At 46.4% G+C, this 47,729-nt stretch carries 35 protein-coding genes and 1 pseudogene (1 of these 36 only partly in view); 25 read left to right on the plus strand and 11 right to left on the minus strand.

Annotated features, from left to right (window positions below; genetic code table 11):
• The 5 genes from QUA45_RS02860 to QUA45_RS02880 all read left to right on the plus strand — a co-directional run.
• Positions 1-1,470 carry the 3' portion of an AAA family ATPase gene (locus QUA45_RS02860; protein ID WP_333096019.1) on the plus strand. It extends 597 nt beyond the left edge of the window, so 1,470 of the gene's 2,067 nt are visible here — the last part of the coding sequence; its start codon lies beyond the left edge, outside the window; the stop codon is at positions 1,468-1,470.
• Positions 1,460-2,116: a Uma2 family endonuclease gene (locus tag QUA45_RS02865; RefSeq protein ID WP_333219284.1), complete on the plus strand. Its 657-nt coding sequence runs from the start codon at positions 1,460-1,462 to the stop codon at positions 2,114-2,116. The genes QUA45_RS02860 and QUA45_RS02865 overlap by 11 nt, the downstream gene beginning before the upstream one ends.
• A gap of 12 nt (positions 2,117-2,128) precedes the next feature.
• Entirely contained in the window at positions 2,129-2,449 is a 321-nt protein-coding gene (locus tag QUA45_RS02870) for a nucleoside triphosphate pyrophosphohydrolase (RefSeq protein ID WP_333096021.1), read from the plus strand.
• A 92-nt stretch (positions 2,450-2,541) separates the two neighbouring features.
• A complete protein-coding gene (locus QUA45_RS02875) occupies positions 2,542-3,012 on the plus strand; it encodes a DNA phosphorothioation-associated protein 4 (RefSeq protein WP_333096022.1) in 471 nt (156 codons plus the stop codon).
• 208 nt (positions 3,013-3,220) lie between these two features.
• Positions 3,221-4,081, plus strand: a complete 861-nt coding sequence (locus QUA45_RS02880; protein WP_333219287.1) for an endonuclease/exonuclease/phosphatase family protein — start codon at positions 3,221-3,223, stop codon at positions 4,079-4,081.
• A gap of 12 nt (positions 4,082-4,093) precedes the next feature.
• On the opposite strand, the gene QUA45_RS02885 is transcribed toward QUA45_RS02880, so the two are convergent.
• The 3 genes from QUA45_RS02885 to QUA45_RS02895 all read right to left on the minus strand — a co-directional run bounded on the left by QUA45_RS02885 (position 4,094) and on the right by QUA45_RS02895 (position 6,425).
• Positions 4,094-4,477 carry a type II toxin-antitoxin system VapC family toxin gene (locus tag QUA45_RS02885; protein ID WP_333219289.1) on the minus strand — a complete coding sequence of 128 codons (384 nt, stop codon included), beginning with the start codon at positions 4,475-4,477 and terminating at the stop codon, positions 4,094-4,096.
• A 9-nt stretch (positions 4,478-4,486) separates the two neighbouring features.
• The gene (locus QUA45_RS02890; RefSeq protein WP_333096025.1) at positions 4,487-4,735 is read right to left on the minus strand and encodes a DUF2281 domain-containing protein; all 249 of its coding nucleotides are present in this window, start codon (positions 4,733-4,735) and stop codon (positions 4,487-4,489) included.
• Between the two features lie 97 nt (positions 4,736-4,832).
• A complete protein-coding gene (locus tag QUA45_RS02895; protein WP_333096026.1) occupies positions 4,833-6,425 on the minus strand; it encodes a DGQHR domain-containing protein in 1,593 nt (530 codons plus the stop codon).
• Positions 6,426-6,672: 247 nt separating this feature from the next.
• On the opposite strand from QUA45_RS02895, the gene dndB reads away from it, so the two are divergent.
• The 5 genes from dndB to dndE all read left to right on the plus strand — a co-directional run bounded on the left by dndB (position 6,673) and on the right by dndE (position 13,350).
• Positions 6,673-7,806 (plus strand): DNA sulfur modification protein DndB, encoded by a 1,134-nt coding sequence (gene dndB, locus QUA45_RS02900; RefSeq protein ID WP_333219291.1) that lies wholly within the window; start codon positions 6,673-6,675, stop codon positions 7,804-7,806.
• 63 nt (positions 7,807-7,869) lie between these two features.
• On the plus strand, positions 7,870-8,880 hold the full coding sequence (locus QUA45_RS02905) for an HNH endonuclease (RefSeq protein ID WP_333096028.1): 1,011 nt from the start codon (positions 7,870-7,872) through the stop codon (positions 8,878-8,880).
• Positions 8,877-10,562, plus strand: a complete 1,686-nt coding sequence (gene dndC, locus QUA45_RS02910; RefSeq protein WP_333219293.1) for a DNA phosphorothioation system sulfurtransferase DndC — start codon at positions 8,877-8,879, stop codon at positions 10,560-10,562. The genes QUA45_RS02905 and dndC overlap by 4 nt, the downstream gene beginning before the upstream one ends.
• Before the next feature lie 122 nt (positions 10,563-10,684).
• The gene (gene dndD / locus QUA45_RS02915; RefSeq protein WP_333219295.1) at positions 10,685-12,682 is read left to right on the plus strand and encodes a DNA sulfur modification protein DndD; all 1,998 of its coding nucleotides are present in this window, start codon (positions 10,685-10,687) and stop codon (positions 12,680-12,682) included.
• 266 nt (positions 12,683-12,948) lie between these two features.
• Positions 12,949-13,350 (plus strand): DNA sulfur modification protein DndE, encoded by a 402-nt coding sequence (gene dndE / locus QUA45_RS02920; protein ID WP_333219296.1) that lies wholly within the window; start codon positions 12,949-12,951, stop codon positions 13,348-13,350.
• 29 nt (positions 13,351-13,379) lie between these two features.
• Here dndE and thiD read toward each other — a convergent pair whose 3' ends face one another.
• A complete protein-coding gene (thiD, locus tag QUA45_RS02925; RefSeq protein ID WP_333219298.1) occupies positions 13,380-14,186 on the minus strand; it encodes a bifunctional hydroxymethylpyrimidine kinase/phosphomethylpyrimidine kinase in 807 nt (268 codons plus the stop codon).
• A 152-nt stretch (positions 14,187-14,338) separates the two neighbouring features.
• Here thiD and QUA45_RS02930 point away from each other — a divergent pair, with 152 nt between their 5' ends.
• Positions 14,339-15,118: an MBL fold metallo-hydrolase gene (locus QUA45_RS02930; RefSeq protein ID WP_333219300.1), complete on the plus strand. Its 780-nt coding sequence runs from the start codon at positions 14,339-14,341 to the stop codon at positions 15,116-15,118.
• Positions 15,119-15,268: 150 nt separating this feature from the next.
• On the opposite strand, the gene ftsZ is transcribed toward QUA45_RS02930, so the two are convergent.
• The gene (ftsZ, locus tag QUA45_RS02935; RefSeq protein ID WP_190660599.1) at positions 15,269-16,543 is read right to left on the minus strand and encodes a cell division protein FtsZ; all 1,275 of its coding nucleotides are present in this window, start codon (positions 16,541-16,543) and stop codon (positions 15,269-15,271) included.
• Positions 16,544-16,919: 376 nt separating this feature from the next.
• On the minus strand, positions 16,920-17,822 hold the full coding sequence (locus QUA45_RS02940) for an FtsQ-type POTRA domain-containing protein (protein WP_333219302.1): 903 nt from the start codon (positions 17,820-17,822) through the stop codon (positions 16,920-16,922).
• A gap of 336 nt (positions 17,823-18,158) precedes the next feature.
• Between QUA45_RS02940 and QUA45_RS02945 the strand changes: the two genes are divergently transcribed.
• From QUA45_RS02945 to QUA45_RS02960, 4 genes are all read left to right on the plus strand, one after another.
• Entirely contained in the window at positions 18,159-19,490 is a 1,332-nt protein-coding gene (locus tag QUA45_RS02945; RefSeq protein ID WP_333096035.1) for a P-loop NTPase fold protein, read from the plus strand.
• 684 nt (positions 19,491-20,174) lie between these two features.
• Positions 20,175-25,649 (plus strand): WD40 domain-containing protein, encoded by a 5,475-nt coding sequence (locus QUA45_RS02950; RefSeq protein WP_333219304.1) that lies wholly within the window; start codon positions 20,175-20,177, stop codon positions 25,647-25,649.
• Positions 25,650-25,845: 196 nt separating this feature from the next.
• The gene (locus tag QUA45_RS02955; RefSeq protein WP_333096037.1) at positions 25,846-26,652 is read left to right on the plus strand and encodes a TPM domain-containing protein; all 807 of its coding nucleotides are present in this window, start codon (positions 25,846-25,848) and stop codon (positions 26,650-26,652) included.
• A gap of 128 nt (positions 26,653-26,780) precedes the next feature.
• On the plus strand, positions 26,781-27,404 hold the full coding sequence (locus QUA45_RS02960; protein ID WP_015179019.1) for a precorrin-8X methylmutase: 624 nt from the start codon (positions 26,781-26,783) through the stop codon (positions 27,402-27,404).
• A gap of 116 nt (positions 27,405-27,520) precedes the next feature.
• Here the strand turns inward: QUA45_RS02960 and QUA45_RS02965 are convergent, their stop codons facing one another.
• Together QUA45_RS02965 and QUA45_RS02970 are read right to left on the minus strand one after the other, a co-directional pair.
• Positions 27,521-28,159: a response regulator transcription factor gene (locus QUA45_RS02965; RefSeq protein ID WP_333219307.1), complete on the minus strand. Its 639-nt coding sequence runs from the start codon at positions 28,157-28,159 to the stop codon at positions 27,521-27,523.
• Between the two features lie 111 nt (positions 28,160-28,270).
• Entirely contained in the window at positions 28,271-29,467 is a 1,197-nt protein-coding gene (locus QUA45_RS02970; RefSeq protein ID WP_333219308.1) for a sensor histidine kinase, read from the minus strand.
• Positions 29,468-29,939: 472 nt separating this feature from the next.
• On the opposite strand from QUA45_RS02970, the gene QUA45_RS02975 reads away from it, so the two are divergent.
• The 4 genes from QUA45_RS02975 to QUA45_RS02990 all read left to right on the plus strand — a co-directional run bounded on the left by QUA45_RS02975 (position 29,940) and on the right by QUA45_RS02990 (position 39,448).
• Positions 29,940-30,389 carry a hypothetical protein gene (locus tag QUA45_RS02975; RefSeq protein ID WP_333096040.1) on the plus strand — a complete coding sequence of 150 codons (450 nt, stop codon included), beginning with the start codon at positions 29,940-29,942 and terminating at the stop codon, positions 30,387-30,389.
• A gap of 298 nt (positions 30,390-30,687) precedes the next feature.
• Positions 30,688-32,703, plus strand: coding sequence for an efflux RND transporter periplasmic adaptor subunit (locus QUA45_RS02980; protein WP_333219310.1), 2,016 nt, complete (start codon positions 30,688-30,690; stop codon positions 32,701-32,703).
• 126 nt (positions 32,704-32,829) lie between these two features.
• Entirely contained in the window at positions 32,830-35,967 is a 3,138-nt protein-coding gene (locus tag QUA45_RS02985; RefSeq protein WP_333219312.1) for an efflux RND transporter permease subunit, read from the plus strand.
• Positions 35,968-36,307: 340 nt separating this feature from the next.
• Positions 36,308-39,448 (plus strand): efflux RND transporter permease subunit, encoded by a 3,141-nt coding sequence (locus tag QUA45_RS02990; RefSeq protein WP_333219314.1) that lies wholly within the window; start codon positions 36,308-36,310, stop codon positions 39,446-39,448.
• Positions 39,449-39,542: 94 nt separating this feature from the next.
• Here the strand turns inward: QUA45_RS02990 and QUA45_RS02995 are convergent, their stop codons facing one another.
• Positions 39,543-40,253: a phosphate ABC transporter permease gene (locus tag QUA45_RS02995; RefSeq protein ID WP_333150410.1), complete on the minus strand. Its 711-nt coding sequence runs from the start codon at positions 40,251-40,253 to the stop codon at positions 39,543-39,545.
• Between the two features lie 188 nt (positions 40,254-40,441).
• Positions 40,442-41,269: a 4-hydroxy-tetrahydrodipicolinate reductase gene (gene dapB / locus QUA45_RS03000; RefSeq protein WP_333096078.1), complete on the minus strand. Its 828-nt coding sequence runs from the start codon at positions 41,267-41,269 to the stop codon at positions 40,442-40,444.
• Positions 41,270-41,571: 302 nt separating this feature from the next.
• On the opposite strand from dapB, the gene QUA45_RS03005 reads away from it, so the two are divergent.
• The 6 genes from QUA45_RS03005 (at position 41,572) to ruvC (ending at position 46,726) form a co-directional block, all read left to right on the plus strand.
• Positions 41,572-44,091, plus strand: coding sequence for an EAL domain-containing protein (locus QUA45_RS03005; protein ID WP_333096046.1), 2,520 nt, complete (start codon positions 41,572-41,574; stop codon positions 44,089-44,091).
• A gap of 282 nt (positions 44,092-44,373) precedes the next feature.
• On the plus strand, positions 44,374-44,496 hold the full coding sequence (locus QUA45_RS29040) for a hypothetical protein (RefSeq protein WP_445304926.1): 123 nt from the start codon (positions 44,374-44,376) through the stop codon (positions 44,494-44,496).
• Entirely contained in the window at positions 44,490-44,546 is a 57-nt protein-coding gene (locus QUA45_RS29045; protein ID WP_445304927.1) for a hypothetical protein, read from the plus strand. The genes QUA45_RS29040 and QUA45_RS29045 overlap by 7 nt, the downstream gene beginning before the upstream one ends.
• A 5-nt stretch (positions 44,547-44,551) precedes the next feature.
• A complete protein-coding gene (locus tag QUA45_RS03010; protein ID WP_333096079.1) occupies positions 44,552-44,860 on the plus strand; it encodes a DUF4926 domain-containing protein in 309 nt (102 codons plus the stop codon).
• 126 nt (positions 44,861-44,986) lie between these two features.
• Complete coding sequence (gene bchI / locus QUA45_RS03015) at positions 44,987-46,102, plus strand: magnesium chelatase ATPase subunit I (RefSeq protein ID WP_333219316.1); 1,116 nt, start codon at positions 44,987-44,989, stop codon at positions 46,100-46,102.
• A gap of 90 nt (positions 46,103-46,192) precedes the next feature.
• Positions 46,193-46,726, plus strand: a complete 534-nt coding sequence (gene ruvC / locus QUA45_RS03020) for a crossover junction endodeoxyribonuclease RuvC (RefSeq protein ID WP_333096048.1) — start codon at positions 46,193-46,195, stop codon at positions 46,724-46,726.
• Positions 46,727-46,733: 7 nt separating this feature from the next.
• Here ruvC and QUA45_RS03025 read toward each other — a convergent pair.
• A pseudogene (locus tag QUA45_RS03025) lies at positions 46,734-47,328 on the minus strand (Uma2 family endonuclease).
• Positions 47,329-47,729 lie beyond the last annotated feature (401 nt).

The following is a 47,729-nucleotide window of genomic DNA, read 5'->3' on the forward strand; positions in this document are numbered from 1 at the left end:
ACAGATTTAAATATAATTGGTAATGCTGAAACGAAACAACTTTTAAAAGACAAGCAAAAAATTGAGCAAGAAGCTGAGCAACTTGCAAGCAGACAGGTAGAAATCGAGCGGGAATTGGTTAACCAAGGGGAGTTGAAAAAAGCAGTTAATGGTAACTTGTTAGAACTTAGTGGTGCTGCGGATTTACAAAAGTTGCGAGACGAATTGGAAAGTCAGAAAAGTTTATTTAAGCAACAAATTGCACAAGCTACAGATGCTCTCAAACGTTCAATTTCTATGCGGGGTTATGGAGTATTTCTGTCAGAGGCGGCGGCTGAATTTCAACTAATAGTAGGAGGTTTACGAGAAAAAGGCGAGTTGCTTTCGGGGATTCAGCGGCCGTTTTTGGAAGATTTATTAGCGCAGCAGCGGTGTATCTGCGGTGCGGAATTAGTGGAGGGTTCTGAGTCTCGCCAACAGGTTAGCGGTTGGATGGATAAAGCGGGTGTTGGTGATGTAGAAGAAACAACTATTCGGATTAGCGATCGGGTAAATGAAATTGATAGACAAGTGGCTGATTTTTGGGAGGAAATTGACCGACAGCAAGGCAATATCAGCCGCGACAGAACCGAACTTTCTCGGGTGGAAAATCAGTTAGACGATATTCACAACAAGCTGCGAAATTTTCCTGACGGCGATGTCAGCCGCTTGCAAAAGCGCTTGGATGAAATTGAGGCAAAAATTGGCGATTTGCACCGGGAAACAGGCTCTAACCAGCAGCAGATTGAGAGTTTGAAGGCGTCGATCGCCAATCTGGACAAGCAAATCGACAAGCAGCAACTAAACGAGCAAAGGCAAGTATTAGCCCAGCGCCGGATTGCTGCAACTCAGGATGCGATCGATCGCCTAACTGAAGTGCGATCGCGCTTAGAGAAACAGTTTTGTTCTCAGTTGGAAAAGCGGGTGCAAGATATTTTCAGCCAAATTTCTTTTACTCCTTATATCCCCAAGTTGAGCGATAAATACGAACTGACTCTAGTAGAAAATACGTCGGGAAAAGAATCTTTAGTGGCCGCTTCTACAGGAGAAAATCAAATTCTCAGTTTGTCGTTTATCGGCGGGATTATTGAGGGCGTGCGGGAGTGGAGTCAAAAGAATACTTTGATGGGCCCGGATAGCAGTACGTTTCCAATTGTGATGGATTCTCCCTTTGGGAGTTTGGACGAGATTTATCGCAAGCAAATTGCAAATAAGCTGCCGAAGTTGGCGAATCAATTGGTAGTTTTGGTAACTAAAACTCAGTGGCGCGGAGAAGTTGCTCAAGAGATGGAAAGTTCCATCGGCAGGGAATACGTGCTTGTGTACAATTCTCCGAAAGCTGATTGCGAAGAAGATGCGATCGAACTGGGCGGGACGCGCTATCCTTTAGTTAAGCGCAGTCCGAATGAATTTGAATATACAGAAATTGTAGAGGTGGATTATGGCTTCTAATTCGGCAATTACGCAGGTTTTGGAAACAGATATTTGGGTGAAGGCGACGTGGGAAGAGTTTATAAATTTTGCTGAGGATTCAGCATGGGAAAAGGGCAAGTTTTATTACTACCAAGAACACATGAGGGTAGAAATGTCACCAGTAGGGCCATTGCACGCGCGTCAAAATTCAATTATGGCCTGTGTAGTTATTCTGTTTGCAACATTGAGAAATATCCGAGTAGTTCAGTTTACTAACACCCGTTTTCGGAAAGCAGGGATCGGCGAGTTTCAACCTGATTTAGCTTACTACATTGGTTCCGATTTAAGAGTGCCTCCTGATGATAGCAATTCTGCTGTTGATTTAAATCAATACGATCCGCCTAATTTGATAGTGGAAATTGGGGCGTCTTCTTTTAATGATGATTTAGGCGGGAAGCGGTTGCTTTACAAAGACGCAGGAATAAGTGAATATTGGGTTGAACTTGCAAACACACGGGAGGTTTTTTCGTTTGCAATTAATGGCGGAGGTAGCGGGAGAATGCAAGAGTCGCGGGTTTTACCGGGGCTGGAAATCCGGTTAGTTGAGGAAGCTTTGAACCGGAGTCAAACGCAAGATGACGGGGAAATTAATCGCTGGTTAATTCAAACTTTTAGTCAAGGTTGAAGGGAGTTTGACGTGGAAAAAGAGTATCATAAATTGGTGCGCGATCGCATTCCTGAAATTATTCGCAAAAGTGGGAATGAATGCGAGGTTGTAATTTTGTCGGATGCAGAATACCGTCAAGCTTTGCTGCAGAAGTTGATTGAAGAAGCGGGGGAAGCGGCGGCGGCTGATGAAGAAGATTTGGTGGCGGAATTGGCGGATTTGTATGAGGTGATAGATGCGGTGATGGCGAGTTTTGGCATTTCGGGCGATCGACTTTTGGACGAACAAATGAAGCGGCGGGAAGCAAGAGGAGGTTTTGCACAAAAAATTATGTTGTTGCGGACATTCTGAAAATTATCTGCATTAATCTGTGTTTATCTGCCTCTAATCTGCGGTTACTCTATCAATCAAATTACTCAGTTAAAAATTACATATTAATCCCAATGGCTGTTAACAAAATTAGAATTGCTAAAGATAAAGCCGAGTTAGTCAAATCATTAACTTTATCGGATAACAACTCCGCGCCATTTCAGACTTACGCCGATGTCATCGCTTTCGCCGCATCCTTGGGAAATCAGCGAAAAAAACGATCGCCTTTGGGGGAAATTTCTAAACGAGAACCGGGTGCGATAGATGTTGATATTTTTGTATCCAGGGGTTACGATATGGCGATTAAGTTAATTGCGATCGCCGAAACCAAAAATCCTCAAATTCTCTCCCATCTCGACGAACAATTGGAAGCAGAACGCTTGCAAATTTTTGAAGAATATGCTAACGGAGGACTGGAAATTTTGCGAGAAGAGTTGCGGGGTGCCGCGGATTATACCGATCGCCTTTTGTTGGTTTTGATTTCTGAAAGAGACAACCAACATCGGTCAAATGAAGAATTCGATTTAAGCAAGTTTTTATTTTAATAGGTTCCCAATGAAGCACATCCCAAAAGATATAATCAAGAGATGCTTAAAGGAATCTGCAAAATTTCTTGCTTACAGTTACTCAGCATTTATTATCTGCTATTTCCTTCTCAAACTATTTTTTTGGGATAGACTGTGGATTATTGCCTTAATTAGCACTTTTAGCCCCTTAATTTTATTCCCAATTTTCTTGCTTCCGATCATCGGAGTGTCAATTATCAAAAAAAGATGGTTCACTATTATTTCTGCGATCGCCTGCATTCTTCTAATAAGTTGGCTGCACGTCAAATATTTTTCTCCCGCACCCATAAACATCACAGATTCGCAGCCCAGCATCAAAATTTTCTCCCATAACCTCAGTTGGCATAAAACTCAGTCACCTACTTTATTTAAGCTGATTGACCAGCAAAAACCCGATATTATATTTTTACAAGAAATCGTTAGGAAACATACCGAAAGAGTTTTCACCTGGTTAAAAGCAGACTACCCCTATCAAATTGGCAATCCCCCTGTAGGAATTCTCAGTAAATATCCGATTGTATCTAGCGAAATACTGCACTTAGCCGGCCATCCAGAAACGCAGCAGCGGGTCATTATTAAATTTAACGAACAAGAAGTAGTGATTTATAATATGCAAGCTACCGGGCCGTGGTTGAAACTCTATAAAAAATGGCGTTTTCTCAAAATTCCTGTTTACAAATATGACAAACGTTCGCCTGAAATTCAAGACTTAGTGCAGCGAGTTGAGCGAGAAACTCTGCCAGTAATTGTCGCGGGCGATTTTAATATGACAGACGAAACTCAAGACTATGACAGGGTGCAGAAAGTCATGCAAGATGCTTTCCGAAAATCTGGATTTGGGTTTGGTTTTACCTGGCCTCGCGGTTGGGAACTTAAATTCTTGGTAAAAAGGTCAAATTGGAGATTAAATTATCCGGTTTTTCGGATTGATTATATTTGGTATTCAAAGCATTGGGGTGCTAAATCGAGTTCGCTTTTGGAGGCAACAGAGTCCGATCATTTGCCTGTAGGAGCCGAACTTATTTTGTTAAAGGAAGCCAGATTGTGAGAAGTTTTTTAGTCAATACCAGTCTACGATTGCGAGTTCTGAAACTCTAGAAAATTCCTTGACATTGTGGGTGACGAGAGTCGCTTGGAGGGCTACGGCTGTCCCTGCAATCAAAACATCCATCGGGCCGATGGGAGTACCTTGTTGCTCCAACTGGGCGCGAATTGTAGCAGCCGCAAGAGCAGCATCGCGATCGAAAGGAATAACGTTAACTCTGCTCAAAAATTGCTGAAGTTGTTGGGTACGTTTTGCTGGCGAGTTGGATTTAGCAATGCCGACTTGCCACTCAAAAAAGACGATCGTAGAAACGACTATTTCCTGGGGAGAAACATTAGCAAGGTTTTGAGCAACTTGTCCTTGACCTTTGAAATAGTAGATCAAAGTGTTGGTATCCAAAACGTAGATTTACAGACTCTCCCGCAGGATGTCTTGTCCAGATTCAGCACGAATATATTCCAGGGATGGAAAATCTTTTTCCCAAGTTCCAGCAAGGGAAAAAACAAGTTCAGTCCAAGGAATCGCATCTACGGTGTCTGTTGGTTGGTTTGCGCTCAGGTGCTTGGCACAAACGAATTCAGCGAAAGTGAGAATTTCGCTGGCTTGGTCTTTGGGAAGGGTTTTGACGATTGCGTAAATCTGTTCAGCGATGGTCATAATCTGGTTCTAGGTAAGGTGCAGATTCAATTATACAAAACCAATTTGCTTCCTGCTTTATCAGTCTTCGTCGCTGTGGACTTTGCCCAAGAAAAACTTAGCTCAGCACTGGCGGCAATCCTACCTCTTGCGGCTGCACAAATCGGCCGTTAAAACTAATAGCTTTATCCTCAAAAGTCCTCGCCTCCGCTACCGCTTGCCGCAAATGAGCTCGCTCCATATCGTCCTGAATTCCACCCACCAAATATACAATTAACTTCGTTGCTAAATCCTTTCCAGAAACTAGCATTCGCTTTTTGTTCGGATCGTACAAAATCCCGTACCAGGCAGACTCAGGATTGTCCATGTGGCTAAATCCTTCATCGACATCGAATCTGCGGAGTTTGTCGAAAATAGATTTCAGGGAAAGTTTTTTTCTAAATACTAGAATTCCCAAAGCATTAGCTAAAGCAATTTGACCGACTGGACGGAACAAAAGATTTCCCTCGCCCGGTGGCTTTTCAAAACTAAATCGGCGCAATTCAGTCGTTTCTTCGCCGCTTTCAATTCTTTGATAGCTGGGTAAAGTTGCTAAATGATCGAACAATTTTTTAAACTCTTCAATTCCCTCTTTTAGTTCTTCATCTTCGGGACGCATGGGAATTAAACCTTTTCGTTCCGGCTTCCAATGAGGGAATTTGTATTCTAAATACCGTTCGGACATATCTTGCAGCGCTTGCAATGTGGTTAAGACAGTTGATTTTGCTGCGACTGTGGCGCTGTCCCAATTGACGCGGGGGTTTCTGTCATCTTGTTCTTTTAATAAGGGATGGGTGACGGCAATTTTTCGGGCTGCGATCGCAAATCCGTTATCCTCGTTCAATAATGCTAGCTGTCCCTGACTCAGCGTTACCGCCATTAGGTTAACGTGCACAAAGATCGATCGCACGCGCCGTTGTGCTTGCTGTCGCGTTTCCCCCGCTACCGCCGCCGGGATAAACTCAATCCCGATTTTTTCGTGAGCTAATTTATACACTTCTCCGGGGTCAATTTGATACTCTTCTGCTAAATCTTCTAGAGTAATTGCAGCGCCGACAGGTTTTTTATTTTTGTTGTATCTTTGCAGGATTCCGGTTTTAATTAAACTCATTAAACCTTGAACTCCCATCAGCCGATGCTGACCGTCTAAGGCAAAAATCGAGAGTTCTTTAGAAACATTCAAAAGCCCTAAGTTCTCGTTTTTATCAAAGGATGTAAATTCAGTCGCGGATTTGGTTGCTACGCCATTTTTATCCCATTCCTCGGCTAAAGGATTGTCTACCCACGGGGGACTGACGACCACTAAAACTGCGGGGAATTTGTGCGATTTTCGGGCTGCTAAATATTGAGTGAGGGCTGCTTGGCGCGACCAATCTAAGGGACGCTGGATAATTTCGTCAATGGTTTCGTCGTCGCGGACGATGTTGTTGGTTTGGAGGTCGAATTTTTGGCGGAAAAGCGGCATTTGCGAGGCGAAACGGACGCGAGAGTCTAACCATTCTAGGGTGACTGAACCGATGTATGCTTCGCTGTTTCCCATCTGGGTTTTTTGTACGAAAATGCGATCGTCCTTTCCTAAATAATTATCTAATAAAAGTGCGATTTCCTGTCTGTCGCTATTTTCTTTTTCTAAAATTTTTAGAGCGAGGTCATCCGCTGGGTTGGTAGTCATTGGAATTTTTTATATAATTAGGTTATTTTTTCAAAAATATCATGGGTTAAATTTTATGTCAACTCTTGTTTTTTAAAAATTATTGTGAAATACTTGAGTTGTCGGGAAACAGACCCCGGCTACATACCATAATGAATGGCAGATGTCAATGGTTTTTTTATTTAAACCGCAGATGAACGCAGATAGACGCAGATAAGAGTTATTCATCTGCATTTCTGGGCGTGTATCTGCGGTTTCACAAAAAAATATGTCTACTCCTTCCTTTGAATACATTTTGCCGGTCATCCGGGGAATTCAAGCGGCTCGCGAATATTACGTGTCGATGTGTCCGGTGCGTTTTTTGCCGAAATTGTTTCCCTTTGAATCTGAAGAATTGCCGCCGTCTATGCGGGCGAAACGGGCGCTTAACAAAGCTAGGATTCCAGAAATTGCTGAGTATTTTGTTAAGAATCCTACAAATTATACTTGTGGGGCAATTGCTGCTTCGATTGATGCGGATATTACTTTTGAAGCAGTGGGAAATGAGGCCGAAGAACGGAAAATCGGTCGATTGCGAGTGCCGATGGATGCTAAGTTTACTATTAATGACGGACAGCATCGGCGCGCGGCTTTTGAGATGGCTTTGAGGGAAAATCCGCAGTTGGGATATGAGACGGTGGCGCTGATTTTGTTTCTCGATATTGGGTTGGAAAAATCGCAGCAGATGTTTGCTGATTTGAACGGTTTTCAAGTTCCTTTGGAGGCGTCGCTAAGTCTACTTTACAACCACCGGGACGATCGCGCTTTTGTGGTTAAGGCTGTTGTTAAGCAGGTTGAGGTTTTCCGGTGTTTGACGGAGATGGAGAGGGGGAGTTTGAACGGGCGATCGCACAAATTGTTTGCGCTGAGTGCGATCGATCGTGCTATCCTGGCTTTGCTGTCTAATATTGAGAGCAGCAAACAGGCAAAACCCTCTGGTTCTCGCACCAAAAAAGAACAGAAAGAGGAAGAACTTGCTCAAAAAATACAACTGGCGGTTAGTTATTGGAATGCGGTTAGCAGTTTTATTCCAGATTGGCAATTAGTTCTGCACAAGCAAGTGGCGGCGGGGGAAATGCGCCGGGATTGCGTACACTGTCACAGTGTTGTGCTTGAAAGTTTGGGGGAAGTTGGGGCCGCTTTGCTGTCGGTTTTTCCTGAGAGTTGGGAGGAACATTTAAGCCTTTTGCAGCAGGTTGATTGGTCGATTTCTAATCCTGATTGGGAGAATGGGATTTTGTTGAAAGGGGGGATTTCTAAGTCGAGGGGGAGTGTTAGTTGGATGACTGATTATTTGAAAAAGCGGTTGGGTTTGCAAACCGCAGATACAGCAAAGACGGGACGCCCGTGCCACAATGGATAAAGATTTTGAAAAATCGTGTAAAATTTAAGACTGGATTATATTTAATCATATCTGGAGGGAGCAGTGAGTACGGGGCAGGAGTCAGAATATAAAAATTTAGCTTATTATCGCAATTGTTTTGCAAATCTTAATGTCAACCGTACACAACAACGCGGAGATGCTCTAAATCAGCCAATACTGCTATTGTCTGTAACTGATTTAATTGCACAAGGTTTGATCAAGGAGAACCACATTACCATTTCCGAGGAATTAATTAACACCTTCAACAAAAATTGGTCGGCGCTGACTTCTAATCCTTTAAAGGGTGATTCTTTTCCTCTTCCGTTTTATCACTTAAAAAATAAAGAACCTAGATTTTGGTATCTTAAATTTAGCGAACAATATGAAGGAGGGCGACCTCAAACAATCAATACCTTAAAAAAAGCTGTTGATAGTGCAATAATTGACGATGAACTATTTAGTCTTTTGCAAGATAGGAATGCCCGCCAAGAATTAATAGATGTACTGATATCGGTCTGGTTTTCATCTACAAATAAACAAATTGAAGATATTTTAAAGATTAACCAGTCTTTTCAAAATTCAACATTGGATGAATTAGATACTATTGAATCGGGTAATACAGATAGACAACCAAATGTGTATTTAAAAAAATCTGTGGTTAGAGAGGCTGTTTTTCGTAAATCTATCGTGCATTTGTATGATTACCGATGTGCTTTTTGTCGATTAAAAGTAACTCGTTCACTTAGTCAAAGTATTGTAGATGGCGCACATATCAAGCCCTTCTCAGAGTTTTATGATAATAGAGTAGATAATGGACTATCATTGTGTAAAAATCATCATTGGGCATTCGATCGCGGATGGTTTGCTGTTGACGATCGTTATCAAATTATAGTTGATAGTGATTTACAAGAGGACTCACCCTACCCTAGATTAATGAAAGAGTTTCACGGCGAACTTATTCTTTTGCCGAGTTCCGAGCAATATTATCCGAGAAAAGATGCGCTTCAGTGGCATCGCAAAAATGTGTTTACGGAAAATCAAAACGGAAAATCAAAACGGAGATATAGAAAATGAATGATTTACAACAAATGTCACTATTTCCGCCCCGCAATATTGGCGATTTAATGGCAGACATAGAAATTTTGAAAAAGGAAATTCAAGAGCTTTATTGTCAAGATGAACTCCCACTTGTAATCGGTTGGAGTGGTGGAAAAGATAGTTCGGCAGTCCTACAGCTTGTTTGGTATGCGATTGCAGAGTTGCCAATTGAGAAACGCCACAAAAAAATTCATGTTTTAACAAATGATACACTGGTAGAAAACCCTATAGTAGCTGCTGGAGTACATAATTCTCTAAAACGGATGAAAGTTGCAGCCCAAGAACAGGGAATGCCAATAGAAACTCATTTAACTTATCCAGCCGTTCAAGATACCTTTTGGGCGTGCTTAATAGGTAAAGGATACCCAGCACCTAGAAACCGATTTAGATGGTGTACGGAACGATTAAAAATACAACCAACTGGTTCTTTTATTCGTGAAATAATTAGAACTAGCGGCGAGGCAATTCTTGTTCTAGGTACTCGCAAGGCTGAAAGTGCTAAACGCGCCGCAAATATGGCTAAACATAGGGAGTGGCGGGTAAGCGAACGCCTTAATGCTAATCCCACTCGCCCTAACTCTTATATTTACCTTCCCATTGAAGACTGGCGAACAGATGAAGTGTGGCTTTACTTGATGCAGTGGGATAATCCTTGGGGAAATAACAATAAAGATTTGCTAACTATGTATCGAGGTGCAACAGCCGACAATGAATGTCCTTTAGTTGTTGATACTTCTACTCCTAGTTGTGGAAATTCTCGCTTTGGCTGTTGGGTTTGTACAATGGTAAGTCAAGATAAATCAATGGAGGCAATGATTCAAAACGATGAGGAAAAAGAATGGATGCAGCCTCTACTCGATATTCGCAACGAATTAGACATTCCAGACGATCACCCAAAAAGAGACTTCCGCCGCATCTACGGTAGAGTAGAACTGTTTGAACGCAACATGGGCGACGACACAACCTCCGTCGAACCCATCCCAGGGCCCTACACCAAATTCTGGCGAGAACACTGGCTGAGACGAGTCCTGGAAGCACAAACCCACGTCCGCAAAACCGCACCCCTAGAAATGCGCGATATCACCTTAATTACCCCAGAAGAACTTAGCGAAATCCGCCGAATTTGGCTGGAAGAAAAGCATGAATTTGACGACTCTTTGCCCCGGATTTACGAAGAAGTTACGGGCGAACCTTTTGAAGATTCCCGTCCCGCCGCTGAAAGAAAACTCCTCGGTAGCGATGAATGGACTGTGATCGAAGAGATTTGCAGTGAGGACAAAATGCACCTCGAATTGATGGCAAAACTCCTTGATACAGAACGCCAATACTACACTAAACCCCGCCGTACAGGCATTTACGGCGATTTGGACAAATGCTTTGAAACCAGTTCGCGATCGAAGGAAGAAGCGATTGGCAACGCCCACTATCAACGCAATTTAAAAAAAGCGGTGGAAGATATTAAAGCAAATCCGACGGAAAAAATTCAGCAATTCAAAGATGCGATCGCCCAAACCAACAGTTCCGCCAAAAACGATACCGTTGATATTGCCAAACTTAAAGAAGAACTCGAAAGCAACAGCAATCAAAGCAGACAGCTATCTTGGGCAGACATCAAATTTTCTACTCCCGATGTAGGAGATAAAAATAGCAAAGATTAAATCTGTTAAATCAAAAATTTCCTTGCGTAAGGTGCGTCAGCTATCATTATTCTCGACATAATGGATAGCCCAATCGCTGACGTACCTACCAAACAAATCAGCAACCACCGACAACATCTACAATGCAATTCCTCGAACTCGTCCTCAAAAACTTCGGCCCCTATGCAGGCACCCAAACCATCAATCTCCGCCCCGAAAAAGACGGAAATCCCTGCCCAGTTATCCTATTTGGCGGCATGAATGGGGGCGGCAAAACTACCCTCATGGACGCCATTCGCCTCGCCCTCTACGGTGGCCGCGCCCAATGTTCCACCCGAGGCAATTTAAGCTACAGCGACTTTCTCAATCAATGCGTCAACCGCCACACTCCCCCATTAAAAGATACCCGCGTCGAACTAACATTTGAACAAGTCCAAGACGACAAATTAACTCAATTCAAAATAGTTAGATACTGGAAAAAATTAGATATCAAAGACAACCTAAGCATTCTCATCTACAGCGAGATTGTCAGCGATTGGTGGTCGGACAAAGCAATTACTAACACTTGGGACGAATACATCGAAACCCTTTTGCCCGTCGGAATATCCAACCTATTTTTGTTTGACGGCGAACAAGTAAAAGAACTCGCCGAACTCGAAACACCGCCAGAGTTTGTCGTCGGGGCGATTAAATCTCTTTTAGGTTTAGAATTAGCAGAACGCCTCGCCGTCGATTTAGAAATTTTAGCCGGCCGCAAGCGAAAAGAAATTGCTGGCAAAAAAGACTTGGCTGCTTTAGAGAAAATTGAACAAACTTTTAAGGAAATTACTGATAAAATAGACTCAGCTAAGCAAGAACAAGCTAGCTTTAAAAACGAATTAGATAAAGCTCAAAAAAATCAGCAACAAGCATCAGAAAAGTTTATTTATGAAGGCGGGAAAATTGCCGCCGATCGCAGTCAGCTAGACAGACAGCTAAACGACTACAGAAATCAAGCAGAAAAAACCCGTCAAGCCATGATGGAAGTAGCCTCAAATACGCTACCACTAGCCTTAATTTCACCTTTGCTAAGTGAAGCCAAAATTCAAGCAGAAACAGAAGCCAGCCAGCAGCAAGCAAAGATTGCCCAAAATGTTATCAAACAAAGAAGCGATCGCCTCCTCAACTACATCGGGGAAATCTCCTTAAATCCCCAACAGCTAGATAAAATTCAAGACTTCATCCGCCAAGAAAACCAAGAACTAGAACAGCAAGCGGGAACAGACGCCCCGCCCTGGATGAACGCCGACAACAACAGCATCCAGCAACTAGAAAACCTCCTTAGCTACCAAATCAAAGCCCAGCAAATTCTAGCCCGCGACCAAATAGAAGAAATCAAAAACATCGAATCAGAAATCGACTTTACAGACAGACAACTCGCAGCCGCAGCTTCCCCCGAAGCCTACGAAAAACTAGAAGAAGAAGTCAGGAAAGCCCAAAAAGCAGTCGCTATCGCAGCCGCAGCCTGCGAATCAGCCAACCGCCGCGTCGATGAATTAGAGAGAGAATTAGCCAAAAACCAAAAAGACCTAGAAAACTACAGCAGCGACTACATCACCATCAGAAACAGCCAACACGTCATCGCTTCGATCGCCAAAGCCCAAGCCACCCTGAAACTCTTTAAAGAAAAACTCACCCTCAAAAAACTCAACAAACTCGAAATAGAAATTACCGACTGTTTCCGCTACCTGTTGCACAAAACCGACCTCGTACACAGAGTTGCGATCGACACTCAAACATTTAGCCTCTCCATTTACGATCCAGAAGGCAAACCGGTACCCAAACACCGACTTTCAGCCGGGGAAAAACAATTGCTGGCGATCGCCTTTTTGTGGGGATTGGCTAGAGTATCCGGGAGACAATTACCAGTGGCGATCGACACTCCCTTGGGCCGCCTCGACTCCTCCCACAGAAACAACCTAGTCGAACGCTATTTCCCCTCGGCCAGCCACCAAGTCATCCTGCTTTCTACCGACACGGAAATTAGAAAAGTAGAATACGAAAAACTCCAAGAATTAGAGGCGATCGCCCACAGCTACCTCCTCAAATACGACTCCGCCAAACACCAAACCACCGTCGAAAAAGGTTACTTCTGGGAATAAAAATTCGCGCTAAAAAATAGCCGCAACCCCCTTGACTTTGCCCTGGGGTTGCGGTAGTATATATAGAATAATGGGATGGTTGCGAAAATTTTATTCTTGCCACCATCCCATTATTAAGGATAAATCCTACTACAATCAAAATACCAAAAAAAAACGATTTAATCAAGTCGCGCCGTGTAAAAAAATGTTAATTATTTCGGGTTATCTAGAGGCTTTGCTTCCCCAATATTAACACTTTTTACAATCTACCAAACAATCTCAAACTCATGGAACCACCACTCGATCGCATCCGCCTCTCCCAAACAGGCAAAGACCAACTATCAAAACTGAAACGATCGACCAAAATTGATCAGTGGAATATTCTATGCAGGTGGGGATTTTGCCGATCGCTCGCCGAACCCAGCATCCCATCCCCAGTACCAATTCCCAGCGACAGCAACGTCGAATTAAGCTGGGATGTTTTCGGCGGTGACATGGCAGATATCTTAATAATTGCCCTCAAGCAGCGGTGTTATCAAGACAATTTAGGCACAGAAAAAGAAACTCTAGCCAAACAGTTTCGCCTACACTTGCACCGAGGGATTGGTTATTTGGCGGGCGATCCGAATATTAAGAAAATCGAAGACTTGGTGGCGATCGCCCTATCGCCAGAGAAATTAAGAAACTAACTGACTGTTGACTTCTTCCCTCTTCCTTCTTACTTCAACAGGGGGAAAAAATGACCTACTGGCCCTTGACCTTCCCCAATATCCAAAGCATATTTGAGAGCAGTAGTCACATAATCCTTAGCCAATGTCACCGCTGTAAACAAATCTTTACCCAAAGCCAAATTAGCAGCGATCGCAGCACTCAAAGTACAACCAGTCCCGTGAGTATTCCCAGTATCAACATTTTCAGTCTTCAACACATCCAACCGCGTACCATCAAACCAAACATCAATTCCCCGCAAATCTCCTTTCATCCCGCCACCCTTCACCAAAACCGCCTTTGCGCCCAAACGATAAATCTGTTGCGCCGCCGATCGCATATCATCTAGAGAAACAATCTCCAAACCGCTTAAAATCTGAGCCTCAAACCGATTGGGAGTCACCACAGCAGCCAAAGAAATCAAAACATCCCGCAAAAATGCGATCGCCCCCTCATCAATCAATCGATCGCCCGATCGTGAAACCATCACCGGATCGACAACCAAATTCCCTATTCCCAAAGCTTCCACCTGTAAAGCCACCGCCGCCATAATTTCCCGATTCAGCAGCATCCCAGTCTTCATAGCATCCACCCCAATATCCCCAACCACCGCCTCAATTTGAGCCGCCACAGCCTCAGCAGACAAAGCATCAACTCGCATCACCCCCAAAGTATTTTGAGCCGTCACGCAAGTCAAAGCACTCGTACCGTGCACGCAGTGAAACGCAAAAGTCCGCAAATCCGCCTGAATTCCGGCCCCGCCGCCACTATCAGAACCCGCCACAGTCAAAGCCACAGGAATCTTCGATTTAATCATCTTGTTTCAACCGTACATAAACGCCAACTTGAACCAGACAAATCCCATCTTATCCGCGTTCATCAGCGCTCATCCGCCCTCATCTGCGGTTAAAATTCCCAAACAAAATTAGCTATGATTAAACCAAATGTAAAGAATTATTGCAAACCACAGTGAAAATCACCCGAATCGACCTCAACTCTTGGATCTTCCACATCGGAGGTCAAACCATCCTCGTCGATCCCTGGCTGGTCGATCCCCTCGTATTTTACGGTCAACCCTGGCTGTTCACCGCCTACCACAACACCCCCGTCGCCTTCACTCCCAGCACCTTACCGCCGATCGACCTCATCCTAATTTCCCAAGGATTAGACGACCACTGCCACAGACCAACACTCGAACAGCTCGATCGCACAATTCCCGCGATCGCCTCACCCACCGCCGCCAAAGTCCTCAGCAGTTTAGGCTACACCAATATCACGTCTTTAGCAAATTGGCAAGAGTTAAATTTTAAAGAAAAGTTACAAATTACCGCCGTACCCGGAGCCGAAATCCAGCCGGGACAGGAAGAAAACGGCTATTTGCTCAAAGATTTAAGCAGTGGCGAGACACTTTATTACGAACCGCACCTGCCACCATTAGAAAAAGTTAAACAGAAAATAGACACAGTAGACGTAGCCATCGCCCCAGTCGTCGGTCAAATCTTCCCATTCCTCGGACAAGTCATCATCGGGCCTTCTGAAGCCCTCAGCCTCGCCCACACACTGAAACCTCGGTTTTTCCTGCCTACAGCGGCGGGAGACATCCGAGCCACAGGCATTTTACAAATGTTAGTGCGATCGGTCGGCAGCATTCCCGAATTTCGCGATTTACTAGCAAAATCGGGACTCTCCACCCAACTCCTCGAACCCGAACCCGGCCAAACCTTGGAGATTTTGGATTTTAGATTTTAGATTTTCGATTGAAGATTTTCGACTGGAGATTTTCGATTGGAGATTTTCGATTGTGTAGATTGGAGATTTTCGATTTTTTAGATTGGAGATTGGAGATTGGAGATTCAATCCAAAATCCAAAATCCAAAATCTAAAATCTAAAATCTAAAATCATCTTGGTGGGCGACGGTTACGCAAAAACTCAGGAATATCCAATCCCAAATCCTGCGGCGGTTTCGCTTTCGGATCGGGCGTCTGTTGAGCAGGAGTCGTCGGTACAGTTGCAGCCCGCCAAGGAGCATTAACATTTTGCGTCCGCCCCGGAGTCGGAGGCGACGGAACTTCCCCCGAAAAACCAGTAGCGATTACGGTAATCTTAATTTCGCCCTGAAGCCGCTCGTCAATCACCGCTCCAAAAATAATATTGGCATTCGGATCGACAACCTCGTAAATCGTCTCAGCCGCCGCATTCACCTCGTGCAGCGTCATGTCAGTACCGCCAGTGATGTTAAACACCACACCTCTAGCGCCCTCAATAGACGAAGCTTCCAGCAGAGGCGAAGAAATAGCCTGCATCGCAGCCTCCCTAGCCCGCGACTTGCCAGAACCCACGCCGATGCCCATCAAAGCCGAACCCGCATCCGCCATTACTGCCCGCACGTCAGCAAAGTCAACATTCACCAAACCGGGAATAGTAATAATGTCAGAAATACCCTGAACGCCTTGGCGCAGGATATCGTCAGCAACTCGAAAAGCCTCTTGTACCGGCATTTGTTCGGAAATCACAGACAGCAGCTTGTCGTTAGGAATTACGATCAGCGTATCCACCCGGGTTTGCAAAGCCGCAATCCCTTCCTCAGCTTGGCTGGTGCGCCGCCGTCCCTCAAACGTAAAAGGCCGCGTCACTATGCCCACAGTCAAGGCGCCCATTTCCTTAGCCACCTCAGCCACGATCGGAGCCGCGCCCGTGCCCGTACCGCCGCCCATGCCGGCCGTGATAAACACCAAATCCGCATGATTCAGAGCATTAGCAACCTCGTCGCGAGATTCCTCCGCAGCCTTTTGGCCGATCGCCGGATTGCCTCCCGCCCCCAAACCGCGCGTCAACTTCTGTCCGACTTGCAAGCGTTTCGGAGCATTTGAGAGAACCAGAGCTTGGGAATCTGTATTCACACACCAAAACTCGACACCAGAAACCTCGCTAGCAATCATCCGGTTAACGGCGTTGCCCCCACCCCCGCCGACGCCAATTACTTTGATTTTGGCAGCACTGCTGGGCATTATGTCTTTGGGATTGACCATAGGATCGATATCAATACTATCTACATTTACATAACCAGACTTGCGTCTAAAGGGATTGGCGGAATCTGCAGCCACCGGAAAATTTTTTACTTCTTCCGAAGGGGGACTGTCTTGGTCAGACCCCTGTCTATTATTAAGCTTCATTAGAGTCGGGGATAGTAGATTACAGCTTGTTAACTAAACGCCAATTCACAATCAACTATAGGCTAAGTTGCGCGAAAAACTAACACTGATCGATGCTTAATGTTAGCAATCTCGGATTTTGCCGGCCTCGCTAGCCCAGACCTCGCTTGACGCCATCAAGGTACTTGACCGGATTAAGGCAATTGTAAGCAAGGCAGAAGGAAAAAAAATGGATACTAGCCCCAGACGCATCGCGATGGAAAGAAAAATCAGAATTTTTTTTCCTGACGCGGGGCGCTATCCAAAAACTGTGCTGATTGCAAGCCCTGCGTATCGATCCTGAGCGGCAAAAATTCTGCCTGTCGATCGATACCTTCTACCTTCTGTTGACAGAGAATCAATTATGGGCGCGAGTGGGTGCGGGAGTGGAACTCTCCAAACTGGGGGGGAGTTCTGGTAAATGGACGATCGGCGAAGCAGGATTTTTCAAGTCAATGTAGGCTATTTTGCTTGAATCTAGCTGTTTTGGCAATTGTCGCATTCGGTCTAAAACCTTAAGTTGCTCCGCAGTCCTGGAACTGTAGGGCCCTAAGTGTACGGTACCGATCTCTGTTTTCAAGATCAAGTTGTTCGGGTTTTGCCAATTAATCTCAAACACTTTCACCGTCAAGCCGCTGAGTCCTTGGTAAAACTTCGGCCAAGAGGCGCGATACTGTTCCAAAGGCCCGATGACTTTTAAAGTGGGCAAAGAACGCTGAGGCTGCGTTCCCGGAATGCTGCCGGGCCCGATCGAACTATTCTGCGATCGTACAGCAGTATAACTATCCGACGGCATCCAACCTCCGCGAGCGTCCAGCCACCCCACTTTTTCCTTGTCGCTGTTGGATCTCAACACCGCTGTCGGCTGCGCCACCGCCACAGGCAGGCGTTCTGCCACTTCTACAGTCAAACTAGGGGGAAACAAGTTGCGAGTCACCTTAGCTTTGGCGATCGGCCCCGTGGACTCCAGCTTTTCGGCCAGGGCCTGCGGTTGAATCCCCCACAGCGACTGCGGGTAAGACAGCGGCACCAAAGACCGCACCGCCTTGTCCGAAAGCCACTGATTGCCCTCCACCTTCACTTGTTCCGATCGGGCAATCAACCAAGCCGGCTGAGCAATCCACCACAGCAAACCTCCAGCCATTGCACTCGCTGCCAGCATTTGCCACACAACAGCCGCCAATCGAGCGCGCCTTTGCTGCCGCAACTTTTGGCGCCTGCGCCCTAACTCTGTTTGAGAAACCGCTCCAAAACTAGCCATCTACGTCTTGACAATATAGTAATTAAGGATTAGCACAAATTCAAAACTGTTTAATCTCTCTCTTGAACCCTGTTTTCCCCTACCATTTAACCAGATCCCCACAAATTTACCCAGACTCCTGCCAATATCAGTAATATCACTGATCCACTTAAGTAATAAAAAATTATTAATTAAGAATTCCCAATTCCAGCGCCGGGAAAACCCCTTGCCAGATCCAGGTTCTTTGGGTATTTAGGGCATTACCCCACAGTGCAAAAGGTTACAAATCAAACTAAACTCAGGCAAAGAAAGTTTAGACTTTCGATTAACTTTTTTAACTTTTATTCGGCTTCCATTGTGATCGCACTCGAATTAGACAGATTCTATAAAGCCTGCAACCCGAGCAAGACCCTTGTTGCGGGAGACCCAGGGGATTATCAATACTACATTGATTTTGGTTCCGTGCGTGGGGGCAAAATCATTGAATCTTTACAGCGAACCATTACTCGCATCTCCCCCAACGAGCCAACCTGTCAGCTATTTACAGGACATATCGGCTGTGGCAAATCTACGGAATTGTTTCGACTGAAAGCTGAGTTAGAGCAAGAGGGTTTTTGCGTTGTCTACTTTGAGTCTTCCCAAGACTTAGACATGGGGGATGTAGATATCAGCGATATTTTGCTGAGCATTGCGCGCCAAGTCAGCGAAACTATGGAATCGGCTAAAATCAAACTCAGACCCAGCTATTTTACAAATCTGTTTGCAGAAGTGGCAGAATTTTTGCAGACTCCCATAGATTTGTCAGCGGAAGCCGAGTTATCTGTGGGCATTGCTAGAGTGACTGCTAAAACTAAAGACTCTCCCAAACTGCGATCGCAACTCAGGCAATATCTCGAACCCCGCACCAACAGCATTTTGCAGTCGATCAACGAAGAACTCCTCAACAAAGCTAACACCGAACTCAAGCAGCAAGGCAAAAAAGGGCTCGCAGTCATCGTGGACAACCTCGATCGCCTTGATGCCTCCCTCAAACCCAGCGGACGCACCCAGCCAGAATACTTGTTTTTAGACCGCGGCGAACAGTTGAAAAAACTTAATTGCCATGTCGTCTACACGATTCCCCTGACTTTGATTTTTTCCAACGACTTCGGCCGCCTCGCCAGTCGATTTGGAGTGAAGCCAAAGGTGATGCCGATGGTACCGGTGCAAATGCGATCGGGCGACGATCACATTGAAGGAATGGCACTGCTGCGGCAGCTAGTATTAGCTAGAGCTTTCCCCGCAGTTGCTCCCCATCAACGCATCGATTTGATTTCCCAGGTGTTTGACTCTCCCGAAACTTTAGATCGGCTTTGTCGGATTAGTGGCGGTCACGTTCGCAATCTACTAATGCTTTTGTATAGCTGTTTACAGCACGAAGACCCTCCCTTCTCTCGCGAATGTCTCGAAAGCGTCATTCAAGAATATCGCGATGACCTTTTGGGAGCCATCAATGACCTGGAATGGGAATTGCTGTTTCAAGTCGTCAAGCGACAAAGTGTAACAGGCGAAGAAGAGTCTCAAATCTTGTTGCGAAGTATGTTTGTCTTTGAATACCGCGATCAAGAAGGTCGTTGGTTTGGGATTAATCCAGCTCTAGCAGAAACCAGAAAATATAAGGAGTGGCTGCAGCGCTGTGAAGCAAAATAGTTTGGATTTGTGAGATAGCTTCGTGACTCTAAGAACCCTTAACCACGAGGGAATTAGAAAGTATTTAACTGAAAATTCATCGCTCACAACTCCGAAATCTTACCATCCAATAAAGAAATTAGTCAGCGGTTTTTGCCCCTGGCTGATTTCTGTTGAATGCTGGCTATAGGCGGTGAATGTTATTGTCGTGTAAAACTTTGCGACCACTAAGGACTTTGCCCACTCTCAACTCTCGTATCTGCAATGTCAGACCCCCTATTTCTGTTTTTATCTGTTGCTCTTAATTTCACATAATCTCATCGCGGACGACATTTTTTTTTGCGGTTGTTTTAAATGCCTGCTACAGATATATCGAACTTGTTTACTAATAGCTAGCAGTCGGTACGATCGTTAAATTAGCAGTTGCCTATTTACGATCTGTAGTCCTTTATATGTAGCTGAATCAAAAAATCTAATGGTGACCTTAAATTTTTATTGGGAAGTCTAGCATTCTCTGAGATTGAGCGGTATGATATCTTTACATTGGCTCTAATAACTATGTAAGTATTGATAAGACAAGTACGGAAAACTACGTATTTATACAGAGATAAAGCGTCAGACAGAGACGGCCACGTCTAAGTAGATACGCTTTCAGTCACGATTGGCGAGCGTTAGGTAATTGATTAATGCAAAAGAGGTGCACGCATGACCGATCTAATTAAGGTACAAGAAACTGCCAACTACAACGAGCGCTCGCTCAAAACTCTGGTCAGGTCAATCACAATGTCTCAACACCAATTCTCGCTAATTTTGGTGCGCTGCAACTACGAGCAGTTGCGGCAGCAAATAACGAAGCGGCTGCGAGAAGTGTCCCCAGTTTCAATTCAAGATATCGTCCTGCCAGCTTCAGTCAAAACCCTTTACACTACTCTGCAGGCAAGCACTTTCCAGGAGGGGTACTCGCCTGTCGGTGCCGCCTCGGCTTTGATGGTATTCGGTTTAGAAACAGTAGTAGCGATCGACGAACTGATGGCTTCTACCAATCAAGTGCGAGACGAATTTCGCAAAAATTTTTCCTGCCCAGTGATTTTGTGGGTAACAGATGACATCGTGACCAAAATGATTCGTCTGGCCCCGGATTTCAAAAGTTGGGCTGCCGCCACAATTAAATTTGAAATGGGCGTTGACGAATTAATTAATTTCCTCGCTAAGCGGGCCGATACTATATTTAAAATAGGCGAACTCAATCAAGAACTCGCCAGCAGCAACGTCAGCAGCATCGCTAATTGTGAGAGCTGCGAAACCCCGTGCGAAAAACGCGGTATGGAGCGCGAAATCAGCTCTGGAGAACGCTTTCTAACTTTTAACTCAGCACCCCAAAACCGACGACAATCAGATGTCCGCTCGTATTCGCCATTGAGTCCGGGCAATACCTTCGATTTGGCGATCGGCTCTTTGCCACGCCGAGAACTAGAATTAGCTTTAAGAGATTTACAAAATCGCGGTGAAGAATTAGAACCCGCCCTCAAAGCCAGCCTGCAATTCGTTCTCGGTCGAGATTACTATGTCAGCGACCAAACCGAAACTGCCTTAATTCACTACCAAGAAAGCTTAGTATTTTGGCAGCATCAAACTGGCAATTGGGAACTCGCAAACTGGGAAAATTCCGAAAACCCAGAAACCCTCTCCTGCTCATTGTCCAATCCTGTCCCCAACATCCTATTTTTAGAGAGAGAAGGGATAGTGCTATTTCACATAGCCCTGTGTCACCGCTTGCAAGCAGCCAGAAATCCGGTAGCCAACCGCCAACACTGGGAACAAGCTTGGATTAGCCTGGAACAATCTAGAAACGCTTTCTCCCTTGCCTCACGCCCCGAATTGGTAGCTGAGGTGACAGCACACCTCGGAGAAGTGCTGCAGCGCCTGAAAGCGTGGGGAGAGTTGCAAGCATTAGCTGAAAATTCTTTGCAGTTGCACTTCACTTACGGTACTCCCAGTCAACTAGCTCAAGATTACGGCTTTTTGGCAGAAGTTGCCCTGCAACAGTCGAGGTGGAGTCAAGCCCGCCAGCTAGCGGAGTTGGCTTTGGCGATTTTGGATCAAACGCCTAATGATTTGAGATTGCTGATTGAAGATTTGAGATTGGGGTTTGAGGGAAATTATCCAGAAATTGTGGGTCCTAACGAGTTAACTAACGAACCCAAATCTAAAATCCAACATCCTAAATCCGACAGGAGTTCGTATCTTTTACTTTTAGCCAGAAGTTTGCGACAGCTAGGGCAGTGGGAAGCGGCCGTTCATTCTTTGGAGTTGGCTCAATCTCAAAGCGAGCCGAAGTACGACCCCCGACTTTACATCGATATTTTGACGGAATTGCAAGCGGTTTATTTCGAGCAGGGAGAGTATCTTAAAGCGTTTCGGATAAAAAAAACCCAGCGTTCGATCGAATATCAATACGGATTTAGAGCTTTTATCGGAGCCAGCCAATTGCAGCAGCAGCGCCAAGCGGTAAATCCTTCAGGTCCCTCAGCTCAAAACCAAGCTGCCATCGCAGCGGAAATGACAGCTTACTCGCGCCAAACAGATATCAATAGCTTGCTAGAAAGAATTAGCAGGGACGACCATAAATTAACTATTATTCATGGGCCCAGCGGAGTCGGGAAAAGTTCTCTAGTCAATGCCGGCTTAGTACCAGCTTTGAAAAATATTACTCCGGGCGCGCGCGATACATTGCCCGTAGTAGTCAAAGTTTACACCGACTGGCTGGTGGAGTTAGAAAATGCTTTGAACAGCGCACTGTACGACAAACAAGCCGAAGAGGAAAGTAAATTAATCTCGAAAGGACTACAGGAAATCCACCAAAAAAGTTGCTCGGTTATTCCTGCTCGCAGCTCTGAAGTCTCTTCTTTTATTATAGAGCAGTTGCGCGAAAATGCCAGAAATAATTTATTGACAGTGCTGATTTTCGATCAATTTGAAGAGTTTTTCTTTGTTTCCACTTCAGTGGCACAAAGACAACTTTTTTATAATTTTTTGCGGTTGTTCTTGAATTTGCCGTATGTCAAGATAATTCTGTGCTTGCGCGAAGATTATTTGCACTACTTACTAGATTGCGACCGCTTCCCAAATCTTGACGCTATTAACAATAATATTCTCGACAAAAGCATCCGTTACCAACTGCGGAGTTTTTCTATCAAAGACGCGCGGGCTGTCATCGGACACTTAACAGAACGGGCGGAATTTTATTTAGAGCCGGCACTGATCGATGCCTTCGTAGAAGATTTAGCAGACGAACTGCAAGAAGTGCGACCAATCGAATTGCAGGTAGTAGGAGCGCAACTGCAAGAAGAAGGTATTACCAGCCTAGCACAATACCAGCAATTGGGGGACAATCCCAAAGCGGAATTAGTGAAAAGATCGCTCGAAAGAGTCATCTCTGACTGCGGTCTGGTTAACGAAGATGCAGCGTGGAAAATCTTGTTTTCCCTGACAGATGAAAGAGGCGTTCGCCTGATAAAAACCAAACACGAACTCTCGTTAGTGACAGGTCCGCAGCCAGCCGAGGCCCGGGAAACCGAATTATCGGCGATCGGCAGAAGCCGAATTCCCTTACACCGACAGTTCGCAAAAGACTCTGAAAACCGACAAAATAAAACTGATAACCTGGACTTAATTTTAGATATTTTAGTGGGTCATGGTTTGCTATTTTTGCTACGGGAAGCGCCAGAAGACCGCTATCAATTGGTACACGACTATTTAGTGCGACCAATCCGCCAAAGATTCGGCTTAGAAGCCAGACTGCACAAAGCAGAAGCAGACAAAAAAATGAGTCAAGCACAGCTCTACAGAGCCAATACTTTTCTCAAACAACTGCTGGGAGTAGCAGTGATCGGCGTCATGCTGCTAACCAGTTCCACCATCGCTGCCGTAAATTTTTGGTGGCGGGCCGTTGGTCAAAAACAGCTAGCTGTCGCTCAAACTCAGCGAGCCGAAATCAGTACCCTGACAGCAGCTTCTGAAGCACTTTATTTCTCAAACAACAAATTTGACGCCATGATGGAAAGTTTGAGAGCTGGTAAAAAGTGGAAACAGATCGAACACTCCCAACAAATGTATACTCTCAAAGACACCGAAATTCTGATTTCTGCTGCCCTCCAGCAGGCAGTTTATGGAGTCAAAGAACGCAACCGCTTGGAAGGACATGGCGATGTAGTTTGGGGTCTTAGCTTCAGTCCAGACGGCGAAACAATAGCTTCTTCCAGTGTAGATAAAACCGTCAAACTTTGGCGGCGCGACGGCAGTTTGTTGGCAACTTTCAAAGGCCATACTAACAGTGTCTCCTGTGTGGCGTTCAGTCCCGACAACAAAACAATAGCCTCGGCAAGTTTAGATAAAACTGTCAAAATTTGGCAAACTGACGGCAGTTTGCTGGCAACTTTCAAAGGGCATACTAATAGCGTTACCAGCGTTGCTTTTAGTTCTGACGGTCAAACGATCGCCAGTGGCTCTACAGATAAAACTATCAAACTTTGGAAAACCGACGGCACGCTGCTGAGAACGATCGAACAATTTGCTCCCGTAAATTGGCTAAGCTTCAGCCGCGACGGCAAAATAGTCGCTGTGGCGAGTGATGACGGTAGTGTGAAACTGTGGAGTTCGGACGGCAGGTTAATCGCTAATTTATGGCACAGCGAAAACAGACAACCCTCGAAAATTTACACCGTCAGTTTCTCCCCCGATGGTGAAACGATCGCCAGTGCGGGTGAAGATAAAACGGTGAAAATCTGGAGCATCGCTGCACTCAAACACCCACCAACAGAAAATTCAACACAAGCAAAAAAAGGTGAACTGCTAACCACTTTGCGGGGACACAGCAAGTGGGTATTTGGTGTCAGTTTCTCCCCCGACGGTCAAACACTTGCTTCGGGAAGTGCAGACGGGACTGTCAAACTCTGGAGTCTTGCTGGTGTTGGCGACAAACGCCCAACCGATGCTAGCAACATTAAACCAGAGAGTCGCTTACTGAGAACTTTTGAGGGACACGCCGATCGAGTTACTCAGGTGAGTTTTAGCCCGGAAGGCAAAACCTTGGCTTCGGCGAGTTTTGACAAAACTATCAGGCTGTGGCGACTCGATGACGTGCCGCTCAAAACCCTCGACGGACACCAAAACCGGGTGCAAAGCGTTACTTTCAGCCCCAACGGCCAAAGGCTGGCTTCTGCTTCTACGGACAACACTATCAAACTCTGGAGCCGCACGGGAGTTTTGCTAGAAACCTTGGAAGGACACACTCAGAGAGTCGCCAGCGTCAGTTTCAGCCCCGACGGCCAGCTACTTGCTTCTGGGAGTTACGACAAAACGGTGAAGGTGTGGAGTTTGACAGAAGATGGCATGAATAATATTCTCCCTTGTCCTTCGGCTCCGCTATTCCCGTGTTCGCCTTCTGTGCTGTTCACTCTCGACGGCCACGCCGACAGCGTGATGAGCGTGAGTTTTAGCCCCGACAGCGAGGTTCTGGCTTCGGCGAGCAAGGATAAGACTGTGAAACTCTGGACTAGAAACGGCAGGCTGATTAAAACTTTAACGGGACACACAGGCTGGGTGACTGGAGTGACTTTCAGTCCCGACGGCTCGATGCTGGCTTCTGCAAGCGATGACGGTACTCTCAAACTGTGGAATCGGGATGGTCGTTTGCTGAGAACTTTTGAAGGAGCTCACAACAGTTTTGTGTTGGGGGTGGCTTTTAGCCCTGATGGCAAAATGCTGGCTTCGGCTGGTTACGACAATTCCGTGAAACTGTGGAAGGTAGATGGGACTTTGGTGGCGACGCTGCTGAAGGGTTCTAGCGACAGCGTGACTAGCGTGGGTTTTAGCCCGGATGGTTTGTTGGTTGCTTCGGGCAGTTACGATCATAAGGTGAAGCTTTGGAGTCGCAGCGGGACTTTGCTGAAAACTTTGACGGGTCACAAGGATAGCGTGATGAGTGTGAGTTTTAGCCCGGATGGGAAGGTTCTTGCTTCTGCGGGCCGGGATAATCGGGTGATTTTATGGAATTTGGATCTTGACGATTTGCTGGTGAGGGGCTGTGACTGGGTGGGAGATTATCTGAGAACTAATCCTAATGTGAGCGATCGCGATCGGGGTCTTTGTGAAGGGGTTGGGGCAAAATCTCAATTGTAGTCTGAAGGAAGAGGCAAGAGGCAAGAGGCAAGAGGCAAGAGGCAAGACGGATTCCAAACTTTCCTTACTCGAACTCTTCCCCTTGGTCTCGGCTTCCTGTAAAGTAAATAATTGTAAAGAAATATGAGTTTTCTCTTATCCTCTGGTTAAGACGGCCAGCTAGCATTCACAATTAAGACCCGGATTATAAGTTCCTATGTCACAGCTTTTCCCGCAAAAATTTCTAGCCTCTGTTGCCGCATTTTTTCTGGCTTTGTCGGTGTGGACGATCGCACCTGCAGCCCACGCTTTCAATAATCCCGATTTGTTGCCTTCAACTCAGACGCCGATCATTGACTTAGCTAAAGCCCTTACTGATATTGAAGAACAAAATTTGGTAAAAAATTTAAAGGCATTTGAAGCCGAAACCGGTTGGAAACTGCGAGTGCTGACTCAGTACGATCGCACGCCCGGTTTGGCTGTCAAAAGTTATTGGGGGCTAGATGACAAGAGTGTGTTGCTAGTTGCTGACCCCCGAGGGGGCAATTTGCTCAATTTTAATGTGGGCGACTCGCTGTATCCGCTGCTGCCGCGAACTTTTTGGGTGGAACTGCAAACCCGCTACGGTAATCAATTTTTTGTGCGGGACAATGGCGAAGATCGAGCGATTATTGAATCTTTGGAGTCGATAGAAGGCTGTTTGCGTCAGGGCGGATGCCGCGTGGTTCCCGGTTTGCCGAGGGAACAGTGGGTTCTGACGTTAATTACGTCGGTGGTTGGCGGCGTCATCTGCGGCTTTGCGGCTCAACCTCGGAAGCCAGGACAGGTTGTGGCTTGGCAGTGGGCGCTGATTTTTTCGCCGCTGTGGGGAATTCTTTTTTTCGCTTTCGGACTTGGGCCGGTGGTGACTCGGACTTCTGACTGGTTGCCTGTGGTTCGGAATGTGGCGGGTTTTGCGATCGGAGTTTTGGTGGCATTCCTGACTCCGGTGTTGGGCAAATCTTCTTCGTCGTCGGAAACTTAGTTGTCAGTTGTCAGTTGGCAGTTGCCAGTCAACAGTTATCAGTCAACAGTCAACAGTCAACAGTCAACAAATGACTAAAAGCTGGTAAGCTGATACCTGACAACTCAGAGGCGACAGCTATCCAACAAATGGAATGGCACGTAAGCGATGCCCAGAGTCTGGGATTAATCGATAACGAAATTGGCGACCACGGTTTTTCAGCGGCGGAGTACGAAATAGTCCGCCGCGTGATTTATGCGACTGCTGATTTTGAGTACAAGTCTTTAATTAGTTTTTCCGATCAGGCTTTGCAGGCTGGGGCGGCGGCTTTGGCTGCTCGGACTACGATCGTGGTAGATGTGCCGATGGTGCAGGTGGGCATTACGCCTCTGATCCAAAGTACCTTTGCGAATCCGGTTTACTGTTCGATGGAGGCTTTGACACGCCCCCAAAAGGAAAGGACGCGGGCGGCTTGGGGGATTGAAACTTTGGCAAGACGCTATCCTGAAGGGATTTTTGTGGTGGGCCAGGCTCAAACTGCTTTGTCGGCGATCGTGGATTTGATTGAATCTGAGGAAATTCGGCCGGCTTTGGTGATTGGGACTCCTTCTGGGTTTGTGGGGGTTGACGTGGCGAAGTCGCGGCTGCACGATTCGATGATTCCTCACATTCGGATTGAGGGCCGCAAGGGCTCTGCGGTGGTGGCTGTGGCTATTGTTAACGGGCTGGTGGATTTGGCTTGGCAGGCTTACGGCCAAGAGGGGAACAGTTGATGATTGTGTGTGCTATTGGCGCGGATGGGTGGGTGGAAAAAATTGGGTGGTAAGAAAGTGGCTGAATCAGTCTCTGAGCAAGGCTTTGATTGCCACTTTCAGGCATCAATAAGTCCCTAATTGAAGAGTGAATGAGCCAACAGCGCGGCTTGAGTTCGATCGCGCAAATTTAACCGACTCAAAATATTCGTTACATAGTTCTTTACCGTGTTTTCCGACAAAAATAAGGTTTGAGCAATCTCTCGATTGTTCGCGCCCGAAGCTATTAAACGCAACACTTCTAATTCTCTGGGCGTGAGTTGCTCTAATTCTGGTGGAGAAACAACCGTCGGATTAGTTACAGCAGGAGTCATCAGGGCTTTCTCAAACAATCCGGGGCCGAGTTGGGTGTGTCCTTTATAAACAGCGCGAATCGCTAACGCAAGTTCGTCGGGTTCGGTATCTTTGAGCAGGTAGCCTTTTGCACCCAGCCGCATTGCTTGGCTGACATATTCATCGTCATCAAAGGTGGTTAAAACCAGCACTTTTGTATCGGGATAAGATTGTGCGATCGCCCCGGTTGCTGCTACGCCATCCATCACGGGCATCCGAATATCCATCAGCACAATGTCGGGCTGTAGGATGGGAATTTGGTCGATCGCCTCCTGTCCGTTTTCAGCTTCACCAATTACCTGCATATCAGAATAGCATTCCAGGATACTCTTGATTCCCCGGCGAATAATATGCCGATCGTCCACTAGCAAAATCCGAATCATATAACAATCCTCGCATCAATTAGCGTCGGGAAAACCGCACTTTATTATCATTTCTTCAGCCTCTTATAGAGGGACAAAAGTTTGTATAGACGCGGTTTAAACCGCTGATTCCTAGATATTTTGAGATGGCAAAGAAACCGAAATCCGGCAACCGTTTCCAGCCTTGCTGTAAATCGAAAATTGACCGCCTGCCGCGGCCACTCGTTCGCGCATTCCCTGGAGTCCGAATCCAGTGGTATTTTGTGCGGGATCGAAGCCTTTGCCGTTGTCAGCAATCGACAAATAAATCTGTCCTGCGTGCTGCTGCAATCCAACATTCACCATCGTTGCATCAGCGTGTTTGTGAATATTTGTGAGCGATTCTTGCACAATTCTGTAAAGTGCTGTATTGATTTCCTGAGATAGCAGAACTGGTAAGCGAATCGAGTTGGAAACTTCGATCGCAGTCATGCGCTGAAAGTCTTGGAGAAGTTTGTCGATCGCACTTTCAAGCGACAATCCTTGCAAAGGATTTGATCGCAACACCGAAACAGATTTGCGAATTTCTAACAAAGCTTCCGATCCGAGTTGTTTCGCCTGTTTCAGAAACTCCAGCGCTTTCTCATCCTCCGATTTCCAGAACAATAGGGCATTATTGAGCTGAATTGTTTGAGCAGCGAGGGTGTGTCCGAGTCCGTCATGGATTTCGCGGGCAATCCGATTGCGTTCCTGCAAAGTTGCCTGGTCTTCAATTCGCAGCGCATAGTGGCGCAGTTGTTCGTGAGTTAGGGCTAATTTATCGTGAGCGATTTCTAATTGCTCTCGGCTTTGGCGTTCCGCAATCAACGCATTAATTAACAATAAAGCGAAGACTAATGTCAAACCAAATAATAACACATTGCTAAATCGCCATTCCCAAACAGTTGCAATGACTTTTTCAGGTAAAATAGGTTTTAATAACAGTAGCGAGCTATAGGACAGCAGGGCTAAACCCAAGACTGTCACCTGCCCCGGCTGGCGGAAGATCAGACAACTGCGCATCAGCAGCACGAGAAAAAGCAAAAAGCTCGATCGGCTCGATAACCCTTCGTGGACAATTGGCAGCAAAATCAAGCCAAATTCTAGGGCTGTAAATAAAACTTTTCTACTTAACCGAACTGTTGGCAAACGCAACCCGATCGCGCCGAAAAGTGCGATCGCGCCAACCCGTAACAGCAGCGACCAGACCGACTGAAACGGATGCAGCACTTCCATCAAGGCCGCCGTCGCCAGCAGCAGCCACTCCAAATAAAGCAACAAGCGAAAGGACGGATAGGTCAAGCGAATCATAGAACTTTTCCCCATCAAAAGCAGGAGCGATTCAAGCAAGGGCGCTGACCTAATTGTAGAAGGTATCTTGGAATCAAAAAACACGTTACCCCCTTATGTTCAGAAGGCAGAAGTTCGGCAACGGATTGTGTAGCGGATGTAACGGATTTAACGGATGGATGTTGAGGGAATTGGTAATTGGTAATTAAGCAATTGTCCCCCTCTCCGACTCTCCCTCTCTTCCCCTCGCACTCTCTCTCCTACTCCCGCTGTCCCCTTTTGCCATAACAAACAATTTATATGTGTAGCAGCTTAGCGAAGCGGCTAACGATCGCGCTAGAGCCTTTTCGGCTGATTTTGGCCTTTGGGACTAGGAAAAAAGTCACAACCGCAAAGTGCTTTTTGACTGGTCAAGTTAGGAGTCTTGGGTCATGCGCTGGCTGATTTTAGCCTATAAGATTTGGTGGTTAAGGTTAATTAGAGGCAGTAAATCATGAAAAGAACAACGATCGCACCAGCATTTCTCCTCGTCGGTGCAATTTTGGTAGGCGGTTTGTCTGGTTGTACGCAATCCAATGCCTCCGAAGCTACCCAACCTGACACGACGGCGGCCAATCCAGTAAGTTCCGACCAAGCGAAGGCGGATTCTGCTTCCACTCAAACTGCTCAAACTGTCGCGGCGACTGCAACTCCAAGTTCAGCGCAACCGAAAGCAACGGATGCAGAACGCGCACAGAAACGCGAGGAACTTCGCAAACAAGTCGAAGCGGTGTTGACGCCCGAGCAGGTACAACAGTTAGAAACTAAAGTCAAGGGAGGTGAAAAAATGCGGAAAGCTTTGTCCGAGCTAAATCTCACCGCCGAACAAAAGACAAAAATTAAAGAAATTCTCAAGACTGCTTATCCTCGGGGGCAAAAGCAGTCTCAAAGAAGCTCGCAATAACGTTCCGATCGAGCAATTTGCAGTGCGTAACTGATACAAGACTTGCGCGGGTTCTCCGGCCTACTCCACAAGAAAATTGATCTGTTGTGGAACAGGCAAGATGCCTGTTCTTGAGAATGATAAATGATACAAAATGTTAGTTACAACTGAGATGTTGCTCACCTTTTGCACCATTGTCAATAAGCCTTTTACGAACAGGCAAGATGCCTGTAAAGCGAGAAAATTTATCTCCTGTAGAACAGGCATCTTGCCTGTTTTTGAGAATAGTGCAAGATGTTAGTTACAAAAGAGGTTTGTGATGATCGAGGAAATTATTAGTGAAAGTCGGAATGGCACTCGCCCTAAAGTTTCTGACGAAAATCTGAAGCTGAACGAGCAACCGACGCACAACGTAGAAATTGTTAGTGAAACTCCGAAAGACGATCTCCGCGAAGTTTTTCAGGAAGCTCCAACATTGCCGGAGAGCGAACCGGCGGAAAGTGTTGCAGCCAAACAACCGACGGAAAAGGTGCTGGCGAAAGGGTGGATTGCGCTGTTTCTGCTGGGGTTGCTGCTGGTGGGTGGGTTGGGATTTTTGGTTTGGGTGCGATCGACTTCTCCTAAAGCGGAAAAACCGAGCCGCAACGGTAGACTGCAAATAACTCCGGTGACAGTGGCAACAGTAACGAAAAAAACGGTTCCAATACAGTTGCAAGCGATCGGCAACGTGCAATCGAGTTCTACTGTCTCGGTGACACCACAAGCTAGCGGGCGGATTACAGGAGTTTATTTCAAGAAAGGACAAGAAGTTAAGAAAGGACAACTGCTGTTTTCGATCGACGATCGCTCTCAAACTGCCTCGATCCAGCAAGCTCAAGGAATCGTCGCAAAAAGCCAAGCACAGGTGCAACAAGCCACAGCCAACCTTTCTAAAGACGAAGGAGTTGTCGAACAAGCCAGAGCAACCCTTGACAAAGACCGAGGAATTGTCGAGCAAGCCAAAGCGACCCTTGCTAAAGACCAAGGAATTGTTCAGCAAGCCAGAATGACTCTGGAAAAAGACAAAGGAATTGTCGAGCAAGCCAGAATGACTCTGGAAAAAGACCAAGGCGCAGTCAAGCAAGCGATCGCGACCTTGACCAAGGATCGAGCTCAAGCCCAATATGCCGAAGCACAAAGTCAACGGTACGCAGCCCTCTACCAACAAGGAGTAATCAGTCAAGATCAAGCCCAACAATACGCTACCAGCAGCCGAGCCGCAGCAGCAACGGTCGATCTTGACCAGCAAGCGATCGCCAATGCTGAGACGGCGGTGAAGAGCGATCGCATCGGGATTGCCAATGCTGAGGCAGCCGTTAAAAGTGATGAAGTGGCGATCGCCAATGCTGAGACGGCGGTCAAAAGCGATCTAGTGGGGATTGAGAATGCTGAGACGGCGGTGAAAAGCGATTTAGTGGGGATTGAGAATGCTCGGGCCGTCGTGGAAGGCGATCGGGCTGCGATCGAGGGTTCTCAAGCTGGCTTGAGTGCAGACGGCGGTGCCTTGAAAAATGCTCAAGTGCAATCATCCTATACCAAGGTCTATGCGCCGATCGACGGGCGTGCCGGAAATATTCTGGTGACAGTCGGCAATGTGGTGCAAGCAAGTACCGACAAACCCTTGGTGACAATCTCCACAATTAATCCAATTCAAGTTGCCTTTTCCGTTCCTGAATCGAACCTGCCACAAATCCAAAAATACGCGGATAACGGCAAACTTAAAGTTGATGTCACCTTTGCTGGAAACAATCGTCCGATATCGGGAACCTTATCATTTGTGAACAATACGGTTGACAATGCCACTGGCTCTATTCAACTGATTGGCGACTTTAATAACGCAGATGGCAAACTTTTCCCGGGTCAATTTGTTAACACAACTCTAACATTAAGTCAACAACCAAATGCGATTGTTGTTGCCTCACAAGCTGTACAGACAGGGCCGAACGGACAATTCGTATTTGTTGCCCAAGAAGACGATACAGTGGAAAATGTGCCTGTAGTTGTCAGCAATACAATCAACGGCTTAACTGTCATCCAAAAAGGTTTGGAGGCGGGTGATGAAGTTGTCACCGACGGACAAGCAAATCTGGTTGACGGTAGCAAAATTCGCATTAAAACCGCCGCAGATGCTAAAGATAATTCTGAGGGTTTAGGCAATAGCTCTGATAGAATTCAAGGGAATAATTCCGAGATAGATGGAGATAAAAAATTGGGTGAAAAATCTGGCCGAGGCTCGAATTCATCGGGGAATAAGTCATGGAAATCGCGCCAGAATCCGCAGGGCGGAGGCAACTAATATCATGTCCGGTTGAATAGCGATCGTACCTTTTGTTTCTTCGACTATGCCCTATGCCCACTCCCGCCTATGCCCTATGCCCTATGCCCGTATAAGTTTGATAAGTAATTAACCGGACTTGATATAATGAATCTCTCAGAACCGTTTATTCGCCGTCCAATTATGACCACCTTGGTGATGGCGGCAATTCTGATTTTTGGTTGGATGAGTTATCGCTTACTGCCGATTAGCGATTTACCAAACGTCGATTATCCCACGATTCAAGTCAGCGCATCCCGCCCCGGCGCTAGCCCGGAAACGATGGCTGCATCGGTGGCGCGCCCGCTAGAAAAGCAATTTTCCAGCATTGCTGGACTCGATACACTAACCTCAACGAGTACCAGCGGCAAAACTCAAATTACGCTTCAGTTCAATCTCAGCCACAATATTGACGATGCGGCGCAAGATGTGGAATCGGCAATTTCCTCGGCCTCGGGCCAAATGCCCAACGATTTGCCAAATCCGCCTACCTACAGCAAAGTCAACCCCGCCGACGGGCCGATTCTTTACCTTTATCTCACTTCCCCAACGCTTCCGCTTTCTGAGGTTGATAAATACGCACAAACCTATCTAGCGCAAAAGCTTTCGACAATCGCCGGTGTGGCGCAAGTGCAGATTTACGGTTCTCAAAAGTATGCTGCTAGAATTCAACTCGATCCGCAACAGTTAGCAACGCGGCAAATTGGCATCGAGCAAGTCCAAACTGCGATCGAACAAGGAAACGTCAACTTACCCACAGGAAGCCTTTCCGGCAGCCATAAAAACTTTACGGTGCAAACAAACGGACAGCTTCAGGATGCAGCAGCATTCCGCCGTTTAATCGTGACATACAAAAATGGACAGCCTATTTATCTCGAACAATTAGGACGAGTCATTGACAGCGTAGAAAATACTCAACTTGCTAGTTGGTATAACAACGATCGCGCAATTATCCTCACGATTCAAAGACAGCCGGGAACAAATACTGTAGAAGTTGTAGAGACGATTCAAAAATTACTGCCCAACTTAAAAACTCAGATTCCGAGTTCGATCGAGCTTGGGGTGATGTACGATGCGTCTCAATCGATTCGCGATTCGGTTGACGACGTTCGGTTTACGCTCGTTTTGACGATCGCCCTAGTCATCTTAGTAATCTTCTTATTTTTACGCAATCTTTCTGCAACAGTCATTCCCAGTTTAGCGCTGCCGGTTTCGCTGATCGCAACCTTTGGCATCATGCACTTATTCGACTACTCGCTAGATAACTTGTCGATGATGGCACTGACGCTATCCGTCGGCTTTGTGGTCGATGATGCGATCGTCATGCTCGAAAACATCGTCCGCCACATAGAAGAAGGAGAAAGCCCGCGAGAAGCGGCGCTAAACGGGTCTAGGGAAATCGGCTTTACGATTTTATCGATGACGCTTTCGTTGGTGGCGGTGTTTATTCCGATGTTATTTATGAGCGAGTTGTTGGGGCGCTTGTTTCATGAATTTGCAGTGACGATTGCAGTTTCAATTATGGTTTCAGGCTTTGTATCTTTGAGCCTGACACCGATGTTGTGCAGCCGTTTTTTGCGTCCGGTAAATCAGGCCAATCAAAGCCGGCTTTATCGAGCTTTAGAGTATGTATTCGAGGTCTTTTTAAGTTTGTACGATTGGAGCCTCAAGAAAGTTTTAAAATATCACCGCACCACGATGATTTTGTCATTCGCAATGGTGTTTGTCACAGTTGGACTATTTATCGCGGTTCCCAAAGGCTTTATTCCCAGCCAAGACACCGGACAAATCACCGGCATTACTCAAGCTGCACAAGATGCCTCTTTTGATGAATTAGTGCGCCACCAGCAAGCCGTTGTCAGCGCAATTCGCCAAGATCCGAATGTGGAAGCAGTCAACTCGAATATCGGGGCAGGAGCGAGTGCAAATGGCGGCGGGGCGGCAGTTGCCGGAAATTCGGGAAGCTTGTTTGTTCGGCTGAAACCGATCTCGCAGCGGCAGATGGGAGCCGACGAAATTGTGCAGAATTTGCGATCGCAACTAGCAGAGATTCCCGGCATTCAAGTCTTCTTGCAAAATCCTCCGGCAATCCCGCTGGGCACTCAACAAAGCACTGGATTGTATCAACTCGCGCTGCAAAGTTCTGACGTTCTACCACTGCGGCAATACGTCCCGCAACTGGTTGACAAAATGAAAGCAATGCCAGAAATTCAGGATGTTAATAGCGATTTGCAGATGACTTCTCAAATCAAAATTGATATCGATCGCGACAAAGCCTCAGCATTAGGAATTACTGCCAGTCAAATTGAAAACACCCTGAGAAATGCTTACGGTGCTTACCAAGTTTCCACGATTTACGGTGCGAGCAACGAGTATCAAGTTATTTTGGAACTAGAACCAAAGTATCAAAAAGATCCCAATGCTTTGATGCAGCTTTACATCGCTACAGCGGGCAGTAATTCGAGTGATGCTTCTGGCGCTCAAACACAAGTACCGCTAGCAACGTTTGCCAAAATCACTCCGGGAACTGCACCATTAATTGTCAACCACGTCGGGCGGATGAATGCTGCGACAATTTCCTACAACCTCGCTCCTGGGGTGGCGCTGGGAACGGCAAATAGTGCGATCGACAAAATCGTGAAATCGGTAATTCCTGACAGCATTTCTACGAATTATAAGGGCGCGAGCCAAGTATTTCAAAGTTCGCTGCCGAGTTTGGGTATCCTGTTGGCGATCGCAATTCTCGTCATCTATTTGATTCTCGGTATTTTGTACGAAGATTTCATCCATCCGATTACAATTCTGTCGGGATTGCCTTCGGCGGGATTTGGCGCGTTATTAACGCTGATGTTGTTTGGCGTTGAGCTCAACGTTTATTCATTCATCGGCATCATCTTGCTGGTAGGGATTGTTAAGAAAAACGGCATTATGATGGTGGATTTTGCGATCGAAGCCCAGCGCGACGACGGCAAAAAACCAGCGGAAGCAATCTATCAAGCCTGCTTAGTGCGCTTTCGGCCGATTATGATGACCACAATGGCGGCACTAATGGGAACATTGCCGATCGCCCTAGGAGTTGGTGCGGGTTCGGAATCTCGCCGCCCGTTAGGAATTGCCGTTGTCGGCGGACTTTTGTTTTCACAAGTTTTGACACTGTATCTCACGCCCGTATTTTACATCTACATGGAATCGTGGCGGAAAAAGCTCAATGAGGTGAACTTTCGGCAAGTTTTTTCATTTAAATGAGGATGGTAAAATAACCGTTCTAAGTTTGTAGTGATATCAACTCCGGTTGCACCGGCATGATAGTAACGGAGGACACAGTAATGTCTATTGGTATCAACTTAAGACTAAAACCCATAATAAATGTCGTTTTTAGGCGAAGTCTAGATCCCCCTAAATCCCCCTTAATAAGGGGGACTTTGAGAAACACTCTTGTCCCCCCCTTAGGTCGGGGGACTTTGAGAAACACTCTTGTCCCCCCCTTATTAAGGGGGGTTAGGGGGGATCTAGACTTCGATACAAACAAGAAAGACTATCGGTTTGACATTATGAGGACTTTAGTCCTCACTACCAACCAAGTTTTATGAACCTTTCAGAAATTTTTATCCGCCGCCCCGTGATGACCGCCCTGGTCACAATCGGCATCCTAATCTTCGGTTTGATGAGTTATTTTCTGCTACCAATTAGCGCCTTGCCTCACGTTGAATATCCCTTTGTAAGTGTCTCTGCTAGCTTACCCGGTGCCACCCCCGAAACAATGTCATCCTCAGTCGCCGCGCCGCTAGAAAGGCAGTTTACTGAAATAGCTGGTCTCAATTCGTTTAACTCCACCAGTTCCACCGGTAGCGCGAACATTTCCCTACAATTCGACTTCAGCCGCAGTGTGAATTCTGCTGCTAAAGACGTACAAGCTGCGATCGCCGCCGCCGCCGGTTCATTGCCATCTGGAATGCCCAAACCGCCCAGCTACCGGAAAGTTAACCCTTCAGTTGCGCCGGTTCTATACCTTTATTTGTACTCAAAAACCCTGGCAATTGCAGAAGTGGATGAAGCAGCAGAAGTGACGATCGCACAACCCATTTCTGCGATCGACGGTGTGGCGCAAGTGCAGGTTTACGGGCAGAAACAATATGCAGTGCGGATTCAACTCGATCCGCGAGAATTGACCTCAAGGGGAATCGGATTAGATCAAGTTAGAACCGCTGTTACGCAAGGAAATGTAAATTTGCCAACCGGAAGCCTTTCTGGCGATAACAAAAGCTATTTAATTCAGGTAAACGGTCAATTGAACCGTGCAGCAGAATATCGATCGCTGATCGTTGCTTACAAAAATGGCGCAGCAGTGCGGCTGCAAGATTTAGGAAACGTGATTGACGACGTGCAGAATAACAAAGTCTTGAATTTGTACACCGATAAAAACGTTACAAATCAACCTGCAATCTTGCTGGCCGTGCAGCCTCAACCGGATGCCAATACTGTCGAAATTGTCGATTCGATCGTGCAAATGTTACCCGCACTCAAACAACAAATTCCCCAATCGATCGAAATGGGAATTATGTACGATCGCTCTCAATCAATTCGGGCTTCTGTAGACGATGTGAAGTTCTCCTTAGTTTTGTCGGTGTGTCTGGTTGTCTTAGTAATTTTTCTATTTTTGCGGAACCTCACAGCGACGCTAATTCCGAGTTTAGCTTTGCCTGTGGCGATTATCGGTACGTTTGCGGTGATGTATCAGTTGGGATACTCGTTAGATAACCTGTCTCTGATGGCGCTGACGCTTTCAGTGGGGTTTGTGGTGGATGATGCGATCGTGGTTCTCGAAAATATTGTTCGCCACCAAGAAATGGGAGAAGCACCCCTCGAAGCAGCATTAAAAGGATCGAAAGAAATTGGTTTTACCATTCTCTCAATGACCCTTTCATTGGTCGCCGTGTTTATTCCGATCATGTTTATGGGTGGGTTGATCGGTCGGTTATTCCACGAATTTGCTGTAACAATTTCTGTGGCAATTTTGGTTTCGGGATTTGTTTCTCTGAGCCTCACGCCGATGTTGTGCAGTAGATTTCTCAAATCGTCCCACCAACACCAACAAAACCGCTTCTACCGCCTTTCAGAGCGGGGATTCGAGCTGTTGCTGCAAGGATATGAATGGACGCTAAAACCTGTTTTGAAATACCGTTTTGTGACGCTGATTGGTTCTGTAATTCTGCTGGTAGTGACGGCTTATCTTTTCGTTCTGGTTCCGAAAGGCTTTATTCCGACTGAAGACACCGGACAACTGATGGCTAACACAAAAGGAGCGCAAGATATTTCGTTTGAAGATATGCTGCTTCACCAACAAAAAGTCGTTGATATTATTCGGAAAAATCCCAACATCGCAGCGTTGAACTCAACCGTAGGTGCGAGCGGGCCGAACGCATCTGCGAACAACGGACGCATTACCATTAGGCTCAAACCCCGATCGCAGCGCCGCCTCAGTGCCGACGAAATCATCCAACAACTCACTCCTAAATTGCGCGGAATTCCCGGCATTCAAGCTTTTTTACGCTCTCCTGCTGCGATTCCGATCGGCGGCCAACAAACAAATTCACAATATCAGTTTACGGTGCAAAGTTTAGATTTGCAAGCGCTGCGTCAAGCGGTGCCGGAATTGTTAGCTAAAATCAAAACGCTACCGGGATTGCGCGGTGTGGATAGCGATTTGCAACTGAGCACGCCTCAGCTTCAAGTTAAAGTCGATCGCGACAAAGCCGCAACCGTCGGAGTTAGTGCTCAACAAGTGCAAAAAACCCTCAGCGCAGCTTACGCTTCAGGACAGGTTTCGACGATTTATACCCCGAACAATCAATTTACGGTTGTGTTAGAGCTCAAGCCTGAGTATCAGCGCGATCCGAGTGCTTTGTCGATGCTTTACGTGCGATCGAACACCGGACAAATGATACCGCTAAGTGCGATCGCAAATGTCACGCAAACAGTCGGCCCGCTAACCGTCAATCACCTAACTGGATTGCCCTCTGCTACAATCTCCTTTGACACTCTCCCAGGCACATCGCTGAGTCAAGCAACCGCAGCTATCGAGAAAGTTGCAAAGGAGGTTTTGCCGCCGTCAGTGACAACAAGTTTCCAAGGTGCAGCACAGGTATTCAACCAATCTTTTAACGATTTAGGTTGGTTGTTGCTGGTTTCTATTGTGGTGATTTATTTAATTCTCGGCATTTTGTACGAGGATTTCATTCACCCGCTGACAATTTTGTCAGGTTTGCCGTCAGCCGGATTTGGTGCACTGTTAACGCTGGTAATCTTTCAGGTTGAACTCAATCTCTATTCGTTTATCGGGATTATTCTGCTGGTGGGAATTGTCAAGAAAAACGGTATTATGCTAGTAGATTTTGCGATCGAGAAACAGCGCCAAGAAGGCAGAAGCGCGTTTGATGCCATTTACGAAGCCTGCATCGTCCGCTTCCGTCCGATTATGATGACGACGATGGCGGCTTTAATTGGAACTTTGCCGATCGCCCTGGGAGTTGGTAGCGGTTCCGAATCGCGCCGTCCGTTGGGAATTGCGATCGTCGGTGGATTGCTGTTTTCGCAAGTTTTAACGCTGTATCTTACTCCGGTATTTTACACTTATATGGAAGCGTGGCGTAAACGGCTAGGTCAACCAAAAATGAAGCTGTCTGAATTTTTCTGGCGTCCGAAAACTCGACCTTCGACCAGAAATTAATCCCAAATCCGCGTTAAAAACTTCTTTATTAGACTGGGCGGTTTCAACCGCAGAATAGAATCTTGAACGTGGATTAGGGAGTCTGTTTTATTAATTAATAATCAGCGGGCGATCGCCTTTTTACATCTCTGCTTTGATTAGTGCGATCGCGTTTGTTTTTCCTGCCTTTTTTAATTTGCTGACTCATCTCCACAAACAAATCCCTACGCAGATAAGGATAGTCGCTCACCCACACGTCACGGCTGGGAATATAAATATCTGAAACTTTGGCAATTTTGCCTAAATCTTCTTGATTTGACATAATTAACATTAAAGCAGCTTGGCCGGGGGCAATTCCTTGGTGATCTTTCCGCAAGGGAGCTCGAAGTGTAGTAGTAAATCCGGTTTTGTCGCCGACTTCTAAATTAATTCGCGGTTCTAGGTTGTCAACTATTACGAGTTGTCCTTTTTGATTGACTGTTTCTTCTTGACTGGTGACTTCATCTGTAATATATATATCCAAAACTCGTCCTTGCCAAAAACCGCAGTATTGATATTTGCGACATTCTGCATTCCGCAAACTCGCCCACAAAATCGGCCCCCACAGCCAGTACAAACCAGCTATCAATCCGGTGATTAAAACTAGCGGTCCGACATCGGAACCGGCGAAGTTGTAGACTACCAGGAGGAAAACTACGCTGACTGCAGAGATTAACATTCGCCTCAAAAAATCTGGCGGTTTTCCCCAGATATATTTATATTGCGCTCCGGTGGCGACGGCGGGAATTAGTTCTTGAAAGGTTTCACGGGTTAAGGGAATTAACATAGGAAGTTCGGCAACGAGCAATGTACGGGATGCAACGGCTGTCTGTTCGGAAGCGGATTATATTAAGGGATTTAACAGATTTAAGGGATGGATGTTGAGCTCAAAAATCAGAAGTTATAAGTCAAAAGTTAGAAGTTAGATTAATTCCCATTACTTATGACTAATGACTAATGACTAATGATTAATGGCTACAAGATTTTTTCCAAGCCGTAAACGAGCGATCGCAATTCAAGGACTTTGCGTATAGACAGCAAGACTCCTGGCATATAACAAGCGCGATCGCTCGTATCGTGTCGTAAAGTATAAACTTGACCGGCGCCGCCAAAAATTACCTCTTGGTGGGCAATTAAACCGGGCAAGCGGATGCTGTGAATGCGAATCCCTTCATCGGCTAAAGAGCCCCGAGCTCCGGCTAATTTTTCGGTTTCATCCACCTCGGGGGGATTGAATGTTTTTCCCATTTCTGCTAGCATTTGGGCAGTTTGAATGGCTGTGCCGCTGGGGGCGTCGGCTTTTTGATTGTGGTGCAGCTCGATAATTTCAACGTGTTCAAAATACTGAGAAGCTGTGACAGCGGCCTGTTGGAGCAAAACCATGCCGATCGAGAAATTGGGTACGATCAAACAGCCGATGCTGGCTTTGTCAGCAAATTCAGCTAAGTTTTCAATTTGCTTGCTGCTCAAGCCGGTAGTGCCCACTACCGGGCGAATGCCGTAAGCTATGGCCGATCGCACGTTTTCATAAACTGACGAAGGGTGCGTAAAATCTACCATCACGCCTAACTGCTTTTCCTGAGCTGCTAATACCAGCATTCCTTGCAAGTCGTCAGTGATGGGAACTTCTAACGGGCCGCATCCGGCTAATTCGCCGGCATCGGCGTTGAGGCACTCAGGAGAACGGTCTACAGCCCCAAATAAGGTCATGTCACTAGCATGGGCGATCGCCTTAATTACTTCGCGGCCCATTTTGCCTGCAGCACCGTTAACAATCACCGGAATCGGAAGTTGATTCGCCATCATCTCAAAAATATCCTGAAAGTTTGATCGACTAAATTTTAACGCTTGTGCGAATTTGGGGAAACAACGAATGAAAGACAGGATTTGTCGGCAAATCTTCAAAAACCCGGTACCCGTTCGAGAAATACTTTGCCAAATCGAGTAATTAGCTTAAAGAAACTCGGTTGCGGCACAAGTTCTGAAAAAATTACATTCAATCTCATATTAAGCTCAATTCTGTAAGAACAGACTTGTGCGGAGCGAATTTGCACCCATATATTTTTTCTGTGACTGCCAACTTCTCTCGAAATCTTCGTTGTGTAATGTCTGTCGCAACTGGCTTCGACCTGAGTTCTCAAAACCGACGGGTCAGGATTTTGCCTGCAATGCTTGCGGGCGCGACTGTAACGCTGCTGAATATGGGAATTCGGCAGTTGGGAGGCCTGCAAAGCTTGGAATTGGGAAGTTTTGACTCGTTAGTGCGCTTGCAGCCAGATTCGGGTCCCGATCCGCGACTGTTGGTAGTGGGAATTTCTGAGGCCGATATTCAAGCTTTGGGGAGATTTCCGATTTCCGACGGTGCGATCGCTCAAACCTTGACAAAACTGCAAAAGTATCAGCCAAAAGTCATCGGTTTGGATTTGTACCGGGATTTGCCTCAAGCGCCGGGACACAAAGAATTGCTGGCCGGGCTGAAAGCACGGAATGTTGTGGCGATTTATAAATTGAGGGATTCAGAAAGTGAGGGAGTGGCTGCGCCCCCGGGGATACCGCCCGATCGGCTCGGTTTTAACGACTTCGTGCTCGATCCTGATGGCGTTGTACGCCGCAATTTGCTCTCAGTCTCGCAACCAGACAAAAAGATTGCTTTATCGTTTTCTGTGCAAGTGGCTTTGCTGTATCTCAAAGACAGAGTACAGCAGAAAAATAGTTCTGTTCATCCCCACCAAATCAACTGGGGAAAGGCAGAATTTGTGCCTTTAACTTCTCACAGCGGCGGCTATGCAAATCTCGACGCCAAAGGCTACCAAATTCTGCTCAAATACCGTTCTGGTAAGGATGTGGCGCGACAAGTCAGTATCACGCAGGTATTGAAGGGGGAAATTGAACCAAGCTGGGTTAAGGGAAAAATTGTGTTGATCGGGACGACTGCACCGAGCACCAGAGACGTGTTTCTGACGCCCTACAGTCCCGTTAAAAAGCAAAGTCCGAAAATGCCGGGAGTGCTTCTGCACGCGCAAATGCTCAGCCAAATATTGAGTGCTGTTTTGGATGGGCGATCGCTCTTTTGGGTGTGGCCGGAATGGGCGGAAATTTTGTGGAACGGTGCTTGGGCGATGGTTGGCGGGGTTTTGGCTTGGCGGATTCAGCATCCTGTGAAGGCGGGATTGGCTGGGGGTGCGGGATTGATGGGACTGTTGGGGATTAGTTATGGGATTTTTACTGGGGGTGGGTGGGTACCGTTAGTGTCGCCGACTTTGGGTTTGGTGGTGACTGGTGTGGGTGTCAGTGCTTACAGAAAGCTTTACGATGCTTTTCACGATTCTCTGACGGGTTTGCCCAACCGGGATTTGTTCGTGGATTGTCTGGGGCGGGCGATCGCCAATACTAGGGGCCGGCGTAGCTATCTGTTTGCGGTGCTGTTTCTGGATTTAGACAGGTTTAAGGTGATTAATGATTCTTTGGGTCATTTGGCGGGGGACGAACTGCTGATGTCGGTGGTGCAGCGGTTGAGGGCGATTATTGGCTCCGGGGATACTGTGGCGCGGGTGGGGGGTGACGATTTTGCGATTTTGGTGAGGAATGTTGATGTTGGCAGTGCGGTGGATTTGGCCGGTCGCATTCACCAAGCTTTAATTTTGCCTTTTGATTTGAAGGGGCAGGAGGTGTTTGTGACGGCAAGTATCGGGATTGCGGTGGGCGGCGAACCTGCTACTGTCAGGGAACAGCCGGAACACTTGCTGCGGGACGCCCACACGGCGATGTACCGGGCGAAGGCTTTGGGAACGGGAAGGTATCAGGTGTTTAATGCTTCGATGCACGCTTTGGCGGTGGAGAGATTGCAGTTGGAGACTGATTTGCGGGTGGCCTTGAAGCGTCAGGAGTTTTTGCTGCATTACCAGCCGTTTGTATCTTTGGCAACTGGTAGGATTATTGGGTTTGAGGCTTTGGTGCGCTGGCAGCACCCGCTGCGAGGTTTGATTTCGCCGGTGAAATTTATTCCGGTGGCTGAGGAAACGGGGGCAATTGTACCGCTGGGTGAGTGGGTGTTGGAGGAGGCTTGCTGGCAGTTGCGGCTTTGGGAGGGAATGTTTGATTTCGATCAGCCTTTAATTATGAGTGTAAATTTGTCGGGAAAGCAGTTTGCCCAGCCGGATTTGGTCGATCGCATTCAGATGATTTTGGAAACAACGGGTTTGAGTGCCGATAGTTTGAAGTTGGAGATTACTGAGAGTGTGGTGATGGATGATGTGGAGTCGGCGATCGCGGTTTTAAAGCACATGAAGCAGCTTAATGTCAAGTTGGGAATTGATGATTTTGGCACTGGTTATTCGTCGTTGAGTTATTTGAGTCGTTTTCCTACGGATACTTTGAAGGTTGATAAGTCGTTTGTGGGGCGGATGGAGCTCGAAAGCGAGGGGGAGAATGTGGCGATCGTCCGCACGATTGTGGCGCTGGCTCACGCTTTGGGTATGGATGTGATTGCTGAGGGTGTGGAGACGGCGGCACAATTAGCTAGGTTAAGGGCGATCGGCTGCGAATACGGTCAGGGTTATTTTTTTGCTAAGCCGTTACCGAGCGAGGCTGCGACTGCTTTGATGGCTTCCGAGCCACAGTGGTAGTCATTAGTTATTAGTTATTGTACCTTAGAGCTAAAATAGAAAGTCGATCGGGTTCCCAAAACAGCTCTTTAATCTGTTGGATGCTAAATTTAGTGTTATCTCAACAAACATGAAGCTAAAAGAACTTGTCAGTCATCTCGTTATCGAGTATCGAAATTAACAAAGTATGCTCTTAATTTAGATAATCCATTCGGTAGCCATCAAGCTGTAATATTTCAGCGTCGTTTAGAATTGTATCAATAAAACTATGAGTTACTGTTAGCATATATTTTAACTAAAACTATTGATACGGAAGCAGTTTTAGGACTAAATGACAAACACGGACAGCGCTATGCTGTGGAATTGGCAATTCTGGGCATACAAGGACAGGACGGCAGGAGATTTTCCGTACAGCTTGGATCGTAGAACCGGGTAGTAATAGGGCGAGACTGGTAACACTATTCGTTCGGAGGTAAGCACGATCTTACCAGAAGTATTTGATGTAGTAGAATTGTTAGTAATATTGCCTGAATATAATTTACACCTAGGTGCTAGAGGGGCTATTGTAGATTGTTATGATGATGGGAATTACGAAATAGAATTTAGCGACCGCTCTGGCGAAACAATAGTTTTGTGTACTCTGTCTACCGAGCAGTTTTTAGTTGTTTGGAAGTCGAAAGAAAGGCGTTGGTTGTCTGTATCGGAACTATTAGCTGCGATGGTTGAACGTTTGTCTGATGAACGTCAGCAACAAATTTTAGAGTTGGCGTGTTCTGTGTCTCAGAAATAGTCTGTTTTTGGCGGCGTTTTGAGAGAAATCACACAAACTCTGCACTTGGATTTCAAGGCTGCAGATCGACTGTTGTCCGCTTGTATGTCACAATAAACAAGCAATTATTATATTTTGAGTTATCCTGTGAGTCCTACTGCCGAAGTCAGCAATACCCTAAATGCGGGCGTTCTACCAACCGTTACCGCTACCCCAGCCCGCCGCCCTGTTTTTCCCTTCACTGCAATTGTTGGCCAGGAGGAGATGAAACTGGCGCTGCTGTTGAATGTCATCGATCCCAAAATTGGCGGGGTCATGATTATGGGCGATCGAGGTACTGGTAAATCTACCACAATCCGCGCCCTCACTGATTTGCTGCCGGAAATTGAGGTGGTGGCTGACGATCCTTTTAACAGTCATCCCAGCGATCCAGATTTGATGAGCGATGAGGTGCGCGATCGCACTTTATCTCAAACTGACCTTACAATCGCGCGCAAGAAAGTTCAAATGGTAGACTTGCCTCTGGGCGCTACCGAAGACCGAGTTTGCGGTACGATCGACATCGAGAAAGCTTTGTCAGAAGGTGTTAAAGCTTTTGAACCCGGTCTTTTAGCTAAAGCTAACCGAGGCATTCTGTACGTTGATGAAGTCAATTTGCTCGACGATCATTTAGTCGATGTTTTGCTCGACTCGGCCGCCAGCGGTTGGAATACTGTTGAAAGAGAAGGCATTTCGATCCGCCACCCGGCTAAGTTTATTTTAATCGGTTCCGGGAACCCAGAAGAAGGAGAATTGCGGCCGCAGTTGCTCGACAGATTCGGGATGCACGCAGAAATTCGGACTGTGAAAGACCCGAATTTAAGAGTGGAAATTGTCGAACAGCGATCGAGTTTTGACCAAAATCCAGCGGAGTTTCTCGCGAAATACCAGCGCGAACAAGATGAACTGCAGCAGAGGTTGGTGGAAGCCCAGGAAAGATTGAAATCGGTAACTATCGATAGAGAGTTGCGGGTAAAAATCTCCCAAGTTTGCGCGGAATTGGATGTAGACGGGCTGCGGGGCGATTTGGTGACGAATCGGGCTGCGAAAGCTTTCACGGCTTTGGAATGCCGCACAGAGGTGACTGTGGACGATATTCGCCGGGTGATGACTTTGTGTTTGCGGCACCGATTGCGGAAAGACCCGCTAGAATCAATAGATTCGGGGTATAAAGTGACTAAAGTGTTCGATCGGGTATTCGGCCTAGAAACAACTGAGGGGTAATTAATAATTGGTAATTGGTAATGGGTGGTGAGGAAACATTTCCCAAATTTTTAATGCCTCTTTCCCCATTTCCAATTACTAATTCTGGCAATGGAAAAACGAATTTTAGGATTAGATCCCGGCTTAGCAAATCTCGGCTACGGGGCAATTTGCTGTCAAATTGTCCCCGGTAAACAAGATGAAAACTTTGTTTCGATGATTGATTGCGGCGTGATCAAAACAATGCCAAAACAAGAAATGGGACAGCGCCTCAAAACAATTTACGAAGATTTGCACGCGGTAATTGAAGAGATTAAACCAGATGTAGCAATTGCCGAAAAATTGTTTTTTTACAAGATGGGAAATACCATACTGGTAGCGCAAGCGCGGGGTGTTTTGACACTGGTATTGGCGCAGTGTGGAGTGCCGCTGTTCGAGTTTACGCCGGCTCAAATTAAGCAAGCTTTGACAGGCCGCGGTAATGCGGATAAGTCCGAAGTGCAAGAGGCCGTGGCGCGGGAGTTAGAGTTGGGTTATATTCCGAAACCCGATGATGCGGCGGATGCTTTGGCTGTGGCTTTGACTGGTTGGTACGATGATGATATTTGTCCCAAGAAAATACAGTTGGAAACAGGAAAAATTTGAGGCAATATCAAATTATCGGCAAATTAAGGACAAATCCGGGCAAGACATCTTCTCCTGATAAACTCACAGGAAACTGTGCAATCTCTACCTCGCGAGAAGGGCGATAAATTTCTACTTGTTCGTCTTGAGGATTAATTAGCCAACCCAAGCGCAAGCCGCTGTTGAGGTATTCCTGCATTTTCTCCTGAAGGGGTCGCAGCGGGTCTGTGCGCGATTTCCCTACGGGATAGCTTCGCTTCACCCAATTCAATGACAAAATCAGGACAAATTGGCGGAAATTTCTCTTGTTGTTCTTCTGTTAAAGCCGACCATCTTTCCAAGCTAACCCAAGCCGCGTCTGGAGATTGATCGCCATTATTGGGCAACCTAAAAATTGTGGAAGAACTAAAAACTCTCCCTAGCTGCGTTTGTTGATTCCACATCCAAACCAAGCCAACTAAATCGGCTTCTCGATTGCCGCTGACTCCGCCTACTGGTGACATAATGATAATTTCTCCTTTAGCAGTCGGTTCAAATTGCCAATCTCGATTCATCTGGCATAAACGGTAAAACTGTTCGTCCGTTAGTTCGACAGTATCTAAGTTTAAAGTAACGGTTGTCATTTTTCCCAAATCCCTAGAAATATGAGCTCTGCAAACCTATTTTAGCGCTGCTTTTTATCAAGGATCGACGAAACTAATCTAATTTAACATCACTCCTCTGCAAAAATAGTTAAGCGTTGAAATGGGTTTAAACATCAGGCGGGCTAGGGCGTTAATGCCAGATATCGATCGCATTTAACATCATTCCTATGCCAGAGCACTGAAGCTTTAACACGGGTTCCAACCCCAGACGGACTATTGCGAAGTCCAAAATATTAGTTGAAAATGTAATGAGGTTCGATCGCCCAATTCCACCTTCACTCCAAAAAATGCTATAATATCAAATTTAATTGCTAAACTTGTCCCGCCAGCAGAGAACACAGGAAAATAATATGATGATTATTACCTCCCAACAAATTGCC

This window comes from Microcoleus sp. Pol12A5, from assembly GCF_036701435.1.
Lineage (GTDB): Bacteria > Cyanobacteriota > Cyanobacteriia > Cyanobacteriales > Microcoleaceae > Microcoleus.

Coding starts and splice junctions, on each gene's coding strand:
- QUA45_RS02865 (WP_333219284.1), top strand. CDS start 1,460: ATGGCTTCTAATTCGGCAATTACGCAGGTTTTGGAAACAGATATTTGG.
- QUA45_RS02875 (WP_333096022.1), top strand. CDS start 2,542: ATGGCTGTTAACAAAATTAGAATTGCTAAAGATAAAGCCGAGTTAGTC.
- QUA45_RS02890 (WP_333096025.1), bottom strand. CDS start 4,735: ATGACCATCGCTGAACAGATTTACGCAATCGTCAAAACCCTTCCCAAA.
- QUA45_RS02895 (WP_333096026.1), bottom strand. CDS start 6,425: ATGACTACCAACCCAGCGGATGACCTCGCTCTAAAAATTTTAGAAAAA.
- dndB (WP_333219291.1), top strand. CDS start 6,673: ATGTCTACTCCTTCCTTTGAATACATTTTGCCGGTCATCCGGGGAATT.
- dndC (WP_333219293.1), top strand. CDS start 8,877: ATGAATGATTTACAACAAATGTCACTATTTCCGCCCCGCAATATTGGC.
- dndD (WP_333219295.1), top strand. CDS start 10,685: ATGCAATTCCTCGAACTCGTCCTCAAAAACTTCGGCCCCTATGCAGGC.
- dndE (WP_333219296.1), top strand. CDS start 12,949: ATGGAACCACCACTCGATCGCATCCGCCTCTCCCAAACAGGCAAAGAC.
- thiD (WP_333219298.1), bottom strand. CDS start 14,186: ATGATTAAATCGAAGATTCCTGTGGCTTTGACTGTGGCGGGTTCTGAT.
- ftsZ (WP_190660599.1), bottom strand. CDS start 16,543: ATGAAGCTTAATAATAGACAGGGGTCTGACCAAGACAGTCCCCCTTCG.
- QUA45_RS02940 (WP_333219302.1), bottom strand. CDS start 17,822: ATGGCTAGTTTTGGAGCGGTTTCTCAAACAGAGTTAGGGCGCAGGCGC.
- QUA45_RS02950 (WP_333219304.1), top strand. CDS start 20,175: ATGACCGATCTAATTAAGGTACAAGAAACTGCCAACTACAACGAGCGC.
- QUA45_RS02955 (WP_333096037.1), top strand. CDS start 25,846: ATGTCACAGCTTTTCCCGCAAAAATTTCTAGCCTCTGTTGCCGCATTT.
- QUA45_RS02960 (WP_015179019.1), top strand. CDS start 26,781: ATGGAATGGCACGTAAGCGATGCCCAGAGTCTGGGATTAATCGATAAC.
- QUA45_RS02965 (WP_333219307.1), bottom strand. CDS start 28,159: ATGATTCGGATTTTGCTAGTGGACGATCGGCATATTATTCGCCGGGGA.
- QUA45_RS02970 (WP_333219308.1), bottom strand. CDS start 29,467: ATGATTCGCTTGACCTATCCGTCCTTTCGCTTGTTGCTTTATTTGGAG.
- QUA45_RS02975 (WP_333096040.1), top strand. CDS start 29,940: ATGAAAAGAACAACGATCGCACCAGCATTTCTCCTCGTCGGTGCAATT.
- QUA45_RS02980 (WP_333219310.1), top strand. CDS start 30,688: ATGATCGAGGAAATTATTAGTGAAAGTCGGAATGGCACTCGCCCTAAA.
- QUA45_RS02985 (WP_333219312.1), top strand. CDS start 32,830: ATGAATCTCTCAGAACCGTTTATTCGCCGTCCAATTATGACCACCTTG.
- QUA45_RS02990 (WP_333219314.1), top strand. CDS start 36,308: ATGAACCTTTCAGAAATTTTTATCCGCCGCCCCGTGATGACCGCCCTG.
- QUA45_RS02995 (WP_333150410.1), bottom strand. CDS start 40,253: ATGTTAATTCCCTTAACCCGTGAAACCTTTCAAGAACTAATTCCCGCC.
- dapB (WP_333096078.1), bottom strand. CDS start 41,269: ATGGCGAATCAACTTCCGATTCCGGTGATTGTTAACGGTGCTGCAGGC.
- QUA45_RS03005 (WP_333096046.1), top strand. CDS start 41,572: ATGTCTGTCGCAACTGGCTTCGACCTGAGTTCTCAAAACCGACGGGTC.
- ruvC (WP_333096048.1), top strand. CDS start 46,193: ATGGAAAAACGAATTTTAGGATTAGATCCCGGCTTAGCAAATCTCGGC.